At 64.6% G+C, this 53809-nt stretch carries 61 protein-coding genes (2 of these 61 only partly in view); 25 read left to right on the top strand and 36 right to left on the bottom strand.

What is annotated here, in order from left to right; all coding sequences use genetic code 11:
• Window positions 1-73 carry the 3' portion of an ATP-dependent Clp protease adapter ClpS gene (gene clpS / locus WN73_RS42160; RefSeq protein ID WP_028175348.1) on the top strand. It extends 233 nt beyond the left edge of the window, so only the last 73 of its 306 coding nucleotides appear in the window; its start codon lies off the left edge, out of view; the stop codon is at window positions 71-73.
• A 4-nt stretch (window positions 74-77) separates the two neighbouring features.
• Here the strand turns inward: clpS and WN73_RS42155 are convergent, their stop codons facing one another.
• Window positions 78-545 (bottom strand): substrate-binding domain-containing protein, encoded by a 468-nt coding sequence (locus WN73_RS42155; protein ID WP_231166659.1) that lies wholly within the window; start codon window positions 543-545, stop codon window positions 78-80.
• Between the two features lie 16 nt (window positions 546-561).
• On the opposite strand from WN73_RS42155, the gene WN73_RS42150 reads away from it, so the two are divergent.
• Together WN73_RS42150 and WN73_RS42145 are read left to right on the top strand one after the other, a co-directional pair.
• Window positions 562-1572, top strand: a complete 1011-nt coding sequence (locus WN73_RS42150) for an ABC transporter substrate-binding protein (RefSeq protein ID WP_028175350.1) — start codon at window positions 562-564, stop codon at window positions 1570-1572.
• Window positions 1573-1607: 35 nt separating this feature from the next.
• Entirely contained in the window at window positions 1608-2912 is a 1305-nt protein-coding gene (locus WN73_RS42145) for an FAD-dependent oxidoreductase (RefSeq protein WP_028175351.1), read from the top strand.
• Between the two features lie 74 nt (window positions 2913-2986).
• On the opposite strand, the gene WN73_RS42140 is transcribed toward WN73_RS42145, so the two are convergent.
• From WN73_RS42140 to fabI, 4 genes are all read right to left on the bottom strand, one after another.
• A complete protein-coding gene (locus WN73_RS42140) occupies window positions 2987-4177 on the bottom strand; it encodes an adenylate/guanylate cyclase domain-containing protein (protein ID WP_028175352.1) in 1191 nt (396 codons plus the stop codon).
• 80 nt (window positions 4178-4257) lie between these two features.
• Entirely contained in the window at window positions 4258-5346 is a 1089-nt protein-coding gene (aroC, locus tag WN73_RS42135) for a chorismate synthase (RefSeq protein WP_011085417.1), read from the bottom strand.
• Between the two features lie 178 nt (window positions 5347-5524).
• Window positions 5525-6124: a histidine phosphatase family protein gene (locus tag WN73_RS42130; protein WP_011085416.1), complete on the bottom strand. Its 600-nt coding sequence runs from the start codon at window positions 6122-6124 to the stop codon at window positions 5525-5527.
• Between the two features lie 12 nt (window positions 6125-6136).
• Window positions 6137-6952, bottom strand: a complete 816-nt coding sequence (gene fabI / locus WN73_RS42125) for an enoyl-ACP reductase FabI (protein WP_011085415.1) — start codon at window positions 6950-6952, stop codon at window positions 6137-6139.
• 172 nt (window positions 6953-7124) lie between these two features.
• Between fabI and WN73_RS42120 the strand changes: the two genes are divergently transcribed.
• Complete coding sequence (locus WN73_RS42120) at window positions 7125-7613, top strand: sigma-70 family RNA polymerase sigma factor (protein ID WP_011085414.1); 489 nt, start codon at window positions 7125-7127, stop codon at window positions 7611-7613.
• Window positions 7614-7719: 106 nt separating this feature from the next.
• Window positions 7720-8490 (top strand): anti-sigma factor family protein, encoded by a 771-nt coding sequence (locus WN73_RS42115; RefSeq protein WP_011085413.1) that lies wholly within the window; start codon window positions 7720-7722, stop codon window positions 8488-8490.
• A gap of 326 nt (window positions 8491-8816) precedes the next feature.
• Here WN73_RS42115 and WN73_RS42110 read toward each other — a convergent pair whose 3' ends face one another.
• Together WN73_RS42110 and WN73_RS42105 are read right to left on the bottom strand one after the other, a co-directional pair.
• Window positions 8817-9779, bottom strand: a complete 963-nt coding sequence (locus WN73_RS42110) for a DnaJ C-terminal domain-containing protein (RefSeq protein ID WP_011085412.1) — start codon at window positions 9777-9779, stop codon at window positions 8817-8819.
• A gap of 110 nt (window positions 9780-9889) precedes the next feature.
• Window positions 9890-10297 (bottom strand): RT0821/Lpp0805 family surface protein, encoded by a 408-nt coding sequence (locus tag WN73_RS42105; protein ID WP_028175353.1) that lies wholly within the window; start codon window positions 10295-10297, stop codon window positions 9890-9892.
• A 113-nt stretch (window positions 10298-10410) separates the two neighbouring features.
• Between WN73_RS42105 and pdxH the strand changes: the two genes are divergently transcribed.
• Window positions 10411-11052, top strand: coding sequence for a pyridoxamine 5'-phosphate oxidase (gene pdxH, locus WN73_RS42100; RefSeq protein ID WP_011085410.1), 642 nt, complete (start codon window positions 10411-10413; stop codon window positions 11050-11052).
• A 21-nt stretch (window positions 11053-11073) separates the two neighbouring features.
• Window positions 11074-11826: an SDR family NAD(P)-dependent oxidoreductase gene (locus WN73_RS42095; RefSeq protein ID WP_011085409.1), complete on the top strand. Its 753-nt coding sequence runs from the start codon at window positions 11074-11076 to the stop codon at window positions 11824-11826.
• A 182-nt stretch (window positions 11827-12008) separates the two neighbouring features.
• On the opposite strand, the gene WN73_RS42090 is transcribed toward WN73_RS42095, so the two are convergent.
• Entirely contained in the window at window positions 12009-12227 is a 219-nt protein-coding gene (locus WN73_RS42090; RefSeq protein ID WP_074077209.1) for a hypothetical protein, read from the bottom strand.
• 185 nt (window positions 12228-12412) lie between these two features.
• Window positions 12413-13390, bottom strand: a complete 978-nt coding sequence (locus tag WN73_RS42085; RefSeq protein WP_011085408.1) for a magnesium transporter CorA family protein — start codon at window positions 13388-13390, stop codon at window positions 12413-12415.
• A 337-nt stretch (window positions 13391-13727) separates the two neighbouring features.
• On the opposite strand from WN73_RS42085, the gene WN73_RS42080 reads away from it, so the two are divergent.
• Window positions 13728-14414: a L,D-transpeptidase gene (locus tag WN73_RS42080; RefSeq protein ID WP_011085407.1), complete on the top strand. Its 687-nt coding sequence runs from the start codon at window positions 13728-13730 to the stop codon at window positions 14412-14414.
• A 38-nt stretch (window positions 14415-14452) separates the two neighbouring features.
• Here the strand turns inward: WN73_RS42080 and WN73_RS42075 are convergent, their stop codons facing one another.
• Window positions 14453-15532, bottom strand: a complete 1080-nt coding sequence (locus WN73_RS42075) for an extensin family protein (protein ID WP_011085406.1) — start codon at window positions 15530-15532, stop codon at window positions 14453-14455.
• A gap of 65 nt (window positions 15533-15597) precedes the next feature.
• Here WN73_RS42075 and WN73_RS42070 point away from each other — a divergent pair, with 65 nt between their 5' ends.
• Window positions 15598-17226, top strand: a complete 1629-nt coding sequence (locus WN73_RS42070) for a fatty-acid--CoA ligase (RefSeq protein ID WP_011085405.1) — start codon at window positions 15598-15600, stop codon at window positions 17224-17226.
• 205 nt (window positions 17227-17431) lie between these two features.
• Window positions 17432-18286 (top strand): DUF1499 domain-containing protein, encoded by an 855-nt coding sequence (locus WN73_RS42065; RefSeq protein WP_011085404.1) that lies wholly within the window; start codon window positions 17432-17434, stop codon window positions 18284-18286.
• A 7-nt stretch (window positions 18287-18293) separates the two neighbouring features.
• On the opposite strand, the gene WN73_RS42060 is transcribed toward WN73_RS42065, so the two are convergent.
• The 4 genes from WN73_RS42060 to WN73_RS42045 form a co-directional block, all read right to left on the bottom strand.
• Window positions 18294-19217 (bottom strand): MBL fold metallo-hydrolase, encoded by a 924-nt coding sequence (locus tag WN73_RS42060; protein WP_028175354.1) that lies wholly within the window; start codon window positions 19215-19217, stop codon window positions 18294-18296.
• Between the two features lie 189 nt (window positions 19218-19406).
• Window positions 19407-20621 carry an acyl-CoA dehydrogenase gene (locus WN73_RS42055; protein WP_011085402.1) on the bottom strand — a complete coding sequence of 405 codons (1215 nt, stop codon included), beginning with the start codon at window positions 20619-20621 and terminating at the stop codon, window positions 19407-19409.
• Window positions 20622-20753: 132 nt separating this feature from the next.
• On the bottom strand, window positions 20754-21830 hold the full coding sequence (gene ribB / locus WN73_RS42050; protein ID WP_011085401.1) for a 3,4-dihydroxy-2-butanone-4-phosphate synthase: 1077 nt from the start codon (window positions 21828-21830) through the stop codon (window positions 20754-20756).
• Between the two features lie 189 nt (window positions 21831-22019).
• Window positions 22020-23750 carry a cation:proton antiporter gene (locus tag WN73_RS42045; RefSeq protein ID WP_060910913.1) on the bottom strand — a complete coding sequence of 577 codons (1731 nt, stop codon included), beginning with the start codon at window positions 23748-23750 and terminating at the stop codon, window positions 22020-22022.
• Window positions 23751-23817: 67 nt separating this feature from the next.
• Between WN73_RS42045 and WN73_RS42040 the strand changes: the two genes are divergently transcribed.
• Together WN73_RS42040 and WN73_RS42035 are read left to right on the top strand one after the other, a co-directional pair.
• Window positions 23818-24345 carry a DUF3124 domain-containing protein gene (locus WN73_RS42040; protein WP_271558452.1) on the top strand — a complete coding sequence of 176 codons (528 nt, stop codon included), beginning with the start codon at window positions 23818-23820 and terminating at the stop codon, window positions 24343-24345.
• A gap of 88 nt (window positions 24346-24433) precedes the next feature.
• On the top strand, window positions 24434-25666 hold the full coding sequence (locus WN73_RS42035) for an aminotransferase-like domain-containing protein (RefSeq protein ID WP_271558172.1): 1233 nt from the start codon (window positions 24434-24436) through the stop codon (window positions 25664-25666).
• 7 nt (window positions 25667-25673) lie between these two features.
• Here WN73_RS42035 and WN73_RS42030 read toward each other — a convergent pair whose 3' ends face one another.
• A complete protein-coding gene (locus WN73_RS42030; protein WP_028175357.1) occupies window positions 25674-25946 on the bottom strand; it encodes a helix-turn-helix domain-containing protein in 273 nt (90 codons plus the stop codon).
• A gap of 158 nt (window positions 25947-26104) precedes the next feature.
• On the opposite strand from WN73_RS42030, the gene WN73_RS42025 reads away from it, so the two are divergent.
• Both WN73_RS42025 and WN73_RS42020 read left to right on the top strand, forming a co-directional pair.
• On the top strand, window positions 26105-26557 hold the full coding sequence (locus WN73_RS42025) for a hypothetical protein (protein WP_038965896.1): 453 nt from the start codon (window positions 26105-26107) through the stop codon (window positions 26555-26557).
• A gap of 95 nt (window positions 26558-26652) precedes the next feature.
• A complete protein-coding gene (locus tag WN73_RS42020; RefSeq protein WP_028175359.1) occupies window positions 26653-26874 on the top strand; it encodes a hypothetical protein in 222 nt (73 codons plus the stop codon).
• A gap of 66 nt (window positions 26875-26940) precedes the next feature.
• Here the strand turns inward: WN73_RS42020 and WN73_RS42015 are convergent, their stop codons facing one another.
• The 5 genes from WN73_RS42015 to WN73_RS41995 all read right to left on the bottom strand — a co-directional run bounded on the left by WN73_RS42015 (window position 26941) and on the right by WN73_RS41995 (window position 32225).
• On the bottom strand, window positions 26941-27759 hold the full coding sequence (locus tag WN73_RS42015; RefSeq protein WP_271558171.1) for an aldo/keto reductase: 819 nt from the start codon (window positions 27757-27759) through the stop codon (window positions 26941-26943).
• Window positions 27760-28050: 291 nt separating this feature from the next.
• Entirely contained in the window at window positions 28051-29616 is a 1566-nt protein-coding gene (locus WN73_RS42010) for an alkaline phosphatase D family protein (protein WP_271558169.1), read from the bottom strand.
• A gap of 277 nt (window positions 29617-29893) precedes the next feature.
• Window positions 29894-30313 (bottom strand): hypothetical protein, encoded by a 420-nt coding sequence (locus tag WN73_RS42005; RefSeq protein WP_028175362.1) that lies wholly within the window; start codon window positions 30311-30313, stop codon window positions 29894-29896.
• 110 nt (window positions 30314-30423) lie between these two features.
• Window positions 30424-31425, bottom strand: a complete 1002-nt coding sequence (locus WN73_RS42000; protein ID WP_011085392.1) for an NAD(P)H-dependent flavin oxidoreductase — start codon at window positions 31423-31425, stop codon at window positions 30424-30426.
• A gap of 62 nt (window positions 31426-31487) precedes the next feature.
• Window positions 31488-32225: an SDR family oxidoreductase gene (locus WN73_RS41995; protein ID WP_271558166.1), complete on the bottom strand. Its 738-nt coding sequence runs from the start codon at window positions 32223-32225 to the stop codon at window positions 31488-31490.
• Between the two features lie 161 nt (window positions 32226-32386).
• On the opposite strand from WN73_RS41995, the gene WN73_RS41990 reads away from it, so the two are divergent.
• Window positions 32387-32851 carry a winged helix-turn-helix transcriptional regulator gene (locus WN73_RS41990; protein WP_028175364.1) on the top strand — a complete coding sequence of 155 codons (465 nt, stop codon included), beginning with the start codon at window positions 32387-32389 and terminating at the stop codon, window positions 32849-32851.
• A 124-nt stretch (window positions 32852-32975) separates the two neighbouring features.
• Here WN73_RS41990 and WN73_RS41985 read toward each other — a convergent pair whose 3' ends face one another.
• A complete protein-coding gene (locus WN73_RS41985; protein ID WP_271558164.1) occupies window positions 32976-33134 on the bottom strand; it encodes a hypothetical protein in 159 nt (52 codons plus the stop codon).
• A gap of 22 nt (window positions 33135-33156) precedes the next feature.
• Complete coding sequence (locus WN73_RS41980) at window positions 33157-33531, bottom strand: PRC-barrel domain-containing protein (protein WP_011085389.1); 375 nt, start codon at window positions 33529-33531, stop codon at window positions 33157-33159.
• A gap of 135 nt (window positions 33532-33666) precedes the next feature.
• Here WN73_RS41980 and WN73_RS41975 point away from each other — a divergent pair, with 135 nt between their 5' ends.
• Complete coding sequence (locus tag WN73_RS41975) at window positions 33667-33894, top strand: hypothetical protein (RefSeq protein WP_271558162.1); 228 nt, start codon at window positions 33667-33669, stop codon at window positions 33892-33894.
• A gap of 226 nt (window positions 33895-34120) precedes the next feature.
• On the opposite strand, the gene WN73_RS41970 is transcribed toward WN73_RS41975, so the two are convergent.
• Window positions 34121-34312 (bottom strand): hypothetical protein, encoded by a 192-nt coding sequence (locus WN73_RS41970; protein WP_060910906.1) that lies wholly within the window; start codon window positions 34310-34312, stop codon window positions 34121-34123.
• On the bottom strand, window positions 34296-34454 hold the full coding sequence (locus WN73_RS41965; protein ID WP_165448144.1) for a hypothetical protein: 159 nt from the start codon (window positions 34452-34454) through the stop codon (window positions 34296-34298). Before WN73_RS41965 ends, WN73_RS41970 begins: the two co-directional genes overlap by 17 nt.
• Before the next feature lie 173 nt (window positions 34455-34627).
• Between WN73_RS41965 and WN73_RS41960 the strand changes: the two genes are divergently transcribed.
• On the top strand, window positions 34628-34888 hold the full coding sequence (locus WN73_RS41960; protein ID WP_028175367.1) for a hypothetical protein: 261 nt from the start codon (window positions 34628-34630) through the stop codon (window positions 34886-34888).
• A 143-nt stretch (window positions 34889-35031) separates the two neighbouring features.
• On the opposite strand, the gene WN73_RS41955 is transcribed toward WN73_RS41960, so the two are convergent.
• The 3 genes from WN73_RS41955 to WN73_RS41945 form a co-directional block, all read right to left on the bottom strand.
• The gene (locus WN73_RS41955; protein ID WP_011085387.1) at window positions 35032-35253 is read right to left on the bottom strand and encodes a hypothetical protein; all 222 of its coding nucleotides are present in this window, start codon (window positions 35251-35253) and stop codon (window positions 35032-35034) included.
• Window positions 35254-35337: 84 nt separating this feature from the next.
• A complete protein-coding gene (locus WN73_RS41950) occupies window positions 35338-35469 on the bottom strand; it encodes a hypothetical protein (RefSeq protein ID WP_257787559.1) in 132 nt (43 codons plus the stop codon).
• Window positions 35470-35577: 108 nt separating this feature from the next.
• The gene (locus WN73_RS41945; protein WP_028175368.1) at window positions 35578-35772 is read right to left on the bottom strand and encodes a hypothetical protein; all 195 of its coding nucleotides are present in this window, start codon (window positions 35770-35772) and stop codon (window positions 35578-35580) included.
• 95 nt (window positions 35773-35867) lie between these two features.
• On the opposite strand from WN73_RS41945, the gene WN73_RS41940 reads away from it, so the two are divergent.
• The 3 genes from WN73_RS41940 to WN73_RS41930 all read left to right on the top strand — a co-directional run bounded on the left by WN73_RS41940 (window position 35868) and on the right by WN73_RS41930 (window position 44439).
• Complete coding sequence (locus tag WN73_RS41940; protein ID WP_161536034.1) at window positions 35868-36377, top strand: DUF4142 domain-containing protein; 510 nt, start codon at window positions 35868-35870, stop codon at window positions 36375-36377.
• A gap of 270 nt (window positions 36378-36647) precedes the next feature.
• Window positions 36648-42935 carry a HAMP domain-containing protein gene (locus tag WN73_RS41935; protein ID WP_271558156.1) on the top strand — a complete coding sequence of 2096 codons (6288 nt, stop codon included), beginning with the start codon at window positions 36648-36650 and terminating at the stop codon, window positions 42933-42935.
• 13 nt (window positions 42936-42948) lie between these two features.
• The gene (locus WN73_RS41930; RefSeq protein ID WP_011085384.1) at window positions 42949-44439 is read left to right on the top strand and encodes an HWE histidine kinase domain-containing protein; all 1491 of its coding nucleotides are present in this window, start codon (window positions 42949-42951) and stop codon (window positions 44437-44439) included.
• On the opposite strand, the gene WN73_RS41925 is transcribed toward WN73_RS41930, so the two are convergent.
• Entirely contained in the window at window positions 44436-44855 is a 420-nt protein-coding gene (locus WN73_RS41925) for a hypothetical protein (protein WP_231166658.1), read from the bottom strand. The genes WN73_RS41930 and WN73_RS41925 overlap by 4 nt on opposite strands.
• Here WN73_RS41925 and WN73_RS41920 point away from each other — a divergent pair.
• Both WN73_RS41920 and WN73_RS41915 read left to right on the top strand, forming a co-directional pair.
• Complete coding sequence (locus WN73_RS41920) at window positions 44797-45066, top strand: hypothetical protein (RefSeq protein ID WP_028175372.1); 270 nt, start codon at window positions 44797-44799, stop codon at window positions 45064-45066. The genes WN73_RS41925 and WN73_RS41920 overlap by 59 nt on opposite strands.
• A gap of 96 nt (window positions 45067-45162) precedes the next feature.
• Window positions 45163-45399 (top strand): hypothetical protein, encoded by a 237-nt coding sequence (locus tag WN73_RS41915; RefSeq protein WP_011085382.1) that lies wholly within the window; start codon window positions 45163-45165, stop codon window positions 45397-45399.
• 96 nt (window positions 45400-45495) lie between these two features.
• Here WN73_RS41915 and WN73_RS41910 read toward each other — a convergent pair whose 3' ends face one another.
• Window positions 45496-45702 carry a hypothetical protein gene (locus WN73_RS41910; protein WP_038965905.1) on the bottom strand — a complete coding sequence of 69 codons (207 nt, stop codon included), beginning with the start codon at window positions 45700-45702 and terminating at the stop codon, window positions 45496-45498.
• A gap of 18 nt (window positions 45703-45720) precedes the next feature.
• Window positions 45721-45942 (bottom strand): hypothetical protein, encoded by a 222-nt coding sequence (locus tag WN73_RS41905; protein ID WP_028175375.1) that lies wholly within the window; start codon window positions 45940-45942, stop codon window positions 45721-45723.
• A gap of 115 nt (window positions 45943-46057) precedes the next feature.
• On the opposite strand from WN73_RS41905, the gene WN73_RS41900 reads away from it, so the two are divergent.
• Window positions 46058-46252, top strand: coding sequence for a DUF3072 domain-containing protein (locus WN73_RS41900; RefSeq protein WP_271558150.1), 195 nt, complete (start codon window positions 46058-46060; stop codon window positions 46250-46252).
• Window positions 46253-46343: 91 nt separating this feature from the next.
• Window positions 46344-46619 (top strand): DUF6496 domain-containing protein, encoded by a 276-nt coding sequence (locus tag WN73_RS41895; RefSeq protein WP_011085379.1) that lies wholly within the window; start codon window positions 46344-46346, stop codon window positions 46617-46619.
• A gap of 12 nt (window positions 46620-46631) precedes the next feature.
• Here WN73_RS41895 and WN73_RS41890 read toward each other — a convergent pair whose 3' ends face one another.
• Together WN73_RS41890 and WN73_RS41885 are read right to left on the bottom strand one after the other, a co-directional pair.
• A complete protein-coding gene (locus WN73_RS41890) occupies window positions 46632-46994 on the bottom strand; it encodes a hypothetical protein (protein WP_028175378.1) in 363 nt (120 codons plus the stop codon).
• A 273-nt stretch (window positions 46995-47267) separates the two neighbouring features.
• Window positions 47268-48803, bottom strand: a complete 1536-nt coding sequence (locus tag WN73_RS41885) for a Do family serine endopeptidase (protein WP_271558147.1) — start codon at window positions 48801-48803, stop codon at window positions 47268-47270.
• Between the two features lie 213 nt (window positions 48804-49016).
• Between WN73_RS41885 and WN73_RS41880 the strand changes: the two genes are divergently transcribed.
• Complete coding sequence (locus tag WN73_RS41880; RefSeq protein ID WP_028175380.1) at window positions 49017-49853, top strand: universal stress protein; 837 nt, start codon at window positions 49017-49019, stop codon at window positions 49851-49853.
• A gap of 20 nt (window positions 49854-49873) precedes the next feature.
• Here the strand turns inward: WN73_RS41880 and WN73_RS41875 are convergent, their stop codons facing one another.
• The 4 genes from WN73_RS41875 to cbbX all read right to left on the bottom strand — a co-directional run.
• Window positions 49874-50086, bottom strand: a complete 213-nt coding sequence (locus WN73_RS41875; RefSeq protein WP_028175381.1) for a hypothetical protein — start codon at window positions 50084-50086, stop codon at window positions 49874-49876.
• Window positions 50087-50468: 382 nt separating this feature from the next.
• Window positions 50469-52325: a putative bifunctional diguanylate cyclase/phosphodiesterase gene (locus tag WN73_RS41870; protein WP_028175382.1), complete on the bottom strand. Its 1857-nt coding sequence runs from the start codon at window positions 52323-52325 to the stop codon at window positions 50469-50471.
• 255 nt (window positions 52326-52580) lie between these two features.
• Window positions 52581-53318, bottom strand: a complete 738-nt coding sequence (rpe, locus tag WN73_RS41865; protein WP_028175383.1) for a ribulose-phosphate 3-epimerase — start codon at window positions 53316-53318, stop codon at window positions 52581-52583.
• Window positions 53315-53809, bottom strand: the 3' portion of a protein-coding gene (gene cbbX / locus WN73_RS41860; protein WP_028175384.1) for a CbbX protein. Its footprint extends 438 nt past the window's final position; only the last 495 of its 933 coding nucleotides appear in the window; its start codon lies beyond the right edge, outside the window; the stop codon is at window positions 53315-53317. The genes rpe and cbbX overlap by 4 nt, the downstream gene beginning before the upstream one ends.

Below are 53809 nucleotides of genomic sequence, written 5' to 3'. Positions count from 1 at the left end.
GGCAACCCGCGCCACCGACGCCGGCCGCTCCAAGGGCTATCCGCTGCTGTTCACGACCGAGCCGGAGGAATAGGCCGCTAGCCTCGGCCGCGACGGGAGCGCACTGGCTTGCGCGCAATGCTCGGGCGCGGATGCTCCTGAACGTGTTTCCAGAACGCCTCCGCCGCAGGCGTCAGTCGCGATCTCGGACGAAACACGTGGATCTCGATTGGAATCTCCCATTCCGGCCCGCCCGCCTTCACCAGTTCGCCCGATGCGAGCTGATCGGCGATGAGGCTCTCCGGCAGCCAGGCCATGCCGCGGCCGGCCTGCACCATGGTGATGAGAAGTTTTTGCAAGATGCGATGAAGGTCGCTTATTGAGGGGGACGTCTGGCAGTGGCCGGTGATCACAGAAACATCGCGCCACTGCTTTTGACGACTGAGCCGGAGGAATAAGCCATCCGCGCTTTCCGACTTTGCATTCCCGCCGGGGATCGCCGACAATGCCGCAAAACCGGCGCACGCCGAACAATAAACAAAGCGGGAAACGACGGACGTGGGCATATCAATAAGAAGCTTCGTGACAAGAGGCCGACTGGTCCTGACGCTGGTGGCGATCGCCTTCTTCACCACCGGCATGGCGCAAGCGGGCGAAAGGGTCCGCATCGGGCTGTTGAAGCTCTCCTCGGCAGCCCCGTTGTTCCTCGCCAAGGAGCGCGGCTATTTCGAGCAGGAAGGGATCGAGGCTGATCTGAAATTCTTCGATGCCGCCGTGCCGATCGCGGTAGCCAGCGTGTCCGGCGATATCGACATCGGTTTCACCGGCTTCACGGCCGCTTTCTACAACCTCGCGGGCAAGGGCGGACTGAAGGTGGTTGCCGGCACGGCGCGCGAGGCACCCGGCTTCCAGAACACGGCCTACGTCGCCTCCAAGCGCGCTTATGATTCGGGCCTGAAGACGCTGAAGGACTTGCCCGGCCATTCCGTCGGCATCACGCAAGTCGGCTCCACTTTCCATTATTCGCTCGGCCTGATCGCCGACAAGCTGAAATTCGACGTGACCTCCGTCCGGGTCGTTCCGCTGCAGTCGCTGCCGAATGTCGCCGCGGCCATCAAGGGCGGCCAGCTCGACGCGGCGCTCACCGCCACGACCACGATCAGCCCGGTGGTCGCCTCCGGCGACGCGATCGTGCTCGGCTTCGTCGGCGACGAGACGCCCTGGATGCTCGGCTGCGTCGTGGCTTCGACCGCGACGATCGAGAAGAACCGCAAGCTGGTCGAGAAGGTGCTGGCCGTCTACCGCCGCGGCGCCGACGACTATGCGCGCGTGCTGTTGCAACGCGATGCGGACGGCAAATTCGTCCGCAGCGAGGAAGGTGACGCGATGCTTGCGATCATCTCCAAATACACCGAGCAGAAGGTCGAGCAGCTCCGCATCGGGCTGTCGGTCGTCGATCCCGCGCTCGACAGCGCCGACATCGCCCGTCAGATCGCCTGGTTCAAGCGCCAGAAGATGATCGAACCCGATATCGATGCCGAGAAGATCATCGACAAATCCTTCGTCCCGGACCGGCCGACGGCGTCGAAATGACTGACGACAACGACAACAAGAACACGGAGCTACCCATGAGCGCGAGCGAAGTCACCGCGGGCACCAAGATCGTCCGGCGTGCCGCGAACCAAAAGCCCTCGCGCGTCGTCGCCGACATCTGCGTGGTCGGCTCGGGTGCTGCCGGCATGTCGGCGGCGATCGAGGGCGCGCGTGCCGGACGCAAGGTGGTGCTGGTCGACAGCCTGCCCGCGCTCGGCGGCCAGGCGGTCAACTCCATCATCGGCACCTTCTGCGGCCTGTTCTCGAACGGCAGCGACGGTTACCAGTTCACCCACGGTATCGCCGACGATCTCCTTGGCGACCTCGGTGCGCAGGAGAACGCGCTGTTCTACCGCCGCGGGCCGCACACCACCGTCGTCTACTACGACGAGGTCGCGCTCGGACGCTGGGTCGAGAAGGCAATGCTTGCGGCCGGCGTCACCGTGATCGTCGGCGCCGTCATGCGCAACGTCCGCGTCGCCGGTCGGCGCGTGACCGGGATCGATCTCTCCACCCGCTACGGTGACGTCGAGGTCGAGGCGAACGGCTTCGTCGACGCCTCCGGCGACGCCGCGCTGGTGTGGCAGGCGGGCTTTGCCTGCCGCGAGCCGGACGACGGCCCGATCTACGGCACGCAAATGCTGATCGTCGAGAATATCGACGAGAGCAAGGTGCCGAGCCGGGAGGAATTGCCGGCGCGCATGCGAGAGAAGGCCGGCGACTACGGCCTGTTGCGGCGCGAGGGCCTGTCCTTCGTCATTCCCGGGCGCGGCGTTGCCGCCATGAACATGACCCATGTCGAGACGCCACTGGAGCCGCTAGAGGCGAGCCGCAAGGGCATCGAGGGCAAGGACCAGGCCGATCGCGCCTTCGCCTTCCTCAGGAACGAATTCCCCGCCTGCTTCGGCAAGGCGCGCATCCGCGCCTATGGCCTTCCCGGGATCCGCCAGACGCGCTGGATCGTCGGCCGCCAGCAATTGTCGGTCGACGACGTCCGCGCCGGCACCAAATTCGAAGACGCGATCGGCCGCACGGCGTGGCCGATCGAACTGCACGACCACGGCTCCGGCCATCACTGGCACATCTTCGACAAGGACCACGTCCACTATGTGCCGTTCGGCAGCCTGACGCCGCAGGAAGCCGACAACATCGTCGCCGCCGGCCGCTGCATCGATGCCGACAAGGCCGCACTCTCCAGCGTTCGGGTGATGGGCCCCTGCATGGCGATGGGCGCCGCCGCTGCGCACGCGCTCGACCTCGCCGGCAGCGGCAGCGTGCATCAGATCGACATCGATGCGCTGAAGTGGCGCGTGCGCGACAACCTGGAGCGGACGGACTGAGGCGCGCAGCGGCCAGGAGCGGTGGCCGCAGCTCTCTGCTCAGCCGACCGGCGCGATCGTCGGTCTGAACGCCCTTAGGCCATCACCACCGGCGTCTCTTCGGTCAGCCCATACACACGCTGCGCCTTCGAAAACCCCGCGATCGGAAATTCGCCGAGCGCGCGCCAGTCGTGGCGGCAGGCGTTCGCGAAAACCTCCGAGACCACGACGGTGCGGCCGAGCCGGCCGGCGATCTTCTCCAGCCGCGCCGCGAGATTGACGGCAGGGCCGATGCAGGTGAAGTCGAGCCGGTTGCCGCCGCCGATATTGCCGTAGAGGATGTGGCCGACATGCAGCGCGACGCCGAAGCGGAAGCGCTCGACGACGTCGCCGACCGGAAAGGCGAGCGCCTCGACGCTGGCGCGGGATTCGCGCGCGGCTTCCAGCACGCGCGAACAGACATGGGCGGCATCGCCGACATATTCGTCGATCGGAAACACCGCGAGCAGGCCGTCGCCCATGAACTTCAGCACCTCGCCGCCATGGCCCCGGATTGCGGTGACCTGGCAGTCGAAATACTGATTGAGGATCTCGACCACGGTCTCGGCCGGCAGCCGGTCCGACAACGCGGTGAAGCCGCGCAAGTCAGAGAGCCAGATGGCCGCCTGCATGGTGTCGTTGTGGCCACGGCGGATCTGGCCGCCGAGGATGCGCGCGCCGGCGCGGTTACCGACATAGGTGTCGAGCAGCATCTCGGCGGTACGGCGCAGGCTGACGATCTCGCTGACGCGCGCGAGCGGCGCCATCATGGCCCGGATCGCCGCGACGTCGTCGTCGCTGAATCCGCTGGGGTGACGCGTGGTCCAGCTCGTTGCGTGGATCGAGCCGTCGAGATACGGCATCGGCATCGCGAGGTAGTCGGTCACGCCTTCGGCGCGCATGTCGTCGAGGAACGGAAACCGCTTGCTGTCGGGGTCGTCCATCCGTCCCCGGACCTCCAGCCCCTCCTCGAACACGATCCGCAGCGGGCTGCGTGCGAATTCAGGCGTGTCCAGGATCTCGAAATCGACAGTGCCGATCTCGACCTCCTGGCCTTCCCGCCAGATGAAGTTGCGGCCGAAGATTTCGGGATGCAGCGTACGGATGAAGATGCCGAACCGCCACAGCGGCAGGCCAGCTGCGACCAGATGCTCGCAAACGTCGGCGATCATCTCGGCCGGGGTCCCGGACGACCTCGCGCCGTCGATCAGCCAGTTGGTGATGCGCTGGAGCTCGGAGTTTTGCATGTCCGCATTTGCGGACGAAGTTCTGGGGACGTCAAGCTGCGCGGTGGGCTGGTACCGCGACACTAACGCCTCACCCCGCTCTAGCGTCCCACCTGCCCGCGGTCTCGGATGAAGTGATCCGCCAGCACGCAGGCCATCATGGCTTCGCCGACGGGGACGGCACGGATGCCGACGCAGGGGTCGTGGCGGCCCTTGGTCATGATCTCGGTGTCGGCGCCCTGGCGATCGACGGTGAGGCGAGGCTGGAGGATCGACGAGGTCGGCTTCACCGCGAAGCGCACCACCACCGGCTGCCCCGTGGAGATGCCGCCCAGCACGCCGCCGGCGTGGTTGGACAGGAAGCGCGTGCCGTCATTGCCGGTGCGCATCTCGTCGGCGTTCTCTTCGCCGGTCAGCTCGGCCGCGCCGAACCCGGCGCCGATCTCGACGCCCTTCACCGCATTGATGGTCATCATCGCGCCCGCCAGATCGGAATCGAGCTTGGCGTAGATCGGCGCACCGAGGCCCGCCGGCACGCCTTCGGCGACGATCTCGAGCACCGCACCGATCGAGGAGCCGCTCTTGCGGATGCCGTCGAGATAGGTTTCGAAGAACGCAGCCTTGTCCTTGTCCGGACAGAAAAACGGATTCCTGGCGACCTCGTCCCAGTCCCACTTCTCGCGGTCGATCTTGTGCGGGCCCATCTGCACCAGGGCGCCGCGCACCTTGACGTCGGGCAGCACCTTTCGCGCGATGGCACCGGCGGCAACGCGCGTCGCGGTCTCGCGCGCCGAGGAGCGGCCGCCGCCGCGATAGTCGCGCAGGCCGTACTTGGCCTCATAGGTGAAGTCGGCATGACCGGGCCGGAACTTGTCCTTGATCTCGGAATAGTCCTTGGAGCGCTGGTCGGTGTTCTCGATCAGGAGCCCGATCGGCGTGCCCGTCGTCACCTGCACGCCGGTCTCCGGATGCGCCATCACGCCGGACAGGATCTTCACCTGATCCGGCTCCTGGCGCTGGGTGGTGAAGCGCGACTGGCCGGGCCGGCGGCGGTCGAGATCGCCCTGGATGTCCGCCTCGGTGAGCGGGATCATGGGCGGGCAGCCATCGACCACGCAGCCGATCGCCACCCCGTGGCTCTCGCCGAAGGTCGTGACGCGGAACATGTGGCCGAAGGTGTTGAAGGACATTGGTGCTCGCTCGGTTCCGGCGTGTGGTAACGCGCGGGGGGCCGGGGGTCAAACCCGCACACTCCCTGTCATTCCGGGATGGTCCGAAGGACCAGACCCGGAATCTCGAGATTCTCAGGTGCGCAAGGGCGCACCGGGTTCGGTGCTGCGCATCGCCCCGGAATGACGAAAACTTGGCTTAACTAAACTTCTCCAGCCGCCCGTCCCGGAACACGTAGACGGCGCCCTGCTCGATATAGAGCTCGGCGGCGCTGGCCGGCGTCTCCAGGCCAAGCGAAACCATCAGGGCCCGGCAGGTCCCGCCATGGGCGACCGCGACGGTGTCGGTCCGGAGCTGATCGTACCAGGCCCGCACGCGGACCTGTACATCGGCGTAGGTCTCCCCGCCTACGGGGCCCACCGTCCATTTGTCGGCAAGGCGCCTGGCATAGATTTCGGGATCGGTCGCCTCGCTCTCGGCCAGCGTCAGCCCTTCCCAGACGCCGTAGCCGATCTCGCGCAGGCGATCGTCGAGCGAATAGTCGGCCACGGGCAATTCGAGCATGCCGCGCGCAAGTTCCATGGTCATGCGCGCGCGGCCGAGCGGACTCGACACATAGGGCAGCGCCGCCTTGTCGCGGCCGTCGCGCTTGAACAGATCGGCGAGAATGCCGCCGGCCTGCACGGCCTGGCTGCGGCCGCGCGCGTTCAGCGGAACGTCCCTGGTGCCCTGGAGCCGCCCGAGCGCATTCCACTCGGTCTCGCCATGGCGAAGATAGTAGATCGTGGGCACGGGCATTCCAGCTAAAGGCTAGTCCTTGCCACCGAGCGAGATATCCGGCGCGTCCGGGCGCTTCATACCGAGCACGTGGTAACCGGAATCGACGTGATGCACCTCGCCGGTGACGCCGCGCGAGAGGTCGGAGAGGAAATACAGCGCGCTGCCGCCGACGTCCTCGGTGGAGACGTTGCGCCGCAACGGCGCGTTGTGCTCGTTCCACTTCAGGATATAGCGGAAGTCGCCGATGCCGGAGGCCGCGAGCGTCTTGATCGGCCCGGCCGAGATCGCGTTGACGCGGATGTTCTTCTCGCCGAGGTCGGCCGCGAGATAGCGCACGCTCGCCTCCAGCGCCGCCTTCGCGACGCCCATCACGTTGTAATGCGGCATCCACTTCTCCGCGCCGTAATAGGAGAGCGTGATGAGCGAACCGCCGTCGGTCATCAGCTTCTCGGCGCGCTGTGCCACGGCGGTGAACGAGTAGCAGGAAATCAGCATCGACTTGGAGAAGTTCTCCTGCGTGGTGTCGACGTAGCGGCCGTCGAGCTGCTCGCCATAGGCGATCGCGTGCACCAGGAAGTCGATCTTGCCCCACTTCTCCTTCAGCACCGCGAAGGCGGCGTCGATTGTCGCAGCGTCGGTGACGTCGCAATGGCCGAGCACGAGTCCGCCGATCTCGGCGGCGAGCGGCTCGACGCGCTTCTTCAGCGCATCGCCCTGATAGGTGAAGGCGAGCTCGGCGCCCGCTGCGTGGCATGCCTTGGCGATACCCCAGGCGATCGAGCGGTTGTTGGCAACGCCGAGGACCACCCCGCGCTTGCCTTGCATCAGACCTGAATTCTGCGCCATTTTTGAACGTCCCGTCGAGCTCTCGTTGAGGTTTGGAGGTACACCAGCCCTCCTTCGCGGTACAGTCCTAATACGCGGCGTTAACGCTGTTTCGAGCGCCGGAATAGCCGTTCCGTTCGGGTGTTATGATGAGTAAGGCGCTTGCGCCGAACACCAGGACGTCAAGGCGGCAATGAGCGCGTTTCGCCAAAGTGTGGAAGCCATGATCCCGGCGTTGCGACGCTACGCCCGCGCGCTCACGCGCGATGCGGATGCGGCCGACGATCTGGTGCAGGATACGTTGGTGCGCGCGCTGCGTTCGGAGCGCCTGTTTCTCGGAGGCGACGTCAGGAGCTGGCTCTATACGATCCTGACCAACCTCAACAAGAACCGGCGACGCTCGCTGGCAAGGCGGCCGCAATTCATGCAGCTGACGGAGAACAACCCGGACGCCAGCGGGACCGAAGCCGAGGGGCGCGACATCGAGAAGGCGCTGGCAACGCTGGTCGAGGAGCAGCGCTCGGTGCTGCTTTTGGTGATGCTGGAGGGCATGAGCTACCGCGAGGTCGCCGACATCCAGGGCGTGCCGATCGGCACCGTGATGTCGCGCCTGGCACGCGCCCGCGCCCACGTTAAAGCCTCGCTGGAGGGTGAGCGCCCGGCGCTCAGGCGGGTGAAATGATGGCAGGGTTGATGCAACGCGTTGGGTCCGTCCGCAGCCTACCGACAAAGCGAGCGAAGTTGAGTCACGAAGGATATTTTGGGCCGCAGAGCCAGAGACGATCGATATGAACGACCGCAATATTCCGATCACCGAAGACGAGTTGCACGCCTATGTCGATGGCGAGCTGCCGGCCGAGCGCCGCGCCGACGTCGAGGCCTGGCTTGCCGCCCATCCTGACGATGCCGAGCGGGTGCAGTCCTGGCGCGACATGGCCGAGATGCTGCACGCCCGCTACGATTCCGTCGCCCAGGAGCCGGTGCCGGTACGGCTGGAGCTCGAACGGCTGGAGCGCCGCCCCCGGCAATGGCTCTATGGCGCCGCCGCGGCTGTGCTGGTTGCCTTCGTCGCCGGCGGCACCGCCGGCTGGATCGCGCATGGCGCCGCCAACTCCCCCTCGACCTTCCAGAGTTTTACGGCCGACGCACTCGACGCCCACCGCCTCTATGTCGTCGAGGTCCGCCACCCCGTCGAGGTCGGCGGCAACGAGCGTGACCATCTCCAGGCCTGGCTGACCCGGCGCTGCGGCTGGACCGTGTTCGCGCCGAACCTGGAGGCGAGCGGGTTGAAGCTGGTCGGCGGCCGGCTCCTGCCAGGGCCGAACGGTCCGGCGTCGTTCCTGATGTATGAGGGCGCCTCGGGCGAGCGGTACACGATTTACACCGCCAAGACCGAGAATGGTGCAACGCAGATGCGGTACGCCAAGACGGACAAGGACGGCGCGCTGTTCTGGGCGGAGCGCGGGGTCGGCTACGTCGTCAGCGGCGGCGGCGATCGCGACCGGCTGACCAAGGTGGCGCAGGCCGTGTACGACCAGGCAGAGAAAAACGGCACCTAGACAACCGCGCAAGCGCGGTGCCTCGATTCCGTCATTGAAAATTTGGAATCAAGACATCGGCGCGTCTCATTATCGCACCGGATGATCACGCGAAAATGAGCAGCGTTCGATCCGCCGATCGACGCGGGCGGCCTCGATTGGGGTTTTTGGTACCGCGCTGGTCCCCCTCTCGAGGCCGCACCTTTTTATCGGCTGCCCCGCCGGACAGCCGACACGTCGAGCATATGAGCCGAGAAGCGCTATCGCGCCTCAGGCATATGACGAGCATCATCTGCAAGAGAGGATGCTGTAGACCTTAGGAAAACCCCTTCAGTTCCGACCGCGCCCTAACCAAGCCCGCTACGTGGATTGTAGGGGTGTTGGTCCCGCCACTTCTCCATCAATGCTTCAAGCTCGGCGTCGTTCCCGTCCGGTAGCATAATCCTGACAGTGACGAAGAGATCCCCGGTTCCGCCAGCTTTCGGCAGGCCCTTGCCCTTCAGCCGGAAGGTGCGGCCGCTGGAAGTGTTCTTCGGGACCGAGAGTTCGACCGCATTCCCAAGGGTCGGCACGCGGACCTTGCCGCCGAGCACCGCCTCGTAGAGCGTGACCGGCAGGTCGATCCTGAGATCCGCGCCCTCGACCTTGAAATACGGGTGCGGCGCGATGCCGATGGTGATCAGAAGATCGCCCGGCGGATGGCCCTGGGCGCTCTCGCCCTGCCCGCGCAGCCGGATCTGCTGCCCCTCGGTGACGCCGGCCGGAATCTTGACGTTGAGCTCCTTGCCCGTCGGCAGGCGGACGCGCTTCTCGCCGCCCTTGACCGACTCCTCCAGCGAGACGGACATGGCGACATTCACGTCGAGATCGAGCCCGATCCCACCGGTGTCGAATTCGAACTGCCCGGCGCCGCCGGCCCCCGGCCGCGCGCCGCGCACCCCGCCGCCGAACATGCTGTTGAGGATGTCCTCGAACGCGCCGCCGCCCTGACCCGGGCCGCCGCCGGAGCGGAACGTATAGCTCTCGAACCCGCCGGGACCCGCGCGGCCGCGCGGCCCGCCGCCGCCCGGAAAGCCCTGGAAGCGCGGCTTGCCGTCGGCGTCGATCTCGCCGCGGTCGAACTGCTTGCGCTTGTCCTCGTCGCCGAGGATCTCGTTGGCCGAATTGAGTTCGGCGAAACGCTCGGCGGCCTTCGGGTCGTCCTTGTTGCTGTCGGGATGGTGCTTCTTGGCAAGCTTGCGATAGGCGCTCTTGATCGCGGCAGCATTGGCGCTCCGCGGCACCCCCAAGACCTCATAGGGGTCGCGCATCCGTCACGTCTCCTTCAAAGAAATCGAATTGTTCAAAGGGCTCCCCGCCCCACCTGCGAACCATGTGGGGAGAGAGTGGCATTTTTGCAACTAGGATTGCCGGCCGAATCCTAGCTCCGCCACGGCTTTAGCGTATGAATCTCCCAACGGCCACGGCTGCTTTGGCAGCCGGCGCCCTGGAGCCAGCTTTCGGTATTGCCGTTGACGTAGCTGGCGAGGAAGTCGCGGCACCTGCGGCCATCCTCGGCGGCATAGGATTGCGCGATCGGCGTCACCGAGCCGCGCGCCCCGGTCACCGGATTCTCCCAGTGCTGGCTGGAATCCTTGTCGCCCTTGCTCAGCACGTCGGAGGCGGCGTTGCGGGCGAAGGCAAGATCGGTCTCGGTCGGTGCTGCGTCCTTCGCCGGCCGCGCGATCGAGCCGGTGAGGTCGCTGTCGTCGGCCTTGGCATAGGCGCTGGTGTCGTTGCGCGAAAAGCTGCAGCCGCCGGCGCCGAAGCCGATCAGGACCATCGTCATGACAAGGCCGGACGGCCGGATCGCCGATAGGCCAACGCGTCCCCATGCCCTATATAGGGCGGTAGCGGACAACAACGCGTTTTGGGCCGCGGAACGCAACTCGGACTCCAGACATGACCGACACGACCTCGATGAAACACCAGACACCCTTAACATCCGGTGATTTCACCGCCGCCGACGAGCCTTTTGCGCTGTTCGAGACCTGGCTGAACGAGGCGATCAAGAGCGAGCCGAACGATCCGAATGCCATGGCGCTCGCAACCGTCGACCCGGACGGCTTGCCTGACGTGCGCATGGTGCTGATGAAGGGCTTCGATACCGAGGGTTTTGTCTTCTACAGCCACATCGCGAGCCAGAAGGGCCGTGAACTCGCCGCAAATCCTAAGGCAGCGTTACTTTTTCACTGGAAGTCGCTGCGCCGTCAGGTCCGCATCCGCGGCAACGTGACGCCGGTGACTGACGCCGAGGCCGACGCCTATTTCGCCACCCGCCCCAAGCAGGCGCAGATCGGCGCCTGGGCGAGCAAGCAGTCCGAGGCGCTGGAGAGCCGCTTCGCCTTCGAACAGGCCATCGCAAAAGTCGCGGCCAAATACATCATCGGCGAGGTGCCACGGCCGCCGGGCTGGAGCGGCTGGCGCATCACACCGGTCCGCATCGAGTTCTGGCACGATCGCCCATTCCGTCTGCACGACCGCATCGAATTTCGTCGTGACGCCGCCGGCCAGAAGTGGTCCAAGACGCGGATGTACCCTTAGGCCCCGACCTGAAAGACCTTCATGCCGCATTCGTCAAACGCACCGCGACGCACGCTGCTCCTGACCGGAGCGAGCCGCGGTATCGGCCATGCCACCGTGATCCGCTTCTCCTCGGCGGGCTGGCGCGTCATCACCTGCTCGCGGCATCCCTTCCCGGAGGACTGCCCCTGGGATGCGGGCCCTGAGGACCACATCCAGGTCGACCTCGCCGACCCCAAGGACACGACCCGCGCGATTTCCGAAATCCGCAACCGCCTCGAGGGCGGCATGCTTCATGCGCTGGTCAACAACGCCGCGATCTCGCCGAAGGGCCCGGGCGGCTCCCGGCTCGGTTCGGTCGACACCGACCTCGATACCTGGACGCATGTCTTCCACGTCAACTTCTTCGCGCCGATCATGATGGCGCGCGGACTGATCGAGGAGCTGAAGGCGGCCAGAGGCTCGGTCGTGAACGTCACCTCGATCGCGGGCTCGCGCGTGCATCCCTTCGCAGGCGCAGCCTACGCCACCTCCAAGGCAGCGCTTGCATCCCTGACGCGCGAGATGGCCTCGGACTTCGGCCGCGTCGGCGTCCGCGTCAACGCGATCGCACCGGGCGAGATCGACACCTCGATCCTGTCGCCCGGCACCGAGAAGATCGTGGAGCAGCAGATCCCGATGCACCGGCTCGGCACGCCCGACGAGGTCGCCAAGATCGTCTACGTGCTGTGCACGGACACCTCGTCTTACGTCAATGGCGCCGAGATCCACATCAACGGCGGCCAGCACGTCTAGACCATCCTTTAGCAGTCGTCATTGCGAGCGCAGCGAAGCAATCCAGGCCGCCTCCACGCAGACGGTCTGGATTGGTTCGTCGCTTCGCTTCTCGCAATGACGGAATTGGATACAGTGCCTAGGGAAGCAGGCGATCCAGACAAAGCCGCCGCAAGACCTGGATCGCCCTTACCTTCCGTTGCTCAATCGAGTCGAATCCGACGTGACCTCTCGCGCGGCCTTGGCGTGGCCGTGCTGAATGCAGTCGAGCAGTCGTCGTCGTTCTCACCATCGAGCAGCGGAGCACCACAGTGCCGGCACATGCGTGCCGACATCGACGACGCCTTGCCGTTCGCCAGGGCCTGACGATAGTTCGCCAGATCGATGACGTTCCGGGGCGACGTTATGTGTTTTTCAACCATGGCTGTTCCTCGCGGCTACGCACTACTTATCGCAGACAAGTTTCGCGCAAACGTTCAGCTCACCGCTCAAATTTTACCGGAGGAATTGGGGCGGCAGCCACGCATCACCGCGACGCCGCAATCCCGCTCTATTCTGCGACACCAACCACCGTGTCTCGACGAACGGCGTAAGGTCTCGGTAGGTATCAGAGCCACTTCTTGAGCTTGAAGATCCAGTACGGGACGATGGCCGCGATCAGCATCAGCACCAGTGCCATCGGGTAGCCGTGCGCCCATTCGAGTTCCGGCATCGACTTGAAGTTCATGCCGTAGATCGAGGCGATCAGCGTCGGCGGCATCAGGACAACAGCCATGACCGAAAACAGCTTGATGATGTTGTTCTGCTCGAGATTGACGACGCCGAGCATGGCGTCGAGCACGAAGGTAATCTTGCTGGAGAGATAGGAGGCGTGGTCGGTCAGCGAGGAGACGTCGCGCTGCATGGTCTTGAGCTGCTCGCGCATGTCCTTGGACCATTTCACGCCCTCAACCACCGCCGAGAGGAAGGCGACGACGCGGCCGATCGAGACCAGGCTCTCGCGAACCTTGGAGGTCAGATCGCCCTTGCGGCCGATCGAGATCAGGATCTGGGAATATTGCTTGGCGTGGCCATGGCGCTCGCTCTCGGGCTCGAAGATGTCGTGCGAGACCTGGTCGATCTCGGCGCCGCAGCGCTCCAGAATGTCGGCGCAGCGGTCGATCACGGCGTCCAACAGTTCCATCAGCACCATCTCGCCGGTGATCGCCGGCGTGCACGAGCGGCCAAGCTTGGCCTCGACCAGGGCGAACGGCTTCGGCAGGTCGTAGCGCACCGTCACCAGGCGGTGGTCGCCGAGGATGAAGGTCACCGCCGTGGTCCGGGGCATGTCGGTATCGGAGTGGCACATCAGCGTCGCGGTCATGTAGCGCGCGCCGTTCTCGATATAGAGGCGGCTGGAGATCTCGATCTCCTGCATGTCTTCCCGGGTCGGGATGGCGATGCCCGCAAGCCGCTCCACCGCCTTGTCCTCGGCCGCACTCGGACTGAAGAGGTCGATCCAGACCGCATTCTCCGGCAGCGCCGTGAGATCCTCGATGACGGCCTTCTTGAGGGAGGACTCGGAGGGAACAAACACCGAAAACATGAACAACTCCAGAGAACCTGCGACAGAATGACAGCCTTTAGCGCGATTCTGACAAGTTCATCATGACAAGCACATTAACGGAGCGTTTGCATTTGTGGCGACGCCGTGACCCAACCGTGACACAGAATCGACAATCCGGCACGCTTTGCCCCAAAACCCGCGTAAACCTGAAAAACTTGCGGCAAAAAAGCCACAGCTGAGGTCTCGCAGCGCGGGAAAAGGCCTTGAGTGCTGGAATTGTGGCAGATTTCAACGATAATGGGATTAACGGAGTCGAGGAAGTTGGGCGCTAAGCTCAGGCTTTCCCGCGCGGTATTGTTTTGATTGGAACCAAATCATGTCGTCGCTGAAAGTTAAGTTGGGGATTTTGGCCGCTGGCCTGATGCTGTCGGGCTGCATGCAGGCCACGCATTTCGAAGCGACCGACACCAAGGCCTTCAAGCCGAAGGACAAGGAACTGCTCGCCAAGGTCCGGTACGAAAACACCCCGGTCGCAGAGCCGTTCCGCCGCGCCATCGTCGAATATCACCGCAAAGAATCGCCCGGCTCGATCGTGGTCGATTCCGACAACCACTACCTCTATTACGTGCTGGATGGCGGCAAGGCGATCCGTTACGGCATCACCGTCGGCGAAGAAGCCATGGCCTGGTCGGGCATCGCCAAGGTCGGCAGCATGACCGAGTGGCCGGCCTGGCATCCGACCCCGGGCGAGATTTCGCGCCTGGGCGTGCCGACCTATGTTGCGCCCGGTCCGGACAATCCGATGGGCTCCCGCGCGATGTATCTCTACTCGGGCGGCAAGGACACGCTGTTCCGCATCCACGGCACCAATCAGCCGGAATATATCGGCGCCTCGATCTCGTCGGGCTGCATCCGTCTGACCAACGAGGACGCGATCGACCTCTATGGCCGCGTCAAGGTCGGCACCATCGTGGTGGTGCTCGAGCCGAAGCACGGCGACTCGCCCTACAATTCGCGCCTGGCGCTCGGCGCCGGCGGAACTGGCCAGGCGGGCAGCTACTGATCGCCTCTCCCGATCTCCGACATTCAAAAGCGCCGGTTTTACCGGCGCTTTTTTGTTGCCGGCTTGGACGGCTGGACCTTGTCGGCCGCCGGCTTGTCCGCAGGCGCGGGGGATTTCTCCGCCGCCTCGTCACCAGCCCCATCCTTTGCCTCAGGCTTGGACGCGACCTCGCGCGGCGGCGCCTCCTCGGGCCGTTCCGCCGGCAGCAGCGGCGCGATCTGCGGCAGGGGATCCCAGACGTTCCACTGGCAGATCCGATAGTCGTTGCGCCGCTGCGCCAGGTCGAGATGGATATGGTCCTCGTGGTACCAGTCCGAGCCAGGGCCGAGCACGGTGGAAAAGCGCGCGCACACCGAATGCAGCACACGCTCGCGCACGTCACGCGACATGGTGCGATCGGTGAGGCCAATCGACTGCCCGTTGGCGAGCTTGACGGCGCGGACGTCGAGGGCGTTGGCCTTGCCGTGCTCGGACAGCAACGCTCCAACGATGCGATTGCGGCCGCGGCACTCGAAGCTATCGAAATTGTCGAGATCGCTGATGGTCGAGCCGAGACTGGTAGCGAGCGGCACCATGTCCTTGCGCACCCAGTCGGCTATCGCAGACGCCATGGTGCAGCGAAGGATCGCCGCCGGCTTGACCGCCACCTTGCGCTTGTCCGGCAGCACGATGGCCTCCAGCCGCACCAGATCCTCGCCACCGCAGCCGCCGGGGCCGCGGATATCGGGGATGGAGGGTGCAATTGCGATCTCCTCGGTCAGCGCGAGCCGGCAGGCCGAGACCTGCTTCTCGGGCAGCGGCGGCGCCTCGGCCGGCTTGTCGGGGGAAGGCTTGTCCGGGGAAGGCTTGCCGTCGGCCTCCGGTGCGGCCCCGTCCGGTGCTTTGGGGGCCTCCGCGGGGCGAGGTTTCGGTAGCGGGATCTTGGCGGAATGAACCTTCGCGCGCGGCCGTGGTGTACCAAAGCCAAAGATATCGAGCGGCGCAGCATATTTTCGCGCCTCCGCCCGATCCGCGAGCCCAAGCGTCAGCCCCAGCGCGACGGTAACCATTGCCGCGCCGGCGGACATATAGCCGCGACAAGACCATTTGCGGCGAAAGTCCGGCAGGCTAAAACTCATGACAATTCTTTGGCCCAACGCTGAGAGCGATAACGCGTCCAGCGACTTCTCGGAGGAACGTCGGAATGCTTGGTTTGATGCAAGACTGGCCCCTGCTCTGCCACCGGATCATCGAACACGCCGCCAGGATTCATGGCAAGCAGGAGGTCGTCACGCGATCGATCGAGGGACCGATCCATCGCACCACCTACGCCGAGATCCACAAGCGGGCGCTCAAGGTCTCGCAGATGCTGGAGCGCGACGGCATCAAGCTCGGCGACCGCGTCGCAACGATCGCCTGGAACACCTGGCGCCATCTCGAAGCGTGGTACGGCATCATGGGGATCGGCGCCATCTGCCATACCGTCAATCCCCGCCTTTTCCCCGAGCAGATCGCCTGGATCATCAACCATGCGCAGGACCGCATCGTGATGACCGACATCACCTTCGTTCCGATCCTGGAGAAGATCGCCGACAAGCTGCCCAGCGTGGAGCGCTACGTCGTGCTGACCGACAAGGCGCATATGCCCGAGACCACGCTGAAGAATGCGGTGGCCTACGAGGACTGGATTGCGCAGGCCGACGGCAAATTCAAATGGAAGGACTTTGACGAGAACACGGCGGCGGCGATGTGCTACACGTCAGGCACAACGGGCGATCCGAAGGGTGTGCTGTATTCGCATCGCTCCAACGTGCTGCACGCGCTGATGGCGAACAACGTCGATGCGCTCGGCACCAGCGCCTCCGAGACGATGCTGCCGGTGGTGCCGCTGTTCCACGCCAACAGCTGGGGTATCGCCTTCTCCGCGCCCTCGCAGGGCACCAAGCTGGTGATGCCCGGCGCCAAGCTCGACGGCGCTTCGGTCTATGAATTGCTCTCGACCGAGAAGGTGACGCACACCGCCGGCGTGCCCACGGTGTGGCTGATGCTGCTCCAGCACATGACCGCCAACAATCTGAAGCTGCCGCACCTGAAGATGGTGATCTGCGGCGGCTCGGCGATGCCGCGCTCGATGATCAAGGCCTTCCTCGACATGGGCTCGAACGTCCGCCACGCCTGGGGCATGACCGAGATGAGCCCGATCGGCAGCGTCGCGGCGCTGAAGCCGCCGTTCCAGAACGCGACCGGCGATGCGCGACTCGATGTGCTCCAGATGCAGGGCTACGCGCCCTTCGCAGTCGAGATGAAGATCACCGACGACGCCGGCAAGGAGCTGCCCTGGGACGGCAAGACTTTCGGCCGCCTCAAGGTCTCCGGCCCCGCCGTCGCCAAGGCCTATTATCGGCTCGATGCCAACATCCTCGACGAGGACGGCTTCTTCGACACCGGCGACGTCTCGACCATCGACGAGGACGGCTACATGCGGATCACCGACCGCTCCAAGGACGTGATCAAGTCCGGCGGCGAGTGGATCTCCTCAATCGACCTCGAAAACCTCGCGGTCGGCCATCCGGCCGTGGCGGAGGCCGCCGTGATCGGCGTCTTCCACCCCAAATGGGACGAGCGGCCGCTACTGATCGTGCAGCTCAAGCAGGGCCAGCAGGCCAGCCGTGAGGACATCCTGAAGTACATGGACGGCAAGATCGCCAAATGGTGGATGCCCGACGACGTCGCCTTCGTCGAGGGCATCCCGCACACCGCCACGGGCAAGATCCTGAAGACCGCGCTGCGCGACCAGTTCAAGGATTACCGCTTCCCGAACGCGGCGGCGTAGGACTTACACGTCATTCCGGGGCGATGCCAACGGCATCGACCCCGGAATCTCGAGATTCCGGGGTCGCCCTTCGGGCGCCCCGGAATGACGGGCAGTAGCAACCCGGTCTCCCTTGAATTTGCCGCCGGGGCGTGGTCTCAACGCCTCCTATCGTCGCGCCAGATCGGCGCGGCACCGCCTCCAAAACCCCGGCAGAGCTCACCCGATGGCCCGCAGGTTTTCCGCTCCCTACCAATCGGAGCCCGTGTCCAGCCTCGCCAGCTGGGCGCGCAATCTGGCCGTGTTCGCGGTGGTGGCGGTGGCGGTGTCGATCCTCGTCGTCCGGTTCGGCTTTCTGGAGCCGAAGCCGGCGCTCGCCACCTTCTTCGGCGGCCTCGCCATCGCCGCGCTCTCGATCCTGTTCGGCCTCGCCGGCTTCGCCGCGATCTGGCAGAACGGCTCGCGCGGCATGGCGCGCATCCTGCTCGCCTTCCTGATCGACGGCATGATCCTCGCCTACCCGGCCTATCTCGGCCTGCAATACCGCAAGCTGCCGGCGATCCACGACGTCACGACCGACCCGATCGACCCGCCCCGCTTCGACGCGCTGGCGCGCCTGCGCACCGGTGAAGGCGCCAATACCGCGGTTTATGCCGGCCTCTATTCGGCCGAGCAGCAGCGCCATTTCTATCCCGATATCGAGCCGATCGAACTCGAGATCCCGGTCGACCGCGCCTATGCGATCGCACTCCAGATCGTCAACAAGCGCAAATGGCTCGTCATCGACGAGCGAGCGCCGCAGCCGCCGCGCCGCATCGGACGCATCGAGGCGGTGGCGCGCACGCCGATCATGGGTTTGCGCGAGGACATTTCCATCAGGGTCGTGCCCGACGGCGACGATTCCCGCGTCGATATCCGCTCCGCCTCGCGCTATTTCGAGAGCGACCTCGGCAGCAACGCCGCCCGCGTCACAAAATTCATCGACGATCTCAACACCGCCGCCGATGCGGACGCGCTGAAGCCGGTGAAGAAGACCCCGGTGACGCCGCCGAAGGCACCGGCGAAGACGGTGAAGAAGTGACGGTGAGCTAGGCTCCCGCCATCCGGTATGTCCCGCCAATCACGGGATCGCCATCCGTCGCCACCACGCCGCGGGCGACCAGATCTTCCAGATGCGCCAGCACGGAATAGCCCGCGGCCGTCGTCAGCCTGGGATCGATGCCGATATAGATCGCGCGCACCATGGTCGGGATGTCGGCCTCGCCCTTGGCGAGACGATGCAGGATAGAGGCTTCGCGCGCCTTGCGGTGGCGGATCAGGAAACGCACGAAACGCGGACCATCCGGTATCTCGGGGCCATGGCCTGAGAAATAGAGATCCTCCTCGCGGGCGGCCAAGCAATCGAGCGATTCCATGTAGTCGATCATCGACCCGTCGGGCGGCGCAACGATCGAGGTCGACCATCCCATCACGTGGTCACCGACGAAGTTGAATTTTCGCTCGGGCCAGGCGAAGGCGAGATGGTTGGCGGTATGACCCGGCGTCGCCACCGCCTCGAGGCGCCAGCCCGCGCCCTCGACGACGTCGCCATGGGCGATCCTGATATCGGGCGCGAAATCGCGATCGACGCCGGATTCCGGATTGTGCTTCTCGCTCTCGAAGCGCGGGCGCGAGGCGCGGTGCGGGCCCTCGGCATAAACAGGCGCGCCGGTCGCCTGCTTGATCCGCGCGGTGTTCGGCGAATGGTCGCGGTGGGTGTGGGTGACGAAGATGTGGCTCACCGTCTCGCCGCGCACGGCATCGAGCAGCGCAGCCGCATGCGCCGCATCATCAGGACCGGGATCGATGATCGCGACGTTGCCCGTGCCGACGATGTAGCTGACTGTACCGCTGAAGGTGAACGGGCTCGGATTGTTGCAGAGCACGCGCCGCACGCCGGGGCGGACTTCCTCGACGATTCCGGCTTTGAGTGGAAAGTTGCGGTTGAACGGGACGTCGTCGTTGTCGGACATGGGACTTCCTGTGCACTGCTGCCCCACCCCTCGCCGTCATACCCCGCGAAAGCGGGGTATCCAGTACGCCGTAGCGTTCGTGGCGAAGGCGAGGTCTCCGGGATACTGGATCGTCCGCTCTAGTGCGCAATTGCGCACAGGGCGGACGATGACAGCCGAGCAAAACAACGGCCACGGAATACGTGGCGACTAGAAAAACGCCTGAATGCCCGTGATGGCGCGGCCCAGGATCAGGGCGTGGACGTCGTGGGTGCCCTCGTAGGTGTTGACCGTCTCGAGGTTATGGACGTGGCGCATCACGTGATACTCGATCGAGATCCCGTTGCCGCCGTGCATGTCGCGCGCGACGCGGGCGATGTCGAGCGCCTTGCCGCAATTGTTGCGCTTCATGATCGAGATCATCTCGGGGGCGAACTTGCCCTCGTCCATCAGGCGGCCGACGCGAAGCGAGCCCTGGAGGCCGAGCGCGATCTCGGTCTCCATGTCGGCGAGCTTCTTCTGGACGAGCTGGGTCGCGGCCAGCGGCTTGCCGAACTGCTTGCGGTCGAGCGTGTACTGGCGGGCGCGGTGCATGCAGTCCTCGGCCGCGCCCAGCGCGCCCCAGGAAATGCCGTAGCGGGCGCGGTTGAGGCAGCCGAACGGGCCCTTGAGGCCGGAGACGTTGGGCAGCAGCGCGTCTTCCGGAACCACGACACCGTCCATCACGACTTCGCCGGTGATGGAGGCGCGCAAGCTGAGCTTGCCGCCGATCTTCGGCGCGGAGAGGCCCTTCATGCCCTTCTCCAGCACGAAGCCCCGGATCTGGTTGTCATGCGCGGCCGACTTGGCCCAGACCACGAACACGTCGGCGATCGGCGCGTTCGAGATCCACATCTTGCTGCCGGTCAGGCGGTAGCCGTCCGAGACCTTCTCGGCGCGGGTCTTCATCCCGGCCGGATCGGAGCCGGCATCGGGCTCGGTCAGGCCGAAGCAGCCGACCCACTCGCCGCTGGCGAGCTTCGGCAGGTATTTCTTGCGCTGGTTCTCGTCGCCATAGGCGTAGATCGGGTACATCACCAGCGAGGACTGCACCGAGTTCATCGAACGATAGCCGGAATCGACCCGCTCGATCTCTCGCGCGACCAGGCCGTAGGCGACGTAGCTCGCATTGGCGCAGCCATATTCCTCGGGCAGCGTGATGCCGATCAGGCCGAGTTCGCCCATCTCGTTGAAGATCTCGCGATCCGTCGTCTCTTCGAGATAGGCCTTGGTGATGCGCGGCAGCAGCTTGTCCTGGGCGTAGGCGCGCGCGGTGTCGCGCACCATGCGCTCGTCTTCGGTAAGCTGCTCGTCGAGCAGGAACGGATCGTCCCACTGGAAAGAAGCCGCAGCCGGCTTGTCCTTGGTCTGAGGGCGCACGCTCATGAAACGTCCTTTCGCGTCTGGTTCCGTCAACAATTGCCCGACAAAGTAAAGCGCCGCGGCAACAAGTTCAATTGCATCCTGGTTTCGGTCATTCCGGGCTCGCGCAACGGCGCGCGCCCGGAAACGACGTCGTCAGATTTCGAGCAGCTCGTTGGCGACGATCTCGATGCCGAAGCCCGACAGGCCCTTGTAGTCGTGCACCGAGGAGGTGAGATGCCGGATCGAGGTGACGCCGAGATCGCGCAGGATCTGCGCGCCGACGCCGATCTCGCGCCACTGGCGGTTGCGGTCGGCCTCCGTCGACGTCTCGTCGGGCAGCGGAGCCACCGGCACGCCGGCAGCGCCGTCGCGCAAGTAGACCAGCACGCCACGGCCGGACCTCTCGAAATGCTCGAGCACGGCCGCCATGCGCTTGTGCCCGGTGAAGATGTCCTTGACGATGTTCGGCTTGTGGAAGCGCGTCAGCACGTTCTTGCCGTCGCCGACGCCGTTGTAGACGAAGGCGACGTGGGCGATGGAATCGAACGGCGAACGATAGGCATAGCCCTGCAAGGGGCCGATCGGGCTGTCGGTGACGAAGGTCGAGACCCGCTCGATCAGCTTCTCGCGCACCTGGCGGTAGGCGATCATGTCCGCGATGGTGACGTGCTTGAGCTTGTGCTGGGCGGCGAAGCGGGCGACCTGCTCGCCCTTCATCACGCTGCCGTCGTCGTTCATCAGCTCACTGATGACGCCGACCGGCGGCAGGCCGGAGAGCTTGCAGAGGTCGACGGCGGCCTCGGTATGGCCGGAGCGCAGCAGCACGCCGCCGTCCTTGGCGATCAGCGGGAAGATGTGGCCGGGCCGGGCGAAATCGTTGGCGCCGACATTGGGATTGGACAGCGCGCGGCAGCACGAGGCGCGCTCCTCGGCGGAGATGCCGGTGCCGCCGTCGGGCTTGTAGTCGATCGAGACCGTGAACGCGGTGGTATGCGCGGAATCGTTGTGGGCGACCATGGGATCGAGCCGCAGGCGGCGCGCGTCCTCCGTGGTCACGGGCGCGCAGACGATGCCGGAGGTGTGGCGGATGATGAACGCCATCTTCTCGGCGGTGCAGAGCGAGGCCGCGACGATCAGATCGCCCTCGCCCTCGCGGTCCTCATCGTCGGTGACGACGACGAGCTCGCCCCTGGCAAAGGCCTGCAAGACTTCCTGGACGGTATCGGGCATTTCCCAATCTCTATCGGTTATGGGCCGGAGGCTTAGCCGGACGCCTTAGCCGGACTTGGCCCCAAGCGCTAGTGTCCTGGACGCAACCGCATATGCCAGATGGCCGTCAGGGCGGCGGGTCTCAGGCTTGCACCGAAGATACCAGGGATATAGGCGCACAAACCCCGGAAGGAAGACGGCCGGACGCCGTCAGGGCAGCACCTCTCTCCGCTCGCCGAGCCGCAGGTCGAGCTCGGCGCGCTTATCCGCGAGCAGGCCGGCCTGGGCGGCCTCGATCACGGTAAACAGCTCGTGGGCGTCGCTGAGTCGGGTCACGGTGACGTAACTGGCACCGGCCTCGTAGAGCTCGCCGACATCCGACAAAAGATCGGCCGTAGCCACGATCATGGCGGTCGGGTTGAGGGTGCGGACGTGGCGGACCAGCTTCTCGTTGCTGGCGCCCTTGAGAAGCGCATCCGGCACGCTGAGGATGATCATCTCGGACTTGCCGACGCCGGCATGGAGCAGCGTGTCCGCGCTGCTGATGTCGCCATAGATCACGTGCAGGCCGCGTGAAAGCAGGGTCTGGTACACATTGGGGTTGAAATCGACCACCGTGATCTGCTCGAGCAGCACCGGCGCCTGCCGTTCGATCTCGGCCAGCAGCGCGCTAGCCGCGCGGAAAAAGCCCAGGATGACGATGCGGCGGGCCTCGCCATGGCCGCCCTCGTGGCCCTCCTCGGCATGGCCGTTGCCGTGATCGAGATCGCGCAGGCCGATCCGCTTCAACGGGCCGATCGCCCAGCGGGCGATCTCGTCGCTGCGCGTCATCACGAAGGTCGAGAGCACGGCCAGCACCACGAAGGCGAAGGAGGCCGCGTTCGCCGTTTCGGCTGCGATGTGGTTGTCGGTGACGCCGGTCTGGATCACGACCAGCGAGAACTCGGAGATCTGCGCGAGGTTCAGGGCCGGCAACAGGCTGGCACGCAGCCCCTGCTTCATCAGGTAGAGCGGCGTGAAGGTCGTGACGAGCCGGCTCACCACCGTGAACGCCGCGATCATCAAGGCAAGCCCGATCACGGAGAGGCCGGGCACGGGAATGGTCATGCCGAGCGCGACGAAGAACAGCGTGATGAAGAAGTCGCGCAGCGTGGTGACCTTGGCGGTGACGTCGAGCGCATAGGGAAAGGTCGAAAGCGAGACGCCGGCGATCAGGGCGCCCATCTCGCGCGACAGCGACAGCCGCTCCGCGGTCTCGGCCACGAGGAAGCACCAGGCGAGCGCGCCGAGCAGGATCAGTTCGGGCCGGCGGGCGATCTGGTGGAACAGGCGCGGCAGCACATAGCGGCTGACCAGCAGCGCGGCGGCGACCAGCACCGCGACGCGGCCGATCGAGAGCAGGATGACGCTCACTTGCAGATTGGCAAGACTCGGCTGCACCGCCAGGAACAGGATGGCGAAGATGTCCTGGAGCACCAGCACGCCGAGCGTGATGCGGCCGGGCAGCGTGTCGAGCTCGCGCTTCTCGTAGAGCACCTTGACGATGATGACGGTGCTCGACAGCGCGCAGGCGATACAGAGATAGACCGCGTCGAAATGCCCGCCGCCGAGCGACAGGCCGATGCCGGCGAAAAACAGGACCCCGAGCAGGCAGCCGCCGAGCAGCTGGCCGCCCGCCGCGAACAGGATCACCTTTCCCGCCCGCACGATCTTCTTCAGGTCGATCTCCAGCCCGATCATGAACAGCATGAAGATCAGGCCGAGCTCGGAGATGACGCTGATCGATTCCTGCGATTTGACCCAGCCGGCGCCGAATGGACCTATGCAGAAGCCGGCGATAAGGTAGGCCAGGATCAGCGGTTGCCGGGAGAAATGGGCGAGCAGGCCCAGCATCCAGGCAAACAGGATACAGAGAGTGATGTCGCGAATAAGCTCATGCATGCCAAATTGGTCCGTTTTGCCGCACCCTAGAGACAGGTTGCGCCGCGGCAAGCGAGCAATTCGTCACATGCGGATCGTGCTCTGGCTGATAGCCGTGCTAGCTCCGTTCGCGTTCGCCTTGCCGGCCGCGGCGCAATTCAAGGTCAATATCGAACAAAACTTTGCCGATTCGCTCACTGTGCTGCCGAAAGAGGAGCTCGCCGTCGCCGGCGGGTTCTATGTGCCGGCCTATTCCAGCGTCGCGATGAGCCAGGGCAAGCTGCGCGTCGACTTCTCGGTGACCTTGAGCGTTCACAACGCCTCCGAGAGCCAGCCGCTGGTGGTCAAGCGCATCGCCTATTTCGACACCGCAGGCAAACAGGTCGAGAGCTATCTGAAAGCGCCGGTGGCCTTGAAGCCCCTCGCCACCGTCTCGATTTTCATTCCGACCGACGACGTGCGCGGCGGGACCGGGGCCAATTTCATTGTCGACTGGGCCGCAACGGGCGACATCGCCGAGCCGGTGGTCGAGGCCTTGATGGTTGGCGGCGTCGCCAATGCGCATTACGCTTTCATCAGCCAGGGCCGTCCGACCCGGACGGCCACAAAGAAGTAGAGACCGACCGACCCGGACGGTCAGCAAGACGTAAAGCAGGTCGGCGCAAAGCCGGCCGCTCAACAAGAACAAAACGAGGAACGCTCCCATGACGTCCAGCTTCGATTTCGCGCCCCTGTTTCCCGCAGGGCTGCCGGCCCCTTCCGCGCGCTGGACGGGCCTTGCCAAATACAGCTTTGTCGGCGGCAACAATGATTCCGAGCAGGTGCCGCTGGATGAGCTGATCGAGGCGGCCAACCTCGCCCTGCAACGCGAGGGCCGATCGCTCGCCACTTACGGTCTGTCGCACGGGCCGCAAGGCTACCTGCCGCTGCGCGAATTCCTCGTAACAAAACTGAAGCGCGATGCCGGCATCAACTGCACGGTCGACGATCTCCTGATCGTCTCGGGCTCGCTCCAGGCGCTCGACCTCGTCAACAATACGCTGCTCGCCCGCGGCGATACCGTGATCTTCGAGCAGGACAGCTATCAGGGCTCGCTGAACCGTCTGGCACGGCTCGGCGTCAACGTAGCAGGCATTCCGCTCGATGCGGACGGCATGCGCATGGACGTGCTGGCCACGACGCTGGCCGACTTGAAGAGCCGCGGCATCCGCCCAAAATACATCTACACTATCCCGACTGTGCAGAACCCGACCGGCAGCATCATGCCGGAGAGCCGCCGCGCCGAGCTGGTGCGGCTCGCGGCCGAGTATGGGGTGCCGATCTTCGAGGATGACTGCTATGCCGATCTCGTCTGGTCGGGACAGCGGCCGCCGGCGATTTATGCGATGAGCCCGAACGGCGGCGTGATCCACATCGGTTCGTTCTCGAAATCGATCGCGCCGGCGCTGCGCGTCGGCTTCATCGTCGCGCCCTGGGATGTGATGTCGCTGATGCTGTCGCTGAAGACGGATGCCGGCTCCGGTGCGCTGGAGCAGATGGTGCTGGCGGCCTATTGCAAGCCGCATTTCGCAAGCCACGTGCCGGCTCTGACGAAGACGCTGCGCACCAAGCTCGATACGCTGATGGAAGCCCTCAATGAGCAGTTCGGAACGGCGGCGGAGTTCGAGGAGCCCAAGGGCGGCATCTTCCTGTGGGTGAAGCTGCCCGACCAGGTCGATACGCTGAAGCTCTATCAGGCCGCGCTTGCCGCCGGTGTCTCGATCAATCCGGGGCCGGAATGGTCCACCAGCAAGAGCCATTCCAGCTCACGCCTGCGGCTGTGCTTTGCCAGCCCGACGCATCAGCAGATCCGCGAGGGCGTCGCTGTGCTGGCCGAGGTCTGCCGCAAGGAGTTCGGCGTGCCGGCCCGCAGCGCCAATGTGGAGAAGCGGGCTTAACGCCTCGTCAAGCCGCCTGGGGCTGGCTGCCGTGGATCGCGGAGGCCAGCCGCAGCAACAGGACGATCGAGACGTTGCCCTTGCCTGCCTCAATCTGGGCGATATAGCGCTCGGAAATCCCGGAGCGGCGGGCCAGCTCCCGGCGCGAGAGGTCGCAGCGCGTGCGCGAGGACTTCAAGCGGTCGCCCAGCTCGGCCAGAAACGCGGTCTCCGAATAAGGCGGCACGGCACAGCTCCCCGGCAGCACTTCGCCCGCAAAATCCATGACTTGATTCAGCATTGGTCTATCCACGTTCGCCTTCGGGAGCAGCCATCCTACCCCCGATACGGCCGGCCTCATTGACGCGGATCAAATTCGCGAGCGATCGGCGGCTGGCGTGGACGACCGCGGGCGGGATGCTACACTTTGGAATTCTTCGAGGTGGGGCCTTTCAGGACATGACGCGTTGGTTGAGCCGCTGGACCACGGCGGCGGTGGTGTGGGTCGCGTTCACGTCCACGGCCGGTGCCGAGACGCTTGCGGCGACGGTCGAACAATGGGGCCTGCTCGGCTCATGGGCGGTCGATTGCGCGGCGCGGCCCGACCGCGACAGGGGGGCGCTCCTGACTTACGAGATCCAGAAGGACGGCCGGGTGATGTACCGGCGCAATTTCGGCGAGGCCAAGGACGAGAACGAAGTCGTGTCCGCCACGGTCAACGCCGAGGGCCTGCTCAATGTGATGGTGTACTTTCCATCGCTGCATCAGACCCGCGAGTTCGGGCTGCTGCTGGCCAAGGACGGCAGCCTGCGCGCGATCTACAATCGCAGCGAGCGCGGCGCATATACGATCAGGGACGGCAAATACGTCGCCACGGGCGCGCCGACACCTGCGCAGCAACGCTGCGATTGAGCATCTGAACATCCGTTCAGAATTCTCTGCCAGTTCCTCCGGAACGTTCGCGCGAATGCGCGGTTCTCATGTGCATTGAGTTGGAGGAGGACATCATGAAGAAGCTTGGTTATGTGGTTGCTGCTCTCGGCGCGCTCGCGATCATTGCACCGACGATGGCGAGTGCCGAAACGGTGGTGATCAGGAACGGCCACCATGGCTACGGTTACGGTGCCCGCGCCGAAATGCGCGAGCATCGTGATCATGGCTGGCATCGCGGCTGGCACCATCGCGATCGTGTCGTCGTGGTCAAGCGAAGCCATCACCACTGGGACTAACGCGCAACGCAACATCGAAATGGCCCCTCGCGGGGCCATTTCTTTGCGTTCGCGACGTGCTTATGGTCAGTCCCACGCCGGCGCAAAGCCGGGATTGACGCAACGTCTGTCCTTCGGTAGCGCTGCGATCTTGTTGCGGTCGGCATCGTCGAGCGTGATCTTCAGCGCATCGAGATTGGCCTGCTGGCTCTCGCGGCGCGAGGCCTTCGGGATCGCCGCAACGCCGCCCTGGTCGAGCAGCCATTTCAGCGCAACCTGTGCAGCGGTCGCGTTGTGCCTGGCGCCGATCTCCGCCAGCACCGGATCGGAGGCAACGCGTCCCTGCGCCAGCGGGCAATAGGCGACCAGCGGGATCGACCTGGCATTGAGATAGGCCAGCACCTTCGATTGATCGAGCATCGCGTGATATTCGATCTGGTTGCAGGCGATCGGCGCCCTGATGTCCTCGACCGCGATCTTGAGCAGCGCCGTGGTGAAATTGGCAACGCCAATCGCCCGCGTGCGTCCCTCCTCCTTCAGCTTCATCAAGGTCTCGAACACCGCGCCCCAGTTCGCAGACTTGGACGGCCAGTGCACGAGATAGAGATCGACGTGGTCGAGCCGGAGCTTCTTCAGGCTGGCGTCGAAGGCCCGCCGGATCGCATCCGGCGCCAAATTCTCGTGCCAGACCTTCGTGGTGACGTGCAACTCACCGCGCGGCAGCCGGGCCGCGGCGAGCGCGGCGCCGATGGGTTCCTCGTTGGCGTACATTTCGGCCGTGTCGATGTGGCGGTAGCCGACCGACAGCGCGCTCTCGACCGCGGCGCGGCAGGCGTCGCCCTGCATGCGAAAGGTGCCGAGGCCGAGCTTGGGCATGCTGATGCCCTGTGTGTTCAGATTGTCCATAAAACAGGCTCCTAATGTATTTCAGCCCGCGAGATGCCCGCGGTGAGGCCGCGGGGACAGACTCTTCGTTGATGGAAAAGAGGTGGCGGGAGCAGTCAGTGTAGCGCGGGAGACGCGGAGCGGCCAATCAAGATCGGGTTAGCGTCGGCGCACTGAGTGCCTCCCCAACGTCATGACCGGGGCTTGACCCGGTCATCCACGACTTGCCCCTTGGCACGCAGAACGTGGATGCCCGGGACGTCTAGCGCGAAGACGCGCTTCGCGCTCCTGCCCGGGCATGACGAACCGGCCTCACGAATGCTGCGCGACCACGGCCGGGCGCGCCTGCGACTGCGGCACGATGTCGACCGACCAGAGGTCGCGGTTGTCGACGTCTTTCAGCGTCACGGTCATCACGCCGCTCGCGCCATCGATGTCGACGCGGCCGAAGAACTGCAATCCGAAGCAGGGCGCGAGGTTCTCGCCCTGCGCTTCGCTGCATCCGTTCTGGTACATCGCGACCGGACCAAAAGTGTCGTCGAGTTCGCCCGGGCCCCAGGTGCCGGCATGCAGCGGGCCGGAGACGAACTCCCAGAACGGTTCGAAGTCCTGGAATTGCGCCCTATTGGGATCGTAGTAGTGCGCGGCGGTGTAGTGCATGTCGGCGGTGAGCCAGACGACGTTGCGCACGCCGGCGCGCCCGATGGAGCCGAGCAGATCGGCGATCTCGTGCTCGCGTCTATCAGGCGGCCCATTGCCGAGCGCGACCGCGTCGAGACTGATCAGGCCGATCGGCAGGTCGGCGGCGATCACCTTCCAGGTCGCGCGCGAGGCGGCCAGCTCCCGCTTCAGCCAGGCCAGCTGCTCGGCGCCGAGAATCCAGCCGCGATGGTCGGCGCCCTTGTTCCAGGTCTCATCCCGAAAACTGCGCATGTCGATCATGAAGACGTCGAGCAGCGGACCGTAAGCGATCTTGCGATAGACCCGCCCCTGCCGTGCGCCGATGTCGCGGATCGGCATGAAGTCGAAGAAGGCGCGGCGGGCGCGCGCGACCAGGCGCGGCGTGCCGTCGTCCTCATAACCGGCCTCGTCATAGCTGCCGGACGGTGACCAGTCGTTGGTGACCTCGTGATCGTCCCACTGCGCGAACATCGGCACATTCGCGTGGAAATCGCGAAAATGCTCGTCGAGATGATTGTATTTGTAGTTGCCGCGAAACTGCGCCAGCGTGTGCGCGACCTCCGATTTTTCCTCCGTGACGATGTTGCGCCAGGTCTCGCCGCTCGGCAGCTTCTGCTCGGATGGAATCGTGCAGTCGGCGTAGATATGGTCACCGGAGTGAATGAAGAAGTCAGGGCGATTGTCGAGCATGGTGCGATAGCTGCGATAGCCGCCGCGCGAGATGTCGATGCCCCAGCCCTGCCCCGCGGTGTCGCCGGACCACAGGAACGAGATCGATTGCCCTGCGGCCGGCGCAGTGCGGAAATGGCCGACGCGGCTTTCGCCGGCGATGCCGGTCGCGATGTCATCGAAGCGGACGCGATAGAAGATGTCCTGGCCCGGCGGCAGATCGCTCAGCAGCAGCTTCGAGGTGAAGTCGGCGTCGGGCCGCGCGTCGCCGGAGGCCGCGGTAACAATGGTCTTGAAACTCTCGACGGTCGAGCATTCCACCTGCATGCGCGCGGCCCGGTCGGTGCGCGCCCAGATCACGGCGGAGCCGTCCGAGACGTCGCCGGACTGGATGCCGCCGGCGATCTGCGGGCGGTCGGCGGCACGGCTGATGGATGGCTTTGCGAGCGCGGCCAAGGCGAGGCCGGAGGTGGAGCGGACCAGGAATTGCCGCCGGGTCCATGCGCGCGGGGCGCGGAGCGTTGCCATTCAGGAGACCTTCGTCGAATCGCGACGGAAGGTGCCTGCGCTCCTTGACTCCTACCCTTACGGTTTCTTGACTCCGCGCCTACGGTTTTGCGACGCGGGGATGACGGGTGAGATGCAGCCCCGAGCGCGGTGCGCTCCCTCGCCCCGTTCTTACGGGGTGAGGGGCCTCTCTCCACAGGTGAGATCATCGATGGACCTGTACCCCCTCACCCGGATTGCTTCGCAATCCGACCTCTCCCCGCAAGCGGGGAGAGGTGAAGAAGGCGCGTCGTCGCGGCTAACGCTGCCAGTTGCAGATGCCGCCGGAGCGGCACGGCCAGGTCTGGATGCGGGTATCCCTCGCCTGCGCATCCAACGGATTGCCGTGGCGATGCGCGAGTTTGGTCCGGGCCGCACCACGCGGCTGCGCGGCCTTGACGTGCGCGGCCTTCGGTTCGGCCACGTGCACGCGTTCGGCCGCGACCTTCTTCGGCACGTCAACCGGCTCGGCACGGGCCTGCGCCTCGTTGCCGCCGCGGGCCTCTAACGCGACCGGTGCGAACCGCGTCTCCGGCCCGAGCCGCTTCGGCGACAACACCGCCTTGGACAGATCGAGACCGAAATATTCATCGGGCTTATAGTCATCAGCGCGCGATGCGCCGCCCCATGCGAGCACGAGGGCAACGGCAACAGCAAAATGAGCGCTCTTCAGGACCACGGACGCCTCCTGAAATTGATTTATTAAAGGGGTAATTTGCCCCTATTTAGGAAGCCTCGCGCGCAATTCCAGCGGTCAAGTCCCACCGTGGTTAAGAAGTTCGGCGGTGTTCAGGCGACCTTTCGTGTCGCACCCGTCCCGTCCAGGAACCCCATCAGGCGGCCGCGGATGATGGTTTCCGCCTCACTCATGATGCGATCGACGAGTTCCTTGCAGGAGGGAATGTCGTGGATGAGGCCTGCGACCATGCCGCAGCTCCAGGCGCCCGCATCCATCTGCCCGTCCAGCATGATCCTGGGATAGACACCCGCGACCTGGTCGTGGATGTCGTCGATGGTGAGCTTGTCGCCCTTCTCGCGCTCGATCTCGAGCAGACGATCGACATTGGCGTTCTTCAGGACGCGTTCGGTGTTGCGCAAGCTCCGCATGATCAGACGGGTGTCGAGCTCGGTGGCGGCGACCAGCGCGTTCTTCACGTTCTGATGCACCGGCGCTTCCTTGGTCGCGATGAAGCGCGTGCCCATGTTCATGCCGGCCGCGCCCAGCGACAGCGCCGCGACGAGGCTGCGCCCGTCAGCCATGCCGCCGGAGGCGACGAACGGGATCTTCAATTCCTCCGCCGCGCGCGGCAGCAGGATCATGTTCGGAATGTCGTCCTCGCCGGGATGGCCGCCGCACTCAAAGCCGTCGACGCTGACGGCATCGCAGCCGATCCGCTCGGCCTTCAGCGAATGGCGAACTGACGTGCATTTATGGATCACCTTGATGCCAGCCGCCTTAAGTGCCGGCATATACTGTTCCGGGCTGCGACCCGCAGTCTCCACCGCCTTGACGCCGCCTTCGACAATGGCCGCGATGTATTCCGGATAAGGCGGTGCCGAGAAGGCCGGCAGAAACGTGAGGTTCACGCCGAACGGCTTGTCGGTCATGTCGCGGCAGCGCGCGATCTCTTTCGCCAGCAGCTCCGGTGTCTTCTGCGTGAGGCCGGTGATGATGCCGAGCCCGCCGGCATTCGAGACGGCGGCAGCCAGCTCGGCAAAGCCGACGAAATGCATGCCGCCCTGGATGATGGGGTGCTCGATGCCGAACAGTTCGGTGATCGCGGTCTTCACGTAGGCTTCCTCCCGGATTTCGGTTTGCTTGGGATCAGTCTAGCCGCAGTCTCGTGCCGCGGTCACCATTTCTCTCCGAAGGGCCGGATCTCCATCTCGAATGTCCAAGCGCTCTTCGGCTGCTGGTAGAGCTGCCAATAGGAATCGGCCACGGCCGACGGCGGCATCAGCAGGTCGGGATTGTCGAGCGCGTTCGGGCCGAGCGCTTCGAGCCGGCGCTGCCGCACCCACTCGGTGTCAACACCGGAATCGATGATGAGATGGGCGACGTGGATGTTCTTCGGCCCAAGCTCGCGCGCCATCGCCTGCGCCACCGCACGCAGACCAAACTTTGCGCTGGCGAACGCGGCAAAGCCGCTGCCGCCACGCAAGGAGGCCGTTGCGCCAGTGAAGAAGATTTTGCCGCCGCCGCGCGGAAGCATCAGCCGCGCAGCTTCCCGGCCTGCCAGGAAGCCGGAATAGCAGGCCATCTCCCAGACTTTACGGAACACGCGCTCGGTGGTGTCGAGTATCGGGAAATTGACGTTGGCGCCGACGTTGAAGATGCAAACTTCCAGCGGCGCGTGCTTGTCGGCGTCATCGAGGAAGGAGATGACCTCTTCCTCCTTGCGCGCATCGAGCGAGCGCGCGTGGATTTCGCCACCGGCGTCCTCGATGTCCTTCACCAGCGGCGCGAGCTTGTCGCCGTTGCGGCGGCCGGCGAAGATCGAAAAACCTTCGGCGGCGAATTTCTTCGCGATTTCGGAGCCGATGAAATCGCCGGCCCCGATCACGGCAGCTGTCGCGTTTCGCTTGGACAAGGTCGCCTCCTCCGGTGCGGATATGTTTGGAGCAAAGGCTATAGTTCTAAAATAGAACTGTCAAATTGCGAGGCAGAATGCTAGTCTCATGTGCAAATTGCACTGATCATTCAAGTCAGTTCCTTTTTCTGACTTACTACGCCTGCGTCGGAGACCGCATCATGAAGTGGGACACGCTGGACGAAGAGTCCTGCTCGCTCTCCCGCACCGTCGCCGTGGTCGGCGACCGCTGGACGCTTCTGATCCTGCGCGAATGCTTTTTGCGCGTGCGACGGTTCGAGGGATTCCAGTCCTCGCTCCAGATCACACGGCATCTTCTGTCGGAGCGGCTGAAGAAGCTGGTCCGTTTCGGCATCCTGCGCCGCGTCCCCTATTCCGAGGCGCCCAAGCGCTACGAATACATCCTGACGCAGAAGGGCCTCGACCTCTACCCGATCATCATGGCGATGGTGCATTGGGGCGACACCCACATGGGCGACGAGCGCGGTCGCCCGATGCTGCATGAGCACAAAACTTGCGGCAAGCTGTTCGACCCGGTGATGGTGTGCTCGGAGTGCGGCGAGGTGCTGCATGCAAAGCAGGTGCATGTGCATGCGGGGCCCGGGCGGAGGGAAACGGTGGGCTGAGCGGCGCTGGCGCGCGCAGCACTGCCGCCGTGAGATCATCGGCACGGTTGACGATCGCGGGCGAAAGCGCGGTGCCGATGCCGCGCTCTTCATTCGTGATACTTTCAGCCTCGGCGCACCTTGGTCAGTGCGTCTTGGTGGCTTGCCATTTTTCCAGATCGGGCTTCGCCTCGCCCGATCGCTGCTCCTTCTCCGGATTTCCCTTCCAGGGCTTGTCCGTCTGGGCGTGCGATCCCCAATCGTTCTGATGACGGGGATCGTCGGTGGGCTTTTCCTTGCTCATCGGATCTCCTCTGGTGCGGGGCCTACGCGAAGGGAACGCCATAGTAGGAGTTGATGCCGCGCACCGCCGCATCGTCACCCCAGTTCCAATCGCTCTGCTCACCATATTTCGGCGCGCCTTGCAGCTCCTTGGCTGTAATCCCCGTCACGTAGCCACCGAGATCGGTGTCGTACTTCAGGGACTGCCAAGGCAAGGGATAGTGGTCATTGCCGACGCCCAAAAATCCACCGAAGCCGAGCACCGCGTAGGACACCTTGCCGCTGATCTTGTCGATCATCACCCGCTCGATTGAACCGATCTTGTTGCGATCCGCGCCATAGACCGACGTTCCCTCGACCCTGTCGCTGCCGATCAACCGGCCCATTTCGCTGCGGTCCAGTTCGCGTTGATTCAACATCTCATTTCTCCACTCAGCCAGTGCGTGGACCAACCGGTTCCGATTGTGATCGTTCCAAATTGGGTTCGGTTCGGCGACTCATCAGGAACATCGCCGGAAACGAGCGGTTCTCTGAGTCTTTAAAGGAAATGAACCATGAGCGACTTTCGCGACATCCAGCACGGCGTCAACGATCCTGTCGATGGGCTCGACGTGAAGCGGCACATCAACTCCACCCAGACACCGCATGAGCGTGCGCAGCACCATGCCGACGTACGGTCAGCGCCGTCGGCCTCGCCGGAAGAACCGTTCCTGCCGGAGCGATTGCGGCGCAAGCCGACCGACCCCATCAATCCGCGTAACGGCCGCAATCCGGCCGACTAGCCGGAGCGGCTGCTGCGGCAATGGACGCTGGCGAAACCGATCCACAAGCGCAGGATGCGGGCACGGCAATGGCCGAACAGGTCCTGCGCTTCATCGCTGGGTGGGCACCATCGGCGCATTCGTCGCTGCCGTCGCAACCTGGGCCGCGGTCTCCGTGTCGATCTGGTGGCTGAGGCGAAAGCTTCGCATCGCTTCCCGACGCTCAACGTCCTGATGCCGGCCGCGGTCAGCGAGGCACCAGAGCTTCCCGCGGCATCAGGAATTCAAACATCTCGGCCGCGGTCTGAAGCTGCTCGATGCGCGCGGCAACGGAATCGCGCTGAACGCCGACCGGCAAGCTCGCAAGCTCATGCTCGAGCCGTAGCCTGTGCGCGTCGAGACGTTGCGCGAATGTGTGGGGCTCAGACCGTCTTCGCATCGTCCGTCCTCGGGGGTTGCAGGCCCGGGCTGTTGGCCCAGCGCTCGACTTGCTCAATGACCTTCTGATGGCTTGGACGCACCGGCCTTTGTGCTTCGCGTTCCTCAGAAAGCTTGCGGGGTAACCTGACCTCGTCCGTCATGACGCATCTCCCTTTCCCTATGAGAATGCGCCTCCGCGCGAAACGTTTCAACTAACCTATTGATTTATTTAGACTATATTGCTCAACTGGCGCTTTTTTGGACTCCTATGGAACTCGCGGCAAGTTGGCCGGTTTAGCAAATTACTCATCTTGCTCAATTTGCGTGATTGACCATGAACGACCTTCGCGCCGAGCGGCTCCAAGTCATGCTTTCCCCGGAAGAGCTGGCCGCAGTGGATGATTTCCGGTTCAAGCACCGCATGCCAACGCGTGCCGCAGCGGTACGCGAACTGCTCAAATTCGGACTCGCAGCCGCGGGCATCGAGACGAGCATCGACCCGTCAACGGGCGTCAAATCAAGCGAGTTTGGTGTATTTGGCCGGGGGCCAGACGGACACGCCCCAGGAAAATCCGAGAACGACGCCGAGGATTGATTCGATCGGCCTCGCAAGACAGAACGACCCCGGCACAGTGGGGTGCCAGGGCCGTCCTTGGAGATTGCTTCCGGCGCACCGGGGGCATGACAACCGGAAGCAATCCGTCGACTCTTCGCGCAGGGATTCGTTCCTTGCGAGAACTAGCCTGTCGGGGCGTCGCCGGAATCGTCCGGCATCACGCCGGATCCCGGCGTCTTGTTGTTGTCGTTGAGCTTGGGATCGCGCGTCGCCTCGCGCGACGGCGAGCCCTTCGATCCCGTCTTGTGCGAGCCCGTCTTGTGCGCGGTCTGCGCACGCTGCTTGTCGCGCGGTTGATCCTCCGCGCGCTGATCCCTGACGATACCGTGGTCGGAATGCGCCATGATGTCCTCTCGCTTCTCCAGATGTCCCGAAGCGCTTACGCACCGGCGCGTCGAATGTTCCGGTTCAGGCGAGAGGCCGCGGCGCTAGCTATGCGCCGCATGCACCGCAGCCGATGCGTTCTCCAGATGCACCTGCCGCACCGTCGTCACCGTCGCGAACGCCACCGAGACGCCAAAAGCGAGAATGAGTGAAAGAAGAGCAAGACGTGGAGCCATTGCAAAATCTCCTTCTGGAATCGAAAATCAACGCGATTGACTGTTCCCGAATGATCCTGGATTGGTCACTTGCATTCCGTGCGCGGCGTCACACCCAAACGAGAGCGCCTATGCATCCTGCTTTTGGGAGGCACGGGTCGTTACGGGCGGAATTTCGCCATCAAGCCAGTCCTGTTCTGTCGCGAGCGCGGTCCAGGCGTCTGCCATGCGCAAATAGCGCTTATAGGCAGGTTGCCCTTCCGCCCGCTCGGCGAGTTGCAAGCAGTTGTCGGCGTTGTCCCTGTAAATGTCAGACTGTTTCATGAATCATGACGTGGGGACGGAACTGTCGCGTCGCAACCGCCCTTACCGGATCGTAACGTTCAGGGAACCTTGCACGCCATCGGTCATTGATATCGATGCGAGTTCTTGTCGCGATCATCCTGATGTTCATCAGCACCGCAGCGCTTGCCGATAGCACCGGCGAGCGAAGGCCGGGCGAACGCGTGCCGACGGCGACCGATGTCATCAACGGCCTCTACGCGTTCAGCCGCTTCCAGCAGGGCCTGCTGGAAAGCACCGACCTGAAGGGCAACGCGGAGATGAAGAACCTCGCCGCCCTGCGCGCCGAGGAAGCGGCGAAACGCGACAAAGCGTTGAAGGACATACAAGAGGCGATCGGCGCTGAGCCGCGCGTCGGCAAGACAACGGCGAGCACAGGCGTCGCCGAGCCCGACAATTCGGACGGACCGGCCTACGTCCGAACCTTCTATGCCGCGCAGATCCCTGAATATGAATCCACCATTGGCCTGCTCGAGCACTATCTCAAAGCTCCCGACAACGCCGCACTAGCCGCCTTTGCCCACGGCCAGCTGCCGGTGCTGCGTTCGCAGATGAAGGATGCTGAGCGGACGATGGCAGACAAATAGCCCCTTTCGTCCTTCGTCCGCCGCCGCCCGTGGTGCCCGCCCCGCCGATTGGCAGGCAAGTGCCAGCAGAGGCGGCGAACCGGCCCAAAATTCTTTTGGAACCGTTTGGAACCAATCGGCTTTTTCTTCGTTGCTGTGGTCGGGCTGAGCAAAGCAGGTTCCATTTCCTCGCGCCGCAACCTTGGCGCTTGATTTCGAATTAGGCTGACGCTCTAGTTTGACTAATTGCGTCACGCCTAAGATTCGGCCGACGCTTGCGGGGGAATCAGTATGAGCGACCTCGATCCCGGATCTGCATCACGCTCCGGTCGTCGCGTCCCAAAGCCAAAAATCAACGGTACGTCGGAGCCCGATTCCCGACCGGAATTGCTCCTCGCCTTACAGGCCATGCGTAGCGGCGATTTCTCCGTGCGTATGAGCGGCGACTATCTCGGCATCGACGGCAAGATCGCCGACACTTTTAATGAAATCATCGCCGCCAACCAGCGCATGGCGCAGCAGCTCGAGCTGGTCGGCCAGGTGGTGGGACGCGAGGGCAAGACCCGGCAGCGTGTGAAGTTCGGCCTCGCCTCCGGCTCCTGGGCCGACATGGAAGGCTCCGTCAACACGCTGATCGACGATTTGTTGTGGCCGACGCGCGAGGTGACCCGCGCGGTCGCGGCGGTGGCGCAAGGCGACCTGCTCCAGACCGTCAAGCTCGACGTCGACGGCCGTCCGCTCCGCGGTGAATTCCTGCAGTCGGCGAACATCGTCAACACCATGATCAAGCAGCTCGGCGTGTTCACCTCCGAGGTGACGCGCGTGGCGCGCGAGGTCGGCACCGAAGGCAAGCTCGGCGGCCAGGCCCAGGTGCCCGAGGTGACTGGCGTCTGGAAGGATCTGACCGAGAGCGTCAACTCGATGGCGAACAACTTGACCAACCAGGTTCGCAACATCGCCGAGGTGACGATCGCAGTTGCCAATGGCGACTTGTCCAAGAAGATCACCGTCGACGTCCGCGGCGAGATCCTTCAGCTCAAGGAAGCCATCAACACGATGGTGGACCAGCTCCGCTCCTTCGCCTCCGAAGTGACGCGCGTGGCGCGCGAGGTCGGCACCGACGGCAAGCTCGGCGGCCAGGCGATCGTGCCCGGCGTCGCCGGCACCTGGAAGGATCTCACCGACTCCGTGAACGCGATGTGCGGCAACCTGACCGCGCAGGTCCGCAACATCGCCAACGTCACCACCGCCGTGGCGCGCGGCGACTTGTCCCGCAAGATCACGGTGGACGTGCGCGGCGAAATCCTGGAGCTGAAGGACACCATCAACACCATGGTGGACCAGCTCAACTCCTTCGCCTCCGAAGTGACGCGCGTCGCACGCGAGGTCGGCACGGAAGGCAAACTCGGCGGCCAGGCCCAGGTGCCCGGTGTGGCCGGCACCTGGAAGGACCTCACCGACAACGTCAATTTCATGGCGTCGAACCTGACCGCGCAGGTCCGCAACATCGCCGACGTCGCCACCGCCATCGCCGGCGGCGACCTCTCCAAGAAGATCACCGTGAACGTGTCCGGCGAGATCCTTCAGCTGAAGGAAACGCTCAACACAATGGTCGACCAGCTCAACGCCTTCGCCGGCGAAGTCACGCGCGTCGCCCGCGAGGTCGGTACCGAGGGCCGGCTCGGCGGTCAGGCCAACGTGCTCGGCGTCGCCGGCACCTGGAAGGACCTCACGGAAAGCGTCAACTCGATGGCGTCGAACCTGACCGCACAGGTCCGCAACATCGCCGAGGTGACGACGGCGGTCGCCGGCGGCGACTTGTCGAAGAAGATCACCGTGGACGTGCGCGGCGAGATCCTCGAGCTGAAAGACACCATCAACACCATGGTGGACCAGCTCAACGCCTTCGCCGGCGAAGTCACGCGCGTCGCCCGCGAGGTCGGCACCGAAGGCAAGCTCGGCGGCCAGGCCCAGGTGCGCGGCGTCGCCGGCACCTGGAAAGATTTGACGGACAGCGTCAACTCGATGGCCTCGAACCTGACGGGGCAGGTCCGCAACATCGCCGAAGTCGCCACCGCCGTGGCCAAGGGCGACCTGTCGAAGAAGATCACCGTGAACGTGTCGGGCGAGATCCTTCAGCTGAAGGAAACGCTCAACACAATGGTCGACCAGCTCAACGCCTTCGCCGGCGAAGTCACGCGCGTCGCCCGCGAGGTCGGCACCGAAGGCAAGCTCGGCGGCCAGGCCGAGGTGCCCGGCGTCGCCGGCACCTGGAAGGACCTCACCGACAGCGTCAACTCGATGGCCGGTAACCTCACCGCCCAGGTCCGCAACATCGCCGAGGTCGCAACCGCGATCGCCGGCGGCGACCTCTCGCGCAAGATCACGGTGGACGTGCGCGGCGAGATCCTTCAGCTCAAGGACACGCTGAATACGATGGTCGACCAGCTCAACCGCTTCGCGGGCGAGGTGACGCGCGTGGCGCGCGAGGTCGGCACCGAGGGCCGGCTCGGCGGCCAGGCCAACGTGCCCGGCGTCGCCGGCACCTGGAAGGATCTCACCGACAGCGTGAACTCGATGGCGGGCAACCTCACCGCCCAGGTCCGCAACATCGCCGAGGTCACCACCGCCGTGGCGCGCGGCGACCTCTCGCGCAAGATCACCGTGGACGTGCGCGGCGAAATCCTCGAGCTGAAGAACACCATCAACACCATGGTGGACCAGCTCAACGGCTTTGCCGGCGAAGTGACACGCGTCGCGCGCGAGGTCGGCACCGAAGGCAAGCTCGGCGGCCAGGCCGAGGTGCCCGGCGTCGCCGGCACCTGGAAGGACCTCACCGACAACGTCAACTTCATGGCCTCGAACCTGACGGCCCAGGTCCGCAACATCGCCGAGGTCGCGACCGCGATCGCCGGCGGCGACCTGTCGAAGAAGATCACGGTGGACGTGCGCGGCGAGATCCTGCTGCTCAAGGACACCCTGAACACCATGGTCGAGCAGCTCCGCTCCTTCGCCGCCGAAGTGACGCGCGTGGCGCGCGAGGTCGGCACCGAGGGCCGGCTCGGCGGTCAGGCCGTCGTGCCCGGCGTCGGCGGCACCTGGAAGGACCTCACCGACAACGTCAACCTCCTGGCTGCGAACCTCACCACGCAGGTCCGCAACATCGCCGAAGTGACCACGGCCGTGGCCCGCGGCGACCTGTCGCGCAAGATCACCGTCGACGTGAAGGGGGAAATCCTCGAGCTGAAGAACACCATCAACACCATGGTGGACCAGCTCAACGCCTTCGCCGGTGAAGTCACCCGCGTCGCGCGCGAGGTCGGCACCGAAGGCAAGCTCGGCGGTCAGGCCGCGGTGCCCGGCGTTGCCGGCACCTGGAAGGACCTCACCGACACCGTCAATCTGATGGCTGCGAACCTGACCGAGCAGGTGCGCGGCATCGTCAAGGTGGTGACCGCGGTCGCCAACGGCGACCTCAAGCAGAACCTGACGATGAAATCGCGGGGCGAGGTGGCGGCGCTCGCCGACACCATCAACAACATGACCGAGACGCTCGCGACCTTCGCCGATCAGGTGACATCGGTGGCGCGCGAGGTCGGCGTCGAGGGCCGCCTCGGCGGCCAGGCCAACGTGCCCGGTGCGGCCGGCACCTGGAAGGACCTCACCGGCAACGTCAACCTCCTGGCGGCCAACCTCACCTCGCAGGTGCGCGCAATCGCGGAAGTGGCGACCGCCGTGACCAAGGGCGACCTGACGCGGTCGATCCAGGTCGACGCCCGCGGCGAAGTCGCGGAATTGAAAGACAACATCAACACGATGATCACGAACCTCCGTCTCACGACGGACGTGAACACCGAGCAGGACTGGCTGAAGACCAACCTCGCGAAATTCACCAACATGCTTCAGGGCCAGCGCGACCTCGCCACCGTCGGCCGGCTGCTGCTGACCGAACTGTCGCCGCTGGTGAACGCGCATACCGGCGTGATCTACCAGGTCGAGAACGAGGAGAATCCACAGCTCCTGCTGCTCGCCTCCTACGCCGGCGACGGCATCTACCCCTACCAGCGCGTACTGCCGTTCGGCGACGGCCTGATCGGCCAATGCGCGCTCGACAGGCGGCCGCGCGTGGTCGCGGATATTCCCTCCGACGTGGTGCCGATCAACTCGGCGCTGTTCCGCGTCGCCCCGAAGAACCTCGTGGTGCTGCCGGTGCTGTTCGAGGGCCAGGTCAAGGCCGTGATCGAGCTCGCCTCGCTGACCTCGTTCACGACCTCGCAAATGACCTTCCTGGAGCAGCTCACCGACTCCATCGGCATCGTGCTCAACTCGATCGAGGCGACGATGCAGACCGAAGGCCTGCTCAAGCAGTCGCAGCAGCTGGCCGGCGAGCTTCAGACCCAGCAGCGCGAATTGCAGCAGACCAACGACCAGCTCGAGCAGAAGGCGCAGCAGCTCGCCGAGCGCAACGTCGAGGTCGAGCGCAAGAACCAGGAGATCGAGCAGGCCCGCCGCGCGCTCGAGGAGAAGGCGACCGAGCTCGCGCTGACCTCGAAGTACAAGTCCGAATTCCTCGCCAATATGAGCCACGAGCTGCGCACGCCGCTGAACTCGATCCTGATCCTCGGACAGCAGCTCACCGACAACCCGGACGGCAACCTCTCGGCCAAGCAGGTCGAATTCGCCCGCACCATCCACGGCGCCGGCACCGACCTGCTCAACCTCATCAGCGACATTCTCGATCTCTCCAAGATCGAGTCCGGCACGGTGACGGTGGACGCCGAGGAAATCCTGACCGCGAACCTGCTCGAAACCGTCGGGCGGCCGTTCCGGCACGAGGCGGAAAACCGCAACCTGTCATTCAAAATCGACGTCGACCCGAACCTCGCGCGCAGCATCGTCACCGACTCCAAGCGCCTGCAACAGGTCCTGAAGAACCTGCTTTCCAACGCCTTCAAGTTCACCGCCGAAGGCGAAGTGCGCCTGAAGGTTGGCGGTGCGCTCGGGGGGTGGGGCACGGATCACCCGGTGCTGAACTCCGCGCCGGCCGTGATCGCGTTCGAGGTGTCGGATACCGGCATCGGCATTCCCCTGGAGAAGCAGAAGCTGATCTTCGAGGCCTTCCAGCAGGCCGACGCCGGCACCAGCCGCAAATACGGCGGCACCGGCCTTGGCCTCGCCATCAGCCGCGAGCTCGCCAGCCTGCTCGGCGGCGAAATCCATCTGCGCAGCGCACCGGGCAAGGGCTCGTCCTTCACCCTTTATCTGCCGTTGAAATATTCCGGCCCGACACTTGCGCCGCGCGCCACGCCACAGCAATACAGCCAGCCGCCGGCGCTGCAACCGACGGCGCCCGAGCAGCGCGTCATCGAGCAGCTTCCCGACGACCGCCTCAACCTCGAACCCGGCGACAGCATCCTCCTGATCGTCGAGGACGACCCGCATTACGCGCGCGTGCTGGTCGATCTCGCACGCGACAAGGGTTTCAAGGTGCTGGTCGCGGCCCGCGGTGCCGAGGCGCTGGAACTTGCCAAGCAATACCAGCCGAGAGCGGTCTCGCTCGACGTGTTCCTGCCGGACATGCTCGGCTGGACCGTGCTGAGCCAGCTCAAGCACAATCCGCTGACGCGCCACATCCCCGTGCAGATCATCACGCTCGACGAGGACCGCCAGCATGCACTGGCGCGCGGCGCCTTCTCCTTCGTCAACAAGCCGACGACGACCGAAGGGGTTTCGGCCGCGCTGACGCAGATCAAGGAATATGCGCGGCCGCGCCGCAAGCGGCTCTTGATCGTCGAGGACAACGAGGCCGAACAGCTCTCGATCCGCGAGCTCCTGCATCACGACGATATCGAGATCGTGACGACCGACACCGGCGCCGGCGCACTCTCGACGCTGCGCGAGGCGCCCTGCGACTGCGTGGTGCTGGACTTGAGATTGCCGGACATGAGCGGCTTCGAGGTGCTGGACCAGATCCGTCACGACGAAGCACTTTCGAACATTCCGGTCGTGGTGTTCACCGGCCGCGAGCTCTCGGCGGAGGAAGATGCCGAGCTCCACACCATGGCGCGCAGCATCGTGGTCAAGGGCGTGGAATCGCCGGAGCGCCTGCTCGACGAGACCGCGTTGTTCCTGCATCGCGTGATCACGGAGCTGCCGGTCGAGAAGCAGCGCATGCTGGAGAAGCTGAACAGTTCCGACGAGGACCTGATCGGCAAGACCGCGCTGCTCGTCGACGACGACGCCCGCAACATCTTCGCGTTGTCGAGCGTGCTGGAACGGCGCGGCATGAAGGTGCTGACGGCGACCACCGGCCGCGAGGCGGTAACGCTGGTCGAGTCCAATCCGGAAATCGCCATCGTCCTGATGGACATCATGATGCCTCAGATGGATGGATATCAGACCATCGGCGTGATCCGCGAGAACCCGGCCTTCTTGCGCCTGCCGATCATCGCGCTGACCGCCAAGGCGATGAAGGGCGACCGCGAGAAATGCCTGGAGGCCGGCGCGTCCGACTACCTCGCCAAGCCCGTCAACACCGATCAATTGCTGCTTGCGATCCGCATGTGGCTGCACCGCTGAGCTGGATGCGCGAATGGACCACGAAAAGGTCAACATCCTCCTCGTCGACGACCAGCCGGCCAAGCTGCTCGCCTATGAGGTGATCTTGAAGGAACTCGGCGAGAACCTCGTGATCGCCTCGTCCGGCCGCGAGGCGCTGGAGGTTCTGCTCAAGACCGAGATCGCGGTGATCCTGGTCGACGTCTGCATGCCCGAGCTCGACGGCTTCGAGCTTGCGGCGATGATCCGGGAGCATCCGCGTTTCCAGAAGACGGCGATGATCTTCATCTCGGCCATTCAGGTGAGCGACATCGATCGGTTGCGCGGCTATGAGATGGGCGCGGTCGACTATGTTCCGGTGCCGGTCGTGCCGGAGGTGCTGCGCGCCAAAGTCAAGGTGTTTGCCGAGCTGTACCGGAAGACCCGCGAGCTCGAACGGCTGAACCACGATCTCGAAGACCGTGTCCGTGCACGCACCGCGGAATTGGAGAACTCCACGGCGAAGCTGCGCGAGAGCGAAGAGCGTCGCAGCATGGCGATCGCCGCCGGCAAGATGGGATCATGGGACTGGGACTGGGTCAGCGGCGACTGGATGTGGGACGAGGGGCAGTATCGCATCTTTGGCGTGAGCCCGGAGAGCTTCGAGGTCAATCCGGCCAACGTTCAGGCACTGTTGCATCCCGATGACGTCGACCAATTGCGCAAGGCGATCGCCGAATTCAGCAAGGGCACACGCGCCTATGAGACGGAATTCCGCATTGTGCGGCCCGACGGCGATGTGCGCTGGTGTGTCGGCACGGCTGCCGCCACCGCCGACAATAGCGGCCGCGTGGTGCGCGTGAGCGGTGTCACCGTGGACATCACCGAGCGCAAACGTGCCGAGGAGCGGCAAAATCTGCTGGCGCGGGAAGTCGATCATCGCGCCAAGAATGCGCTGGCGCTGGCGCAATCGATCGTGCGTCTCACCCGTGCCGACGAGGTCAAGGCCTACGTCAACGCCGTCGAGGGACGCATCAACGCGCTGGCGCGCGTGCATACGATCCTGTCGCTGTCGAGCTGGCAGGGCGCCGAACTCTCGAAGCTGATCGACGAGGAGCTCGCGCCCTACTCGCTCGGCGGCCAGATCAAGCTGGCGGGGCCCGAGGTTCAGTTGCTGCCGGCAACCGCCCAGACGCTGGCGCTCGCGCTGCACGAGCTTTTCACCAACTCGGCCAAGTATGGCGCGCTCTCGACGCGGTCGGGCCGGCTCATGATCGGCTGGCAGGTCGAGGAGGATCACCTCACACTGATCTGGGAGGAATCCGGCGGTCCGCTGGTGAGGACGCCGAAATCTCGCGGCTTCGGCACGCGGAGCCTGCTTGCGAGCGTCGAGTCCCAGCTCGGCGGAAAGGCGCAATTCGATTGGCGCGCCGAGGGCCTGTTGTGCCGCCTGGAAGTGCCGTTGACCCGGAAGACCCCAACCGGCGCCGCGCACGGCAAGTTCGAGGGCACCACCTCCCTCGCGCTCCAGCGCGCGTCGGGTTAACCCGACGCGGCGACCTTCATGCGCCGCACCGGCCGAGGTTCATGGGCGATGCGCCCTTCGAGCCAGGCTTCCGTTTGCGCGAGATCGCGTAACGCCATCGCGTAGCGGCGGGCCGCGCTTCGCTCGGCACCGCGCGGCAGCTTGCGCGCCTTGCGCAGCATGTCGGCGGCCGCGTTTCGATAGGCCAGCGAGCGATAGAGAAAGACAACCTTACCCATATCGAATGTTCCCGTGTTGACGGGCTCCATGGTCGCAAGGTGGGCATGAACGTCGGATGAAGCCCGACGTGACAAATCGTTCATGCCGATGGAACCCGCAATCGCCGGCTGCGTTGCATGCAAGATCGAGGGCGGTTCCATGGGCGCGAAAAAGTCGCCGAAAAAGTCGCCAAGGCTGATCTCTCCTTCCGGCATCATCACGCTCTTGACGCACGCGATGATGGGCGCGGCGATCGGCCTCGCCTTCGGTCTCGTGCTCATTCTGTCCAACCCGGCGGTGGCAAATTTGCTGAACCATGGCGGAGATTCGGCCGCGGCCGTTTTCGTCGTCACGCTGGTGACGACGTTCGCGATCGGCGCGATGCTCACGGGCATCGTGTTCATCATCGCCGAGGACAAGGAATTTTGAAGCGCGCGTGAAACCCGCGAGGCTGCTTTGCCGGGAACTCCTGCGGCGAATGGCAGTTGGCTGCCTGCGTCATTTTAACTCAGGGAGTTCCTGCGCATGAAGACGACCAAGCTCGCCCTCGCCGTGATGTTGGCAACCGGCCTCGCCGCCGCCCCGTTCGCCGCACAGGCGAAGTCGCACAAGGCGAAACATGAATCCTCGACGTCGTCCTCGCAGACGACGGGCGCCAACACGAAATCCAAGGGCGCCGATCCTTCCGGTCAGGGCGGCTCCGGTCCCGGCTCCGATCAGGGCGGCACCATGACGAACAAGGGTACTGGCAACACCAAGTAGACTCGCCGCCGTTCATCGAAGGCCCCGTGATCGCGGGGCCTTCTTGCTTTGCTGTTCGATACAATCCTTCTCACGCCACATCGTCGGCGCACGCCTTTAGCTGCGCCGGATGTCGGCGATGTTCGGGCCGCCTGCGGAGTTTGTCTTCACGAGATGGTCGAGCCGCGCCCGCTTGCGCGCGATCAGAAGCTGGGCCGCAGCGTCGTCGAGACCCTCACGCTGCAATTGCCGGATCGCGGACCCCAGCTCCAGGATCTCGGCGCGCAGTCTCAAGATCCGGTACGTGTCCGGGTCTTCCTCCACGGCACGCTCCCAAATGTCTCAGCGACGCACGATTGCGCGCACGGGATCAGCGGCTTTCTTGAGGGAACGAAGACGTACACGATCGCGAACATCCGGCAGGACATCACCACCGCCAGCCGCCTTCCATTCGCCGATCAGCAGATTGATTTTCCGGCGCAGATCCATCTGCGCCAGGGCCTTTTCTGTGCAGTCGCGATCGCGGTCGACGAGCTCGCGCACGGACGCCTCGACATCGGCCATTTCCAGCCTCAAGGCACTGATCTTACGTCGAATTTCATTAATTCTGTTGTCCATGGCTTGTTAGAACAAAATAAGAACATATAGTCAAGTCACGATTTCAGCACGGAGAGGCCAGATGCAGGTTCAAGGTAAATACGACGCCAGGGTTTTCCTCGCGGAGCAGATGACGCGGGCACAAGGCCTGAGGTTGAAGCGGCTCAGCGAGGAGGCCTTTCAGCCCACGCAATATGATCGGGGTCTGTCCTTCACTGAAGCTGCGCGCCGCATCCAGGCGCTCGAGGCGGAGATCGAACTGGCGAATTCCTTCTAGCCAGGCTGCGTCGCGCATCCGGACGTTGCGGGCGCGCCTTCGGAACCATGCCTGTGTCGAATGGTTTTCTCCCGGCCAAGGGAGAATCTGAATGGCACGCAAGGCAAAGAAGCGCCGTTACTCGCGCAGCGCCGGGAGCGATGTCGAAAGCGAAATGCGGCGCTACAAGAAGGGCACGGCCAAGAGCGGCCGCGGTGGTCGCGGCGGACGCGTGAAGAGCCGCAAGCAGGCGATCGCAATCGGCCTGTCGAAGGCGCGCAAGAAAGGCAAGAAGGTCCCGAAAAAGGCCTCGAAGAAAACTGCCAAGAAGAAGACGGCCAAGAGAGCAGCCAAGAAAAAGTCCAAGCGCAAATCCGCCAAGCGGTAGTGGCAATCGGCGCTAGATCATGCTGCCCGGCATGAAGCAGCGGATCGAGATGCCAAATGCGGTCTTCACCGGCCACACCATGGTGCGACCGGCGCGGTTCGGCTCGGTGATGACGGCTTCATCGGGCACATCGACCCACTGCCCATCGAGGCGTACGCGATAGTGCCCGTCATGCGATTCCCAATCGGGATCGGAGACGGCAAATCCGTCGGCATCCGAGCAGCACGGGCCGAGATGGCTGCGCAGACTGTCGAACCAGGGCTTGAGCGGCGAATCGGCGTAGCGGCCGTCATCACGCCCCAGGGCGCTTCCAGCCGACAGTACGAGCGGCGCCACGAGCAGCGCACATCTCAGCGAGAGCTTCAATCGATCCATGTCGGCACCGATCAAATACGAACCGCCGGCCGGTTCCACAAAACGGCCGGACGTCCGAAGTTCCACTCTAGCAGCTCGCCTTGGCGTCTTCATTGCCGCCAAGGCGACACGCGATTTCGAACTCTGACGAGCGAACGCGGCTTTTTCGGACGAACCCGTCACCAATGCTGCCGTTAACGAGAATGTTATCGGCGGGCTGTTGGTATCCCGGATGCAAACGAGAAAAGGCGGCCCGAAGGCCGCCCTTTTGGATTTGCGCTGGTGGAGCTCGACTTACGCGAGCGGCACCGCGACGAACCGGGTCGCGTCCGCGCTTCTGACCTGCAACAGCACGCTGTTCTTGCCGGACGATTTCGCCTGCGCCAGCTCGGCGCGGACGTCGCCGACATTGGCGACGGGCTTGCCGCCGACATTGAGGATGACGTCGCCGGTCTGGATGCCGCGCTGCGCCGCCGGCCCTTGCGGATCGACCTCGGTGACGACGACGCCCTTCTGGCCGGCGCCCTGCACGTCGCCGGCCGGCGCCAGGCTGAGCCCGAGGCGCGGCGTGCCGGGCTGCACCTTGCCATCGTCGGCCTTGCCTTGAGCCTGCCGCTCGTTCGGCAGCTCGCCGAGCGCGAGGGTCACCGTCTTGCTCGCGCCCTTGTGGAAGACGTCGAGCTTCACGGACGTGCCCGGCGCCAGCGTGGCGACGGTGCGGGCGAGATCGCGGGAGTCCTTGATCGCGGTGCCGTTGACGGCGGTGATGACGTCGCCCGCCTCGATGCCGGCCTTTGCCGCCGGGCTATTGTCCTGCGGATTGTCGACGATCGCGCCGCGCGCCTCCTTCAGGCCGAGGCTGTCGGCGATCTCTGATGTCACCGGCTGCACCTGCACGCCGAGCCAGCCGCGGGTGACCGCACCCTTGTCCTTCAACTGCGCGACGACGAGCTTTGCGGTCGTGGCCGGAATGTCGAAGCCGATGCCGACCGAACCGCCCGACGGCGAGAAGATCGCAGTGTTCACGCCTATCACGTTGCCGCTCATGTCGAAGGCCGGGCCGCCGGAATTGCCCTTGTTGATGGGCGCGTCGATCTGGATGAAGTCGTCATAGGGGCCGTTGCCGATGTCGCGGCCGCTCGCCGAGACGATGCCGGCGGTCACGGTGCCGCCGAGGCCGAAGGGATTGCCGACCGCGACCACCCAGTCGCCGATCCGCGGCTTCTGGTCGGAGAACTTGACGAAGGGAAAGTCCTTCTTGCCATCGACCTTGATCAGCGCGAGATCGGTCTTCGGATCGGTGCCGACCACCTTCGCGGTGTAGCTCGTCCCGTCGTCCATGGTGACCTGCACGGACTCGGCGTGGTCGACGACGTGGTTATTGGTCACGGCATAGCCGTCGGCTGAGATGAAGAAGCCGGAGCCTTCGCCCGTGACCATCTGGTGACGCTGGCGCGGCATGCCGTTCATGCCACCCGGAAGGCGGAAGCCGAACTGCCGCGAGAACTGGTCGAACGGCGCGTCCTCGTCGGAATCCATCCGGTTCTGTTGCAGCATCGCGCTCTTGTCGTTGTCCTGGTCGATCCTGACCCGCACCGAGATGACGGCAGGTTTGACCCTGGCGACGAGGTCGCCGAAGCCCGGCGGAGTCGCAGCGCTTTCCGCGGCCTGGGCCGGCGCGATGAAGGAGGTCACGCCGAGCGGCGAAGAGCCGGGAGATGCCGCCAGCACAGCCACGCCAAGCGCGGCCACGGTGCCGAGCAGCGCGAGCCGGCGCGGCTTCAAGATCCTGCGGGACGTGGTGATGTCGGAATTGACGCGGTCATTCATGTCGAAATGTCCATGTTGGGTCAGGTGTCGCCTTGCACGCAACATGGCCGCCGCGACCTTACGGCGTCCCGTCCGCGCGATTAAATCTTGGCAAAGGTGGTGCGGTCAGCGGCCGGGTCAAAAATCGGGGCTGCACATTTGATGCAGCTCAACGCCGCCCCTTCGCGCGGTGAAAGACTGCGGCCACCGAATGATGTCCATCGGAGGCGCGCCATGTACAAAGATATTCTCGTCCACGTCCCGACCGAGCGCCCGATGCGTCCCGTGATCGACGGCTCGATCTCGCTCGCGGCGCATTTCAACGCCCATCTCGACGCGGTCGCGGTCGGCTATGTCGCAACCAGCGCGGCTTATGTCATGGAGGGCGGGGCCGCCGTGGCGGCCGTGTTCGAACTGGAACGCGAGCGGGCAGTTGAGCGGGCCGAGGCCGCGCTCGCGGTGTTCGGAAGCGAAGCGGCGAACGCCGGCATTTCCTACACGTGCCGCCCGATCGGCGCGATTCCGGCGGACGCGGCCGGCTCGCTCGGCGAGATGGCGCGACTGCACGATCTCAGCATCGTACTTCAGCCGAATCCGGAGCAAGGCTCGTTCGACAACGACCTGCCGCGCGAGATTCTGTTCCACGCGGGCGGCCCCGTGCTGTTCCTGCCTTACACCTTCCGTGGCGCCTTCAAGGCGAACCGGATCGGCATCTGCTGGGACGGCAGCCGGCTCGCCGCCCGCGCGATGCGCGACGCCGCACCGTTCCTGGCCCGCGCCGAAGAGATCGTGATCATCACGATCAACGAAGCCGACACGGTGCCCGGCGAAGTGTCGGCAGGCAATCTGGCAAGACATCTCGGCCGGCGCGGGCTCTCGACCCGCACGGTCGGCCTGTCAGCGACCCGCTCCGAGATTCAGCCGACCATCCTGTCGCTGGCGGCCGACGAGAGCCTCGATCTCCTGGTGATGGGCGGCTACGGCCATTCGCGATTGCAGGAGCGCGTTCTCGGCGGCGTCACCCGCGCCATGCTGGAAGCCATGACGGTGCCGACGCTGATGTCGCACTGACCGAAGCCGGCCCGACGCTCTCAAGCCGCAGCGGGGGTCTCCCATCCAGCGGTTGCGGTGGCGTCCTCGTCGCGTTGCACATTGCACGCATCGAAATGCGCCTTCAGCGCGAGCTCGGCGAGGTATTCGAAATGTTCGGCCTGGCCGAGGAGTTCCCAGTTCTGGAGCGGCCGATAGGCCGCCTGCTGGCGACAGAGGGACGCAAGCGCCCGGTAGCGACGTACGTTCTCCATGAGAATCTCCCTCTCGGTCACACCCGGCTTATTTCTCCGGTTTGCGTCAGGGGCATTGCACTTGTGCGAAACATTTTCTGCGCAATGCCGGTCGGTCTCGGGAATGTTAACCTGTGCTGCAACGCGGCCGCTTTGCTTTGGCGCAAACTTTACAATTGTTTGGCGATTGTTCTTGGCACGGCTCAATGCCGACCCAGCCACAAAGTTACGGCATGTGTGAGGCAAAGCACAGCCGGACGTCCCTATCGCGCGTATAAATTTTTGCGTATGGCCGCAAACAAGGTAACGGCGGTACACCAAGGCTACGCTATCAACGCAGCCTGCGACTTTGGAGCCGCGCGGGCATGGAACCGGCGGCTCATTTCGTTTCTGGCGGCGATGGCTAGGCGTAGAGGCGGCGTTCCACGGTCACGCCGACCAGGTCGAGATAGCGTTCGATCAGGTCGGGACGGCCGACGAGATAGCCCTGCATCTCCTCGCAGGCCTCGCGCGTCAGGAAGGCGCGCTGCGCCTCCGTCTCCACCCCTTCAGCGATGACCGGAATATTCAGCGCGTGCGCGAGGCTCAGGACCGCGCGGACGATCTCGGCCGATTGCGGCGTCGCCTCGAGGTTGGAGATGAAGCTGCGATCGATCTTGATCTTGTCGAACGGAAACGACTGGAGATAGGACAGCGAGGAGTAGCCGGTGCCGAAATCGTCCATCGCAATGCGGATGCCGAGAGCCTTCAACCGCCGCAGCAGGTTGAGCGCGCGGGCAAAATCGCCGATCAGCACGCCCTCGGTGATCTCGACCTCGAGCCGCGTCGGCGCAAGCCCCGTCTCCAGCAGGATCTGGTGGATCGAGCGCTCGAGGTCGCCGGCCTGGACCTGGACCGGTGACAAATTGACCGCGACCTGCAGCGGCCGCGGCCAGGATGCCGCCTCGCGGCAAGCCTCGCGCAGAACCCATTCGCCAATCTGGACGATCAGCCCGTTCTCCTCGGCGAGCGGAATGAACCGGTCCGGCGGCACGAAGCCCCGCGTCGGGTGATTCCAGCGCAGCAGCGCCTCGAAGCCGATGACCTCGCCATCCATCCGCGCCTGCGGCTGGAAGTGGACGAGGAACTGGTTCTGCTCCAGCGCCTGACGCAGATCGTGCTGCAACAGCCTGCGATCGCGCAGTTCCTGGTCCGTCTCGGATTCGAAGAAGCGGACCCTGGCCCTGCCCTCGCGCTTGGCGCGATAGAGCGCGGAATCGGCGTTGGCGAGCAGCGTCGCGGCATCCACGCCGTCATCGGGATAAACGGCGATGCCGACGCTGACGCCGACCTGGGAGAGATAGTCGTCGATCTCGAGCTCCTTGCCTATGACCTCGACCAGGCGCTCGGCGAGCGTCAGCATATCCTCGCGGCGGGCGTTGTCCGGCATCAGGATCATGAACTCGTCGCCGCCGATGCGGGCGACGAAAGCGCCGTCGGCTTCCGCGGCAAGGCGATCCGCCGCCGCCCGCATCAGCATGTCGCCGACGGGATGGCCGAACACGTCGTTGACCTCCTTGAAGCGATCGAGATCGAGGCTGAGCACCGCAAAACTGGTCAACGCCTCCTGCGCCAGCTCCAGCCGTTCGTCCAGCTCCGCGTTGAAGGCGCTGCGGTTCGGCAGGTCGGTCAAGGCATCATGATGGGCAAGATGACTGATGCGTGCCTGGCTCGCGAGCTGCTCGGTGACGTCCTCGATCACACCGACCACGTATTGAGGCGTACCGTTCCCATCCCTGATCAGCAGCTTGCGTGAATTGACGACGCGATCGTGACCGTTGACACCAACTTCGAGCAGATGCCCCTCCAGGAACATCGGCTCGCCGGTGTCCACGACCCGGCGATCCTGTTCGCTGACGACGCGGGCGACGTCGGCCGGGAAAATCTCTTCGGGCGTCCTCCCCAGCATCTGCTCACGCGGCAGGCCGTAATAGTCCTCGCCGGCACGGTTGAGCAGAATGTAGCGGGAATCCTTCGCGCATTTCGCAAACACGGCAATCGGGATGTTTTCGACGATGGTGTCGAGGAACTCCCGGGTCCGCAGTAGATCTTGCTCGTCCTCATCGTGCGTGTGCGCACTTGCGTCGATGACCCGCTGGCGGTCGCGTTCGTTCGCCTCATAGGCCGCACTGACGAGCTCGCCCAGCTTGACGACATCGACCTGTCCGGTCGCTCCGGTGGCACAGCGAAGCTGCTCGGCGAACAAGCGATGCATGCTCATGCCATCGCCCCACGCCGCGTGCGGGCCTCATGCCCGCAAATGTCTTCGATCCGCATCCCCGCGCTCTCTCGCGTTCCTGAACCGCAGATTGAGACACCTAGCATTGCGCGGGCGTTAATCGAACGTTCGCCTCGGACGCGGTGGTTACCCCGGCCTGAAGGAATCCGATCGCCTTATGCGGCAGTTCCGTGGAACCCCGGAGGAAAGTGGCACGCGTTGGCACAACCGGCACCCGGAGTGCACGGCTCCCGTAGTCTACCGGAGGCGCGCGCTTTCGCCGGCGCGCATCGGCTGCACCGAAATATCCTGCAGCTTTGGAACCCAGCCGGCCTCGGCGGCGACGCGAATGGCCGCGATGTTGCCGGCGTAGTCGGCGCTGCTCTTGCCGCGGAACACCGCGGAACCCGCTACGAGCGTATCGGCACCCGCGGCGGCTACAGCAGCTGCGTTCTCGCGCGTGATGCCGCCATCGACCTCGAGCCGGATCGGCCGGTCGCCGATCATGGTTCGAATGCGCTTGATCTTTTCAAGCTGAGACTCGAGGAAGGACTGGCCGCCAAAGCCCGGATTGACCGTCATCACCAACACCAGATCGATACGGTCGAGCACGTATTCGATCGCGCTTTCCGATGTCGCCGGGCACAGGCTGACGCCGGCCTTTTTCCCGAGCGCACGGACCGCCTGCAGTGTGCGGTCGAGATGCGGGCCCGCTTCGGCATGAACGGTGATGACATCGGCCCCGGCCTTCGCGAACGCCTCGAGATAAGGATCGACCGGCGCGATCATGAGATGCACGTCGAAGACCTTCTTCGTCACCGGCCGGATCGCCTTGATGACGTCGGCGCCGAAGCTGATGTTCGGGACGAAATGTCCGTCCATGACATCGCAATGGATCCAGTCGGCGCCGGCCGCGTCGATGGCCGCGATCTCCTCGCCGAGACGGGCGAAGTCTGCAGCCAGGATCGAGGGGGCGATAAGAATCTCGCTGGTCATGGCTTTGCACTCCGCACGTCGGCCCCGCCGCTGAAGACGCGGCTCGCCAGCACGTCCACGGGGTCGATGGTTTCGAGGTCGGAAATGTCGAGCACCCGGTCGAGATCGGACACCAGGCGATCGGCCTGCCGCAACCGCATGCGATCGACGGCATTGCGGATCGAGCGGGCGTTGGAGAAGAACGGCTGGGTCCGCCGCAGCGCGATGTATTTCTCAAAGGCCTCGCGCGCGGCCGCCGAGAAGCGATAGCCGCGCTCCTTCAGCATCAGCTCGGCAATGACGAGCAGCTCGGCTTCCGCATAGTCCGGAAACTCGACGTGGTGGGCGATGCGCGAACGGAAGCCGGGATTGGAGGCGAAGAAGCTGGTCATCCGCTCGCCATAGCCGGCGAGGATCACGACGAGATCCTCGCGCTGGTTCTCCATCACCTGAAGCAGGATCTCGATCGCCTCCTGGCCGTAGTCGCGCTCATTGTCCGGCCGGTGCAGATA

This window comes from Bradyrhizobium sp. CCBAU 45394, from assembly GCF_028128655.1.
GTDB lineage: Bacteria > Pseudomonadota > Alphaproteobacteria > Rhizobiales > Xanthobacteraceae > Bradyrhizobium > Bradyrhizobium diazoefficiens.
This window is presented reverse-complemented; position numbering and strand designations above follow the sequence as displayed.

Excerpts from the sequence above, each read along its gene's own strand:
- WN73_RS42155 (WP_231166659.1), bottom strand. The coding sequence starts at position 545 with ATGCCCACGTCCGTCGTTTCCCGCTTTGTTTATTGTTCGGCGTGCGCC.
- WN73_RS42145 (WP_028175351.1), top strand. The coding sequence starts at position 1,608 with ATGAGCGCGAGCGAAGTCACCGCGGGCACCAAGATCGTCCGGCGTGCC.
- WN73_RS42140 (WP_028175352.1), bottom strand. The coding sequence starts at position 4,177 with ATGCAAAACTCCGAGCTCCAGCGCATCACCAACTGGCTGATCGACGGC.
- aroC (WP_011085417.1), bottom strand. The coding sequence starts at position 5,346 with ATGTCCTTCAACACCTTCGGCCACATGTTCCGCGTCACGACCTTCGGC.
- WN73_RS42130 (WP_011085416.1), bottom strand. The coding sequence starts at position 6,124 with ATGCCCGTGCCCACGATCTACTATCTTCGCCATGGCGAGACCGAGTGG.
- fabI (WP_011085415.1), bottom strand. The coding sequence starts at position 6,952 with ATGGCGCAGAATTCAGGTCTGATGCAAGGCAAGCGCGGGGTGGTCCTC.
- WN73_RS42120 (WP_011085414.1), top strand. The coding sequence starts at position 7,125 with ATGAGCGCGTTTCGCCAAAGTGTGGAAGCCATGATCCCGGCGTTGCGA.
- WN73_RS42115 (WP_011085413.1), top strand. The coding sequence starts at position 7,720 with ATGAACGACCGCAATATTCCGATCACCGAAGACGAGTTGCACGCCTAT.
- WN73_RS42110 (WP_011085412.1), bottom strand. The coding sequence starts at position 9,779 with ATGCGCGACCCCTATGAGGTCTTGGGGGTGCCGCGGAGCGCCAATGCT.
- WN73_RS42105 (WP_028175353.1), bottom strand. The coding sequence starts at position 10,297 with ATGACGATGGTCCTGATCGGCTTCGGCGCCGGCGGCTGCAGCTTTTCG.
- pdxH (WP_011085410.1), top strand. The coding sequence starts at position 10,411 with ATGACCGACACGACCTCGATGAAACACCAGACACCCTTAACATCCGGT.
- WN73_RS42095 (WP_011085409.1), top strand. The coding sequence starts at position 11,074 with ATGCCGCATTCGTCAAACGCACCGCGACGCACGCTGCTCCTGACCGGA.
- WN73_RS42090 (WP_074077209.1), bottom strand. The coding sequence starts at position 12,227 with ATGGTTGAAAAACACATAACGTCGCCCCGGAACGTCATCGATCTGGCG.
- WN73_RS42085 (WP_011085408.1), bottom strand. The coding sequence starts at position 13,390 with ATGTTTTCGGTGTTTGTTCCCTCCGAGTCCTCCCTCAAGAAGGCCGTC.
- WN73_RS42080 (WP_011085407.1), top strand. The coding sequence starts at position 13,728 with ATGTCGTCGCTGAAAGTTAAGTTGGGGATTTTGGCCGCTGGCCTGATG.
- WN73_RS42075 (WP_011085406.1), bottom strand. The coding sequence starts at position 15,532 with ATGAGTTTTAGCCTGCCGGACTTTCGCCGCAAATGGTCTTGTCGCGGC.
- WN73_RS42070 (WP_011085405.1), top strand. The coding sequence starts at position 15,598 with ATGCTTGGTTTGATGCAAGACTGGCCCCTGCTCTGCCACCGGATCATC.
- WN73_RS42065 (WP_011085404.1), top strand. The coding sequence starts at position 17,432 with ATGGCCCGCAGGTTTTCCGCTCCCTACCAATCGGAGCCCGTGTCCAGC.
- WN73_RS42060 (WP_028175354.1), bottom strand. The coding sequence starts at position 19,217 with ATGTCCGACAACGACGACGTCCCGTTCAACCGCAACTTTCCACTCAAA.
- WN73_RS42055 (WP_011085402.1), bottom strand. The coding sequence starts at position 20,621 with ATGAGCGTGCGCCCTCAGACCAAGGACAAGCCGGCTGCGGCTTCTTTC.
- ribB (WP_011085401.1), bottom strand. The coding sequence starts at position 21,830 with ATGCCCGATACCGTCCAGGAAGTCTTGCAGGCCTTTGCCAGGGGCGAG.
- WN73_RS42045 (WP_060910913.1), bottom strand. The coding sequence starts at position 23,750 with ATGCATGAGCTTATTCGCGACATCACTCTCTGTATCCTGTTTGCCTGG.
- WN73_RS42040 (WP_271558452.1), top strand. The coding sequence starts at position 23,818 with ATGCGGATCGTGCTCTGGCTGATAGCCGTGCTAGCTCCGTTCGCGTTC.
- WN73_RS42035 (WP_271558172.1), top strand. The coding sequence starts at position 24,434 with ATGACGTCCAGCTTCGATTTCGCGCCCCTGTTTCCCGCAGGGCTGCCG.
- WN73_RS42030 (WP_028175357.1), bottom strand. The coding sequence starts at position 25,946 with ATGCTGAATCAAGTCATGGATTTTGCGGGCGAAGTGCTGCCGGGGAGC.
- WN73_RS42025 (WP_038965896.1), top strand. The coding sequence starts at position 26,105 with ATGACGCGTTGGTTGAGCCGCTGGACCACGGCGGCGGTGGTGTGGGTC.
- WN73_RS42020 (WP_028175359.1), top strand. The coding sequence starts at position 26,653 with ATGAAGAAGCTTGGTTATGTGGTTGCTGCTCTCGGCGCGCTCGCGATC.
- WN73_RS42015 (WP_271558171.1), bottom strand. The coding sequence starts at position 27,759 with ATGGACAATCTGAACACACAGGGCATCAGCATGCCCAAGCTCGGCCTC.
- WN73_RS42010 (WP_271558169.1), bottom strand. The coding sequence starts at position 29,616 with ATGGCAACGCTCCGCGCCCCGCGCGCATGGACCCGGCGGCAATTCCTG.
- WN73_RS41990 (WP_028175364.1), top strand. The coding sequence starts at position 32,387 with ATGAAGTGGGACACGCTGGACGAAGAGTCCTGCTCGCTCTCCCGCACC.
- WN73_RS41985 (WP_271558164.1), bottom strand. The coding sequence starts at position 33,134 with ATGAGCAAGGAAAAGCCCACCGACGATCCCCGTCATCAGAACGATTGG.
- WN73_RS41980 (WP_011085389.1), bottom strand. The coding sequence starts at position 33,531 with ATGTTGAATCAACGCGAACTGGACCGCAGCGAAATGGGCCGGTTGATC.
- WN73_RS41975 (WP_271558162.1), top strand. The coding sequence starts at position 33,667 with ATGAGCGACTTTCGCGACATCCAGCACGGCGTCAACGATCCTGTCGAT.
- WN73_RS41970 (WP_060910906.1), bottom strand. The coding sequence starts at position 34,312 with ATGCGAAGACGGTCTGAGCCCCACACATTCGCGCAACGTCTCGACGCG.
- WN73_RS41965 (WP_165448144.1), bottom strand. The coding sequence starts at position 34,454 with ATGACGGACGAGGTCAGGTTACCCCGCAAGCTTTCTGAGGAACGCGAA.
- WN73_RS41960 (WP_028175367.1), top strand. The coding sequence starts at position 34,628 with ATGAACGACCTTCGCGCCGAGCGGCTCCAAGTCATGCTTTCCCCGGAA.
- WN73_RS41955 (WP_011085387.1), bottom strand. The coding sequence starts at position 35,253 with ATGGCGCATTCCGACCACGGTATCGTCAGGGATCAGCGCGCGGAGGAT.
- WN73_RS41950 (WP_257787559.1), bottom strand. The coding sequence starts at position 35,469 with ATGGCTCCACGTCTTGCTCTTCTTTCACTCATTCTCGCTTTTGGCGTC.
- WN73_RS41945 (WP_028175368.1), bottom strand. The coding sequence starts at position 35,772 with ATGAAACAGTCTGACATTTACAGGGACAACGCCGACAACTGCTTGCAA.
- WN73_RS41940 (WP_161536034.1), top strand. The coding sequence starts at position 35,868 with ATGCGAGTTCTTGTCGCGATCATCCTGATGTTCATCAGCACCGCAGCG.
- WN73_RS41935 (WP_271558156.1), top strand. The coding sequence starts at position 36,648 with ATGAGCGACCTCGATCCCGGATCTGCATCACGCTCCGGTCGTCGCGTC.
- WN73_RS41930 (WP_011085384.1), top strand. The coding sequence starts at position 42,949 with ATGGACCACGAAAAGGTCAACATCCTCCTCGTCGACGACCAGCCGGCC.
- WN73_RS41920 (WP_028175372.1), top strand. The coding sequence starts at position 44,797 with ATGGGCGCGAAAAAGTCGCCGAAAAAGTCGCCAAGGCTGATCTCTCCT.
- WN73_RS41925 (WP_231166658.1), bottom strand. The coding sequence starts at position 44,855 with ATGATGCCGGAAGGAGAGATCAGCCTTGGCGACTTTTTCGGCGACTTT.
- WN73_RS41915 (WP_011085382.1), top strand. The coding sequence starts at position 45,163 with ATGAAGACGACCAAGCTCGCCCTCGCCGTGATGTTGGCAACCGGCCTC.
- WN73_RS41905 (WP_028175375.1), bottom strand. The coding sequence starts at position 45,942 with ATGGCCGATGTCGAGGCGTCCGTGCGCGAGCTCGTCGACCGCGATCGC.
- WN73_RS41900 (WP_271558150.1), top strand. The coding sequence starts at position 46,058 with ATGCAGGTTCAAGGTAAATACGACGCCAGGGTTTTCCTCGCGGAGCAG.
- WN73_RS41895 (WP_011085379.1), top strand. The coding sequence starts at position 46,344 with ATGGCACGCAAGGCAAAGAAGCGCCGTTACTCGCGCAGCGCCGGGAGC.
- WN73_RS41890 (WP_028175378.1), bottom strand. The coding sequence starts at position 46,994 with ATGGATCGATTGAAGCTCTCGCTGAGATGTGCGCTGCTCGTGGCGCCG.
- WN73_RS41885 (WP_271558147.1), bottom strand. The coding sequence starts at position 48,803 with ATGAATGACCGCGTCAATTCCGACATCACCACGTCCCGCAGGATCTTG.
- WN73_RS41880 (WP_028175380.1), top strand. The coding sequence starts at position 49,017 with ATGTACAAAGATATTCTCGTCCACGTCCCGACCGAGCGCCCGATGCGT.
- WN73_RS41875 (WP_028175381.1), bottom strand. The coding sequence starts at position 50,086 with ATGGAGAACGTACGTCGCTACCGGGCGCTTGCGTCCCTCTGTCGCCAG.
- WN73_RS41870 (WP_028175382.1), bottom strand. The coding sequence starts at position 52,325 with ATGAGCATGCATCGCTTGTTCGCCGAGCAGCTTCGCTGTGCCACCGGA.
- rpe (WP_028175383.1), bottom strand. The coding sequence starts at position 53,318 with ATGACCAGCGAGATTCTTATCGCCCCCTCGATCCTGGCTGCAGACTTC.